This window comes from Mucilaginibacter sp. P1_D10, assembly GCF_056406215.1.
In genome coordinates this window covers 1-56,005 of record NZ_JBFUAP010000020.1, presented here as the reverse complement: position 1 = coordinate 56,005, position 56,005 = coordinate 1, and the positions used below count along the sequence as shown (strand labels likewise).

The 56,005-nt window shown below is 47.2% G+C and carries 61 protein-coding genes and 1 riboswitch (1 of these 62 cut by a window edge); of the genes, 38 read left to right on the top strand and 23 right to left on the bottom strand.

Features of this window, described 5'->3' with window-relative positions; translation table 11 throughout:
* Both AC1DYT_RS23675 and AC1DYT_RS23670 read left to right on the top strand, forming a co-directional pair.
* A protein-coding gene (locus tag AC1DYT_RS23675; protein WP_477471969.1) for an acyl-CoA desaturase crosses the window boundary here: on the top strand, positions 1-420 show its 3' portion. It extends 315 nt beyond the left edge of the window; 420 of the gene's 735 nt are visible here — the last part of the coding sequence; the start codon falls outside the window, past its left edge; it ends in the stop codon at positions 418-420.
* A 202-nt stretch (positions 421-622) separates the two neighbouring features.
* Positions 623-1,879 carry a pyridoxal phosphate-dependent aminotransferase gene (locus tag AC1DYT_RS23670; protein WP_477471968.1) on the top strand — a complete coding sequence of 419 codons (1,257 nt, stop codon included), beginning with the start codon at positions 623-625 and terminating at the stop codon, positions 1,877-1,879.
* A gap of 173 nt (positions 1,880-2,052) precedes the next feature.
* Here the strand turns inward: AC1DYT_RS23670 and AC1DYT_RS23665 are convergent, their stop codons facing one another.
* Positions 2,053-2,769 carry a hypothetical protein gene (locus AC1DYT_RS23665; protein WP_477471967.1) on the bottom strand — a complete coding sequence of 239 codons (717 nt, stop codon included), beginning with the start codon at positions 2,767-2,769 and terminating at the stop codon, positions 2,053-2,055.
* Positions 2,770-2,823: 54 nt separating this feature from the next.
* On the opposite strand from AC1DYT_RS23665, the gene AC1DYT_RS23660 reads away from it, so the two are divergent.
* Positions 2,824-3,531, top strand: a complete 708-nt coding sequence (locus AC1DYT_RS23660) for an SAM-dependent methyltransferase (RefSeq protein ID WP_477471966.1) — start codon at positions 2,824-2,826, stop codon at positions 3,529-3,531.
* 6 nt (positions 3,532-3,537) lie between these two features.
* Complete coding sequence (locus AC1DYT_RS23655; RefSeq protein ID WP_477471965.1) at positions 3,538-5,136, top strand: FAD-dependent monooxygenase; 1,599 nt, start codon at positions 3,538-3,540, stop codon at positions 5,134-5,136.
* A gap of 54 nt (positions 5,137-5,190) precedes the next feature.
* On the opposite strand, the gene AC1DYT_RS23650 is transcribed toward AC1DYT_RS23655, so the two are convergent.
* Positions 5,191-6,105: a helix-turn-helix domain-containing protein gene (locus tag AC1DYT_RS23650; protein WP_477471964.1), complete on the bottom strand. Its 915-nt coding sequence runs from the start codon at positions 6,103-6,105 to the stop codon at positions 5,191-5,193.
* A 156-nt stretch (positions 6,106-6,261) separates the two neighbouring features.
* On the opposite strand from AC1DYT_RS23650, the gene AC1DYT_RS23645 reads away from it, so the two are divergent.
* Entirely contained in the window at positions 6,262-7,005 is a 744-nt protein-coding gene (locus AC1DYT_RS23645; protein WP_477471963.1) for a GDSL-type esterase/lipase family protein, read from the top strand.
* A gap of 10 nt (positions 7,006-7,015) precedes the next feature.
* Complete coding sequence (locus AC1DYT_RS23640; RefSeq protein WP_477471962.1) at positions 7,016-7,984, top strand: FAD-dependent monooxygenase; 969 nt, start codon at positions 7,016-7,018, stop codon at positions 7,982-7,984.
* Positions 7,985-8,023: 39 nt separating this feature from the next.
* Here AC1DYT_RS23640 and AC1DYT_RS23635 read toward each other — a convergent pair whose 3' ends face one another.
* Both AC1DYT_RS23635 and AC1DYT_RS23630 read right to left on the bottom strand, forming a co-directional pair.
* Positions 8,024-9,481, bottom strand: coding sequence for a hypothetical protein (locus AC1DYT_RS23635; RefSeq protein ID WP_477471961.1), 1,458 nt, complete (start codon positions 9,479-9,481; stop codon positions 8,024-8,026).
* A 129-nt stretch (positions 9,482-9,610) separates the two neighbouring features.
* Positions 9,611-11,269 carry a glutamine--tRNA ligase/YqeY domain fusion protein gene (locus AC1DYT_RS23630; protein ID WP_477471960.1) on the bottom strand — a complete coding sequence of 553 codons (1,659 nt, stop codon included), beginning with the start codon at positions 11,267-11,269 and terminating at the stop codon, positions 9,611-9,613.
* Positions 11,270-11,526: 257 nt separating this feature from the next.
* On the opposite strand from AC1DYT_RS23630, the gene AC1DYT_RS23625 reads away from it, so the two are divergent.
* The 12 genes from AC1DYT_RS23625 (at position 11,527) to AC1DYT_RS23570 (ending at position 19,993) form a co-directional block, all read left to right on the top strand.
* Complete coding sequence (locus AC1DYT_RS23625; protein ID WP_133233779.1) at positions 11,527-11,949, top strand: cobalamin B12-binding domain-containing protein; 423 nt, start codon at positions 11,527-11,529, stop codon at positions 11,947-11,949.
* 10 nt (positions 11,950-11,959) lie between these two features.
* The gene (locus AC1DYT_RS23620; RefSeq protein WP_477471959.1) at positions 11,960-12,742 is read left to right on the top strand and encodes an enoyl-CoA hydratase/isomerase family protein; all 783 of its coding nucleotides are present in this window, start codon (positions 11,960-11,962) and stop codon (positions 12,740-12,742) included.
* A gap of 40 nt (positions 12,743-12,782) precedes the next feature.
* The gene (locus AC1DYT_RS23615) at positions 12,783-13,349 is read left to right on the top strand and encodes an outer membrane beta-barrel protein (RefSeq protein ID WP_477471958.1); all 567 of its coding nucleotides are present in this window, start codon (positions 12,783-12,785) and stop codon (positions 13,347-13,349) included.
* Positions 13,350-13,646: 297 nt separating this feature from the next.
* Positions 13,647-14,249: an outer membrane beta-barrel protein gene (locus AC1DYT_RS23610; RefSeq protein ID WP_477471957.1), complete on the top strand. Its 603-nt coding sequence runs from the start codon at positions 13,647-13,649 to the stop codon at positions 14,247-14,249.
* 197 nt (positions 14,250-14,446) lie between these two features.
* Positions 14,447-15,019: a hypothetical protein gene (locus AC1DYT_RS23605; RefSeq protein WP_477471956.1), complete on the top strand. Its 573-nt coding sequence runs from the start codon at positions 14,447-14,449 to the stop codon at positions 15,017-15,019.
* Between the two features lie 233 nt (positions 15,020-15,252).
* The gene (locus AC1DYT_RS23600) at positions 15,253-15,819 is read left to right on the top strand and encodes an outer membrane beta-barrel protein (protein ID WP_477471955.1); all 567 of its coding nucleotides are present in this window, start codon (positions 15,253-15,255) and stop codon (positions 15,817-15,819) included.
* Positions 15,820-16,014: 195 nt separating this feature from the next.
* Positions 16,015-17,448, top strand: a complete 1,434-nt coding sequence (locus AC1DYT_RS23595) for a sigma-54-dependent transcriptional regulator (protein ID WP_477471954.1) — start codon at positions 16,015-16,017, stop codon at positions 17,446-17,448.
* A gap of 7 nt (positions 17,449-17,455) precedes the next feature.
* Positions 17,456-17,671 (top strand): hypothetical protein, encoded by a 216-nt coding sequence (locus AC1DYT_RS23590; RefSeq protein ID WP_477462020.1) that lies wholly within the window; start codon positions 17,456-17,458, stop codon positions 17,669-17,671.
* Positions 17,672-17,747: 76 nt separating this feature from the next.
* Positions 17,748-18,791 carry an AI-2E family transporter gene (locus AC1DYT_RS23585; RefSeq protein WP_477471953.1) on the top strand — a complete coding sequence of 348 codons (1,044 nt, stop codon included), beginning with the start codon at positions 17,748-17,750 and terminating at the stop codon, positions 18,789-18,791.
* A gap of 116 nt (positions 18,792-18,907) precedes the next feature.
* Positions 18,908-19,174: a YtxH domain-containing protein gene (locus AC1DYT_RS23580; RefSeq protein WP_477462018.1), complete on the top strand. Its 267-nt coding sequence runs from the start codon at positions 18,908-18,910 to the stop codon at positions 19,172-19,174.
* A gap of 48 nt (positions 19,175-19,222) precedes the next feature.
* Positions 19,223-19,561, top strand: coding sequence for a phage holin family protein (locus AC1DYT_RS23575; protein WP_477471952.1), 339 nt, complete (start codon positions 19,223-19,225; stop codon positions 19,559-19,561).
* Between the two features lie 3 nt (positions 19,562-19,564).
* Complete coding sequence (locus AC1DYT_RS23570) at positions 19,565-19,993, top strand: hypothetical protein (protein ID WP_477471951.1); 429 nt, start codon at positions 19,565-19,567, stop codon at positions 19,991-19,993.
* An 87-nt stretch (positions 19,994-20,080) separates the two neighbouring features.
* Here AC1DYT_RS23570 and AC1DYT_RS23565 read toward each other — a convergent pair whose 3' ends face one another.
* Together AC1DYT_RS23565 and AC1DYT_RS23560 are read right to left on the bottom strand one after the other, a co-directional pair.
* On the bottom strand, positions 20,081-20,587 hold the full coding sequence (locus AC1DYT_RS23565; RefSeq protein WP_477471950.1) for a hypothetical protein: 507 nt from the start codon (positions 20,585-20,587) through the stop codon (positions 20,081-20,083).
* 6 nt (positions 20,588-20,593) lie between these two features.
* Positions 20,594-20,806, bottom strand: coding sequence for a hypothetical protein (locus tag AC1DYT_RS23560; RefSeq protein WP_477471949.1), 213 nt, complete (start codon positions 20,804-20,806; stop codon positions 20,594-20,596).
* A 566-nt stretch (positions 20,807-21,372) separates the two neighbouring features.
* On the opposite strand from AC1DYT_RS23560, the gene AC1DYT_RS23555 reads away from it, so the two are divergent.
* Complete coding sequence (locus AC1DYT_RS23555; protein ID WP_477471948.1) at positions 21,373-22,662, top strand: HAD-IB family phosphatase; 1,290 nt, start codon at positions 21,373-21,375, stop codon at positions 22,660-22,662.
* 62 nt (positions 22,663-22,724) lie between these two features.
* Here AC1DYT_RS23555 and AC1DYT_RS23550 read toward each other — a convergent pair whose 3' ends face one another.
* Together AC1DYT_RS23550 and AC1DYT_RS23545 are read right to left on the bottom strand one after the other, a co-directional pair.
* The gene (locus AC1DYT_RS23550) at positions 22,725-23,192 is read right to left on the bottom strand and encodes a universal stress protein (protein WP_477471947.1); all 468 of its coding nucleotides are present in this window, start codon (positions 23,190-23,192) and stop codon (positions 22,725-22,727) included.
* Between the two features lie 56 nt (positions 23,193-23,248).
* Positions 23,249-24,523 (bottom strand): voltage-gated chloride channel family protein, encoded by a 1,275-nt coding sequence (locus AC1DYT_RS23545; RefSeq protein ID WP_477472006.1) that lies wholly within the window; start codon positions 24,521-24,523, stop codon positions 23,249-23,251.
* 90 nt (positions 24,524-24,613) lie between these two features.
* A riboswitch (Fluoride riboswitch) is annotated at positions 24,614-24,678 on the bottom strand.
* Between the two features lie 123 nt (positions 24,679-24,801).
* On the opposite strand from AC1DYT_RS23545, the gene AC1DYT_RS23540 reads away from it, so the two are divergent.
* Positions 24,802-25,755, top strand: coding sequence for a tryptophan 2,3-dioxygenase family protein (locus tag AC1DYT_RS23540; protein ID WP_477471946.1), 954 nt, complete (start codon positions 24,802-24,804; stop codon positions 25,753-25,755).
* Here AC1DYT_RS23540 and AC1DYT_RS23535 read toward each other — a convergent pair.
* From AC1DYT_RS23535 to AC1DYT_RS23525, 3 genes are all read right to left on the bottom strand, one after another.
* Positions 25,750-26,088, bottom strand: coding sequence for a hypothetical protein (locus tag AC1DYT_RS23535; RefSeq protein ID WP_477471945.1), 339 nt, complete (start codon positions 26,086-26,088; stop codon positions 25,750-25,752). The two genes, AC1DYT_RS23540 and AC1DYT_RS23535, sit on opposite strands and share 6 nt — an antisense overlap.
* Positions 26,089-26,120: 32 nt before the next feature.
* Positions 26,121-26,618: a hypothetical protein gene (locus AC1DYT_RS23530; RefSeq protein ID WP_477471944.1), complete on the bottom strand. Its 498-nt coding sequence runs from the start codon at positions 26,616-26,618 to the stop codon at positions 26,121-26,123.
* 92 nt (positions 26,619-26,710) lie between these two features.
* Entirely contained in the window at positions 26,711-27,169 is a 459-nt protein-coding gene (locus tag AC1DYT_RS23525) for a hypothetical protein (RefSeq protein WP_477471943.1), read from the bottom strand.
* A 105-nt stretch (positions 27,170-27,274) separates the two neighbouring features.
* Here AC1DYT_RS23525 and AC1DYT_RS23520 point away from each other — a divergent pair, with 105 nt between their 5' ends.
* Positions 27,275-28,339: a branched-chain amino acid aminotransferase gene (locus AC1DYT_RS23520; protein ID WP_477471942.1), complete on the top strand. Its 1,065-nt coding sequence runs from the start codon at positions 27,275-27,277 to the stop codon at positions 28,337-28,339.
* A gap of 210 nt (positions 28,340-28,549) precedes the next feature.
* On the opposite strand, the gene AC1DYT_RS23515 is transcribed toward AC1DYT_RS23520, so the two are convergent.
* Both AC1DYT_RS23515 and AC1DYT_RS23510 read right to left on the bottom strand, forming a co-directional pair.
* Positions 28,550-29,296 carry a class I SAM-dependent methyltransferase gene (locus AC1DYT_RS23515; protein ID WP_477471941.1) on the bottom strand — a complete coding sequence of 249 codons (747 nt, stop codon included), beginning with the start codon at positions 29,294-29,296 and terminating at the stop codon, positions 28,550-28,552.
* Positions 29,296-29,829, bottom strand: a complete 534-nt coding sequence (locus AC1DYT_RS23510; RefSeq protein WP_477471940.1) for a serine acetyltransferase — start codon at positions 29,827-29,829, stop codon at positions 29,296-29,298. Before AC1DYT_RS23510 ends, AC1DYT_RS23515 begins: the two co-directional genes overlap by 1 nt.
* Positions 29,830-29,943: 114 nt before the next feature.
* Between AC1DYT_RS23510 and AC1DYT_RS23505 the strand changes: the two genes are divergently transcribed.
* The 3 genes from AC1DYT_RS23505 (at position 29,944) to AC1DYT_RS23495 (ending at position 32,632) form a co-directional block, all read left to right on the top strand.
* Positions 29,944-31,218 (top strand): glycosyltransferase family 4 protein, encoded by a 1,275-nt coding sequence (locus tag AC1DYT_RS23505; RefSeq protein WP_477471939.1) that lies wholly within the window; start codon positions 29,944-29,946, stop codon positions 31,216-31,218.
* On the top strand, positions 31,215-31,964 hold the full coding sequence (locus AC1DYT_RS23500) for a glycosyltransferase family 2 protein (protein ID WP_477471938.1): 750 nt from the start codon (positions 31,215-31,217) through the stop codon (positions 31,962-31,964). Before AC1DYT_RS23505 ends, AC1DYT_RS23500 begins: the two co-directional genes overlap by 4 nt.
* Positions 31,965-32,170: 206 nt before the next feature.
* On the top strand, positions 32,171-32,632 hold the full coding sequence (locus tag AC1DYT_RS23495) for a ferritin-like domain-containing protein (protein WP_477471937.1): 462 nt from the start codon (positions 32,171-32,173) through the stop codon (positions 32,630-32,632).
* Between the two features lie 105 nt (positions 32,633-32,737).
* Here AC1DYT_RS23495 and AC1DYT_RS23490 read toward each other — a convergent pair whose 3' ends face one another.
* Positions 32,738-34,399, bottom strand: a complete 1,662-nt coding sequence (locus AC1DYT_RS23490) for a M28 family metallopeptidase (protein ID WP_477471936.1) — start codon at positions 34,397-34,399, stop codon at positions 32,738-32,740.
* 391 nt (positions 34,400-34,790) lie between these two features.
* On the opposite strand from AC1DYT_RS23490, the gene ileS reads away from it, so the two are divergent.
* The 5 genes from ileS (at position 34,791) to AC1DYT_RS23465 (ending at position 41,080) form a co-directional block, all read left to right on the top strand.
* The gene (gene ileS, locus AC1DYT_RS23485; protein WP_477472005.1) at positions 34,791-38,180 is read left to right on the top strand and encodes an isoleucine--tRNA ligase; all 3,390 of its coding nucleotides are present in this window, start codon (positions 34,791-34,793) and stop codon (positions 38,178-38,180) included.
* 1 nt (position 38,181) lies between these two features.
* Positions 38,182-38,565, top strand: a complete 384-nt coding sequence (locus AC1DYT_RS23480) for a TraR/DksA family transcriptional regulator (protein WP_477471935.1) — start codon at positions 38,182-38,184, stop codon at positions 38,563-38,565.
* Positions 38,566-39,171 (top strand): lipoprotein signal peptidase, encoded by a 606-nt coding sequence (locus AC1DYT_RS23475; RefSeq protein ID WP_477471934.1) that lies wholly within the window; start codon positions 38,566-38,568, stop codon positions 39,169-39,171.
* A 370-nt stretch (positions 39,172-39,541) separates the two neighbouring features.
* On the top strand, positions 39,542-40,039 hold the full coding sequence (locus AC1DYT_RS23470) for a thioredoxin family protein (RefSeq protein ID WP_477471933.1): 498 nt from the start codon (positions 39,542-39,544) through the stop codon (positions 40,037-40,039).
* A 348-nt stretch (positions 40,040-40,387) separates the two neighbouring features.
* Positions 40,388-41,080 carry an SIMPL domain-containing protein gene (locus tag AC1DYT_RS23465; RefSeq protein WP_477471932.1) on the top strand — a complete coding sequence of 231 codons (693 nt, stop codon included), beginning with the start codon at positions 40,388-40,390 and terminating at the stop codon, positions 41,078-41,080.
* A 108-nt stretch (positions 41,081-41,188) separates the two neighbouring features.
* Here the strand turns inward: AC1DYT_RS23465 and pyk are convergent, their stop codons facing one another.
* Together pyk and AC1DYT_RS23455 are read right to left on the bottom strand one after the other, a co-directional pair.
* On the bottom strand, positions 41,189-42,625 hold the full coding sequence (gene pyk, locus AC1DYT_RS23460; protein ID WP_477471931.1) for a pyruvate kinase: 1,437 nt from the start codon (positions 42,623-42,625) through the stop codon (positions 41,189-41,191).
* 65 nt (positions 42,626-42,690) lie between these two features.
* The gene (locus AC1DYT_RS23455) at positions 42,691-43,116 is read right to left on the bottom strand and encodes an IPExxxVDY family protein (RefSeq protein WP_477461998.1); all 426 of its coding nucleotides are present in this window, start codon (positions 43,114-43,116) and stop codon (positions 42,691-42,693) included.
* Positions 43,117-43,259: 143 nt separating this feature from the next.
* Here AC1DYT_RS23455 and AC1DYT_RS23450 point away from each other — a divergent pair, with 143 nt between their 5' ends.
* The 3 genes from AC1DYT_RS23450 to rnc are packed head-to-tail and all read left to right on the top strand — an operon-like array spanning position 43,260 to position 45,507.
* A complete protein-coding gene (locus AC1DYT_RS23450; RefSeq protein ID WP_031266521.1) occupies positions 43,260-43,496 on the top strand; it encodes an acyl carrier protein in 237 nt (78 codons plus the stop codon).
* 20 nt (positions 43,497-43,516) lie between these two features.
* A complete protein-coding gene (gene fabF, locus AC1DYT_RS23445; protein ID WP_477461997.1) occupies positions 43,517-44,770 on the top strand; it encodes a beta-ketoacyl-ACP synthase II in 1,254 nt (417 codons plus the stop codon).
* A gap of 11 nt (positions 44,771-44,781) precedes the next feature.
* Positions 44,782-45,507, top strand: coding sequence for a ribonuclease III (rnc, locus tag AC1DYT_RS23440; RefSeq protein WP_477461996.1), 726 nt, complete (start codon positions 44,782-44,784; stop codon positions 45,505-45,507).
* Positions 45,508-45,598: 91 nt separating this feature from the next.
* Here rnc and AC1DYT_RS23435 read toward each other — a convergent pair whose 3' ends face one another.
* Complete coding sequence (locus AC1DYT_RS23435; RefSeq protein ID WP_477471930.1) at positions 45,599-46,363, bottom strand: hypothetical protein; 765 nt, start codon at positions 46,361-46,363, stop codon at positions 45,599-45,601.
* Positions 46,364-46,558: 195 nt separating this feature from the next.
* Here AC1DYT_RS23435 and AC1DYT_RS23430 point away from each other — a divergent pair, with 195 nt between their 5' ends.
* The 6 genes from AC1DYT_RS23430 (at position 46,559) to AC1DYT_RS23405 (ending at position 49,992) form a co-directional block, all read left to right on the top strand.
* A complete protein-coding gene (locus AC1DYT_RS23430) occupies positions 46,559-47,425 on the top strand; it encodes a YicC/YloC family endoribonuclease (RefSeq protein ID WP_477471929.1) in 867 nt (288 codons plus the stop codon).
* A 92-nt stretch (positions 47,426-47,517) separates the two neighbouring features.
* Positions 47,518-48,102: a guanylate kinase gene (gene gmk / locus AC1DYT_RS23425; RefSeq protein WP_477471928.1), complete on the top strand. Its 585-nt coding sequence runs from the start codon at positions 47,518-47,520 to the stop codon at positions 48,100-48,102.
* 90 nt (positions 48,103-48,192) lie between these two features.
* Positions 48,193-48,765, top strand: coding sequence for a nicotinate (nicotinamide) nucleotide adenylyltransferase (nadD, locus tag AC1DYT_RS23420; protein ID WP_477471927.1), 573 nt, complete (start codon positions 48,193-48,195; stop codon positions 48,763-48,765).
* 62 nt (positions 48,766-48,827) lie between these two features.
* Entirely contained in the window at positions 48,828-49,016 is a 189-nt protein-coding gene (locus tag AC1DYT_RS23415) for a hypothetical protein (RefSeq protein ID WP_477471926.1), read from the top strand.
* The gene (locus tag AC1DYT_RS23410; protein WP_477471925.1) at positions 49,010-49,321 is read left to right on the top strand and encodes a type II toxin-antitoxin system RelE/ParE family toxin; all 312 of its coding nucleotides are present in this window, start codon (positions 49,010-49,012) and stop codon (positions 49,319-49,321) included. The genes AC1DYT_RS23415 and AC1DYT_RS23410 overlap by 7 nt, the downstream gene beginning before the upstream one ends.
* Before the next feature lie 71 nt (positions 49,322-49,392).
* Entirely contained in the window at positions 49,393-49,992 is a 600-nt protein-coding gene (locus tag AC1DYT_RS23405) for a MiaE family protein (RefSeq protein WP_477471924.1), read from the top strand.
* 132 nt (positions 49,993-50,124) lie between these two features.
* Here the strand turns inward: AC1DYT_RS23405 and AC1DYT_RS23400 are convergent, their stop codons facing one another.
* The 6 genes from AC1DYT_RS23400 to AC1DYT_RS23375 form a co-directional block, all read right to left on the bottom strand.
* Positions 50,125-51,054 (bottom strand): hypothetical protein, encoded by a 930-nt coding sequence (locus tag AC1DYT_RS23400; protein ID WP_477471923.1) that lies wholly within the window; start codon positions 51,052-51,054, stop codon positions 50,125-50,127.
* A 60-nt stretch (positions 51,055-51,114) separates the two neighbouring features.
* A complete protein-coding gene (locus tag AC1DYT_RS23395) occupies positions 51,115-51,627 on the bottom strand; it encodes a response regulator (protein WP_477471922.1) in 513 nt (170 codons plus the stop codon).
* Between the two features lie 298 nt (positions 51,628-51,925).
* Complete coding sequence (locus AC1DYT_RS23390; protein WP_477471921.1) at positions 51,926-52,963, bottom strand: Kelch repeat-containing protein; 1,038 nt, start codon at positions 52,961-52,963, stop codon at positions 51,926-51,928.
* A gap of 7 nt (positions 52,964-52,970) precedes the next feature.
* Positions 52,971-53,498, bottom strand: coding sequence for a hypothetical protein (locus AC1DYT_RS23385; protein ID WP_477471920.1), 528 nt, complete (start codon positions 53,496-53,498; stop codon positions 52,971-52,973).
* A gap of 18 nt (positions 53,499-53,516) precedes the next feature.
* Positions 53,517-54,263: a dioxygenase family protein gene (locus AC1DYT_RS23380; protein ID WP_477471919.1), complete on the bottom strand. Its 747-nt coding sequence runs from the start codon at positions 54,261-54,263 to the stop codon at positions 53,517-53,519.
* Between the two features lie 580 nt (positions 54,264-54,843).
* The gene (locus tag AC1DYT_RS23375) at positions 54,844-55,668 is read right to left on the bottom strand and encodes an N-acetylmuramoyl-L-alanine amidase (RefSeq protein ID WP_477471918.1); all 825 of its coding nucleotides are present in this window, start codon (positions 55,666-55,668) and stop codon (positions 54,844-54,846) included.
* Positions 55,669-56,005 lie beyond the last annotated feature (337 nt).

Genomic DNA, 56,005 nt, shown 5'->3' with positions numbered 1-56,005 from the left:
CCGGAGGAACGCTTTAAAGGCAACTACCCCGAATGGAAATTCCTGGATTATATTGGTTCGTCTATCGTATCGCGCCTTATTTTCGGCGGTTTATACGTGGCTTTCTACGTGCAGTTTGCAACTGCCTGGTGGATGTTCCTGCTGATCCCTATCCACTTCATGATGGGCCCAATCCACGGCGCTATCGTAAACTGGTGCGGCCACAAATACGGTTATGCTAACTTCGATAACAACGATAAATCAAAAAACACCACGCCTTTCGACTTTTTTATGTTGGGCGAGTTGTTCCAGAATAACCACCATAAACGTCCAAACAATGCAAACTTCGGCGCCAAATGGTTCGAGATAGACCCGGTTTACCCGGTAATGAAACTGATGCACTGGGCCAGGATTATCAGGCTTCGAAAGGCATACTTGTAACAGAAGCAAGAAATTAGATACAAGAATCAAGAAAGACGGGAATCGAAAGATATCCCGTCTTTTGCTTTTTGGTGAAGTTTAGTTATTTCGTGCTCCCTATGCTTGCAGTACTGTTTCTTAATATCTTGATTCCTGGCTCTTGCTATCTTGCTTCTTTCTGCGGCTGTCTTTTATCTTCCGCCGAAAACCTATATTTGCCCTCATGAAAGTATCGGTATTAGCGCAAAATTTAAGCGGCTCTGAAATTATTAAGATAGCAGGCGAAATAAATGAGTTGAAAAAACAGGGGCAGAACATCGCAAACCTCACCATCGGCGATTTCGACTCGAACATTTACCCTATACCTACCGAACTGAAAGAGGGCATTATTGATGCCTATAACCACAACCAAACCAACTATCCCCCGGCAGATGGGATGCTTAGCCTGCGCGAAAGCGTTGCGGGTTTCCTGAAAAGCCGCCTGGGTTTGGCCTACGCGCCCAATGAAATATTGATTTCGGGCGGTTCGCGCCCATTGATATACTCCACTTACCTGGCTTTGATCGATCCGGGCGACTGGGTGGTTTTCCCGGCACCATCGTGGAACAATAACCACTACTGCGACCTTACCGGTGCGGAGCCCATCATCGTGAACACGCGTGCCGAAAATAACTTTATGCCTACGGCAGATGAATTGCGCCCGCATATCAAAGGTGCAACACTGCTGGCCCTGTGCTCGCCTTTGAACCCAACCGGTACCATGTTCAGCAAGAAGGACCTGGAGGAGATATGCGATCTGGTGATCGAAGAAAACAAAAGCCGCCCCGCAGGCCAAAAACCTTTGTATTTATTATACGACCAGATATACTCGCAATTAACCTTTGGCGAATACAAACATTACGATCCGGTAACCCTTCGCCCCGAATTGAGGGATTATACCATATTTGTAGATGGCGGCTCTAAATGCTTTGCCGCAACCGGAGTGCGTGTAGGCTGGGGCTTTGGCCCGGCAGCAATCATCAACCACATGAAAGCCATCGTTGGCCACATGGGGGCATGGTCGCCCAAGGCAGAGCAGGTTGCCATGGCCGAATATTTAAAAAACGAACCTGTTGTTGATACCTTCCTGGATAAATTAAAGGCCGACATACAAGCCAGCCTGAGTACCCTGCACGTGGGTTTCCAGGCGTTAAAAGCCGAAGGCTTCGCTATAGATTCCATTGTGCCGATGGGGGCAATATACCTCACCGTTAAAGTTGATTACATAGGCAAAACCACGCCTGATGGCAAAGTATTGGCCAATTCTGCCGACGTGAACTTTTACCTGATAAAAGAAGCAGGCGTAGCGTTAGTGCCATTCTCAGCATTCGGTACGGATGATGTGAATCCATGGTTCAGGGTATCTGTGGGGGCAAGTACCCTGCAAGAGGTAGAAGATTTATTGCCGAGGGTGAAAGCGGCGTTGAGCAAGCTTAGCTAACAGCCGATTAAGTGCCTGATGAGATTTGACAACTTTTTAAAAGTTGTCAAATCTCAATAACCACATCGTCATTGCGAGGCACGAAGCAATCTCTACGCAGGACAATCCGCTATGCAAGTCGCTCTTCTAATCGGGAGATTGCTTCGTGCCTCGCAATGACGATGGGGGCTCGCCTACGCAGCACTCGAAATAAACTTCGCCAAACTCCTTTTCGCCACGGGCAATAAAGTTTGCTCCAGCGGGAATGCAATATCGCTTTGCACATAATACACGGCCGGGTTGGGCAGGTGCTTGCGGCGGCGAATCAGATCGAGCTTGATATTTTCCGGTGTGTTCACGATGCCTTGCTCATAGGTTTCTACAAACTGCACATTAATGCCACGGAATTTATCATCCTTATGCTCAAAAATAGTTACCTGGTATTCGTAAATATAATTGGTGCATTCCTTGCCGTTTCGCAGGCTAAAATACCCATGGTAAGGCATTAAGGGCACCAGGCCGATAGGGTCGATAACGAGACGGCTTTCCACAAAATCATAAATTTCTTTACCCGTTTGTATAGCAGGGTTCATTTTGGCAAGCGCGTAATAAATAATGCTTTCAATTTCGGCCATCGAGTTATCATCCTGCACTATTTTTTGGTAAGTAAGCTTCACGGCATCTATATCTGCCTTGGTAAGGCGCTGCGGAAAAGTTTGCTGTAAGGCGGTTTTGTTGTTCCTGAAATCGAGCAGGTTGTTGTAGTGGAATATCAGATCGCTCAGGTTTGGGTATAAACGGCTTTTATCAAAATGGCGGTTTATCTCCTGCAAATAATCCAGCAAAATGTATTTTTTATGCTCAAAATCTATCGAGCCTTCTACGAACCAGTTGATGCCTAATGATTTCATACGTTTACCAATTTACGATTAGCTTAAATTAAATAAAAAACGTCAATTTGCAGCATGCAATCAGGAACGCTTTTTTTAATACCCGTACCCCTCGCCGATGGTGCTGCTGCAAAATCGCACACGCCGTACCTCGTCGACACCATAAATGCCGTAAAAGAATACATCGTAGAGAACGAAAAAACCGCCCGCCGCTTTTTAAAAGAAGCCGGTTTAAAAACCCCGCAAAGCGAGCTGTTGATACACGATTATGGCAAGCATAACCGCGACAGTGGCCTAAAGGAGTTCTTTACCGGTTTGATGGCAGGCAACGACGTTGGTTTAATGAGTGAGGCAGGCTGCCCCGGCATTGCCGATCCCGGTGCCGACATCGTAGCCGAAGCGCACCGCAAAGGCATTAAGGTAGTGCCTTTGGTAGGTCCCAGCTCTATATTGCTGGCGCTGATGGCCTCGGGTTTCAACGGGCAAAGCTTCACCTTCCACGGTTATATCCCTATTGATAAAGTAGAACGCGCCAAAAAAATAAAGGAGATGGAGGTGTTGGCCGATAAGAAGCAAACGCAGATATTTATTGAAACGCCCTTCCGCAACGATAGTATGCTGGAAGATGTGCTTAAACACAGCAAGCCGCAAACCAGGCTTTGCATTGCCTGCGATATTACGGCCTCCACCGAATTCATCAAAACCCTTACCATTGCCGACTGGAAAAAACAAGTACCCGACTTGCGCAAGCGGCCGGCTATCTTTTTGTTGTTCCACGCCTGATAAGCCATGATACCGCTGCCGAAACATACACAGGTGCTTATTGTAGGCGCAGGCCCATCCGGCCTGATGATGGCTGCGCAATTGCTGCGCTACGGCATCGTGCCGCTTATCATAGATACCCGGCAGGGGCCGACTGCCCAAACAAAGGCATTGGCGGTGCAGGCCCGATCCATGGAGATTTACAGGCAAATGGGCCTTTCCACCCAGGCGCTTAAAGAAGGCAAGCTGGCTGCCGGGGCGGTATTGCACCGTGGTGATACCGTTATGGCCCGTATCCCGCTAAAGGAAATAGGTGCCGGGCAAACGCCGTTCCCATACGTTTTTATGCTGCCGCAGAGCAAGAACGAACGCATTCTGCTGGATAACCTTGCCCTTAACTGCTGCCCGGTTTACTGGGAAACATCGCTTAATACGCTAAGCCAAACAGCAGATGGTGCGGATGCAGTACTACAAACAGGCGATGCCACCTACACCCTCCATGCCGATTATGTGATTGGTGCCGATGGTGCACATAGCGTGGTGCGCAAGCAATTAGGCATACCCTTTAGTGGCGATACCTACGCGCATAAATTTTATCTGGCCGATATTAAATTCAAAGATGGCTTTGACGATGACTGCCTGCATATGTTCCTATCAAGCGGTGGTTTTGCGGCGTTTTTCCTGATGCCCGAGGAACGGACTTACCGCGTTGTGGGCAATCTGCCTGCGGCACTGGATAAGGATGGCGTTACTTTTGAAGAGGTATTGCCGCATCTGCGTGCCGTTACCGCCCAGCCGCTTAATGTAGAGGACAAAAACTGGTTCACCGTGTACAAGCTGCACCATCGCATGGCCGATAAATTCAATGAGGGCCGCTGTTTTTTAATCGGCGATGCCGCGCACATCCACTCGCCGGTAGGCGGGCAGGGCATGAATACCGGCCTGCAGGATGCCTACAACCTGGCCTGGAAACTGGCCGGCGTAGTAGCCGGACAATTGAAGCCCGGCATATTAAGCAGCTATGCCGAAGAACGTATGCCTGTGGCCCGCGCTTTACTTAAAAGTACCGATCGGGCTTTCAATATCGTTACCTCGCAAAACATTTTCGCCAATTTGTTCAAACGTTTTGTCGTTCCACGGTTGCTTAAATACGTCTGGAAAAAGGATAAGATGCGCACGGAGATTTTCAGGGGCCTGTCGCAGATAGGTATCAGCTATCGCGATAGCAAACTAAACCTGCACCTTAGCCACAACAGCAAAATAAAAGCCGGCGACAGGCTACCATACCTCGAGATATTCGATGAGAAGAAACAAGAGCTGACCGATATACACACCTGGTGCAGCAAGCCGGGGTTCACGCTGATAACCATCGGCATTGTGCAGGAAAATTACTTGTTTGCCCTTGCCAAATGGATTACGCAGGAATATAACCTAACGCTCAACTTTTTCCACTTGCCCCCATCCGACAAAAACCAGCACATCCTCGATACCTTCGAGATACGCCCGGGCCGGCGCAAGGCCCTCATCATACGCCCCGATATGTATATCGGCTACGTTAACGATATCATCGATATAGAGATGATGGATAATTACCTGCGGGAAGTTGTAGGATTTGTTCCCGCCTAACCCCCTAAAGGGGAACTTTTGATTAGCGGGACCGACTAACTTATTGGCATTGGGCTAACGCCCCGCGCTTCTGTACCGTGCCGGTTGAACCCCATAGTGCGCTTTAAACGCGCGGCAAAATGCACTCGCGTTTTCAAATCCGCATCTCCAGGTAATCTCATGTATTGGCTTATTGGTATGTTTCAACAGTTCCAGGGCCCGCTTAAGCCTTACCTCAATCAAATACTGATGGGGGGTAGTGTTAAAAACTGCCTTAAACTGCCTGATCAGTTGAGGGATTGATAAGCAGGAAATGCTACTTATTGCCTCTAAATCGGGTTGTTCCATGTAGTACGATTCTATCACATCCTTCGCCACGCATAACCGCTTATATATTTCAATCCTGGTATGCTCTTTTACCGCGTTTATGCCGTTTGCATGGTTTATCCCCGATATCTGTGTGCTGATCAAATGACGCAAAATAAACACCAGGTATTCATCAACCATAGCGTTGTTATATCCATAGGTGTTAAGGGATGCGATCAGATCATTTAATTTTGCTTGTAACGCGGTATCAATGTCGTTCAGTGTTTGAAAGAACTCCGGGTTTACCCGGTCGGCCGTAAACGGATCATCAAGCAGAGATCCTTCCTGATGGCGTATGTCGCGAAACACAGCCGACGCGAACTCTTCTTTAAAAAAAACCGACACGCTCCTTACTGCTTCACCACTATCTATCCGGGAGGAGTAAGCCTGATTGTTGTTCATGATCAGAAATTTTCCAGGCCTTACGGCTACGTACCGGTGGCCTATGCCGTACCATTCTTCCCCGCTGGTCACCGTTTTAAAAGACAGGCAGCCAATGTGGTGATCGCATACGCTATAACTGCTTAGCGCATTAAAAATAATATTATGTTTTTTAAACCGGCTAAAATGCGATTGTTCATCAAACCCTGGTTTAGCGTGATTTGGAAAGTTGTCGAAATACATAGCCGTAGTCAATTAAATGTATCCGTTTGTTTTGGTGGCCTATTGTAATTGATCATTTGTGCACATTTTTCATTCGTTTAAAAACATATCCTTGCAGCCGTTATCGGGTCGAAGGCAAAAGGACAGCTAAAAACTTAAAATCATTTAGAAATTTATATGGAAATAAAAAACACAACAAACTTAATTTTTACTGGCGCGCGTTATACCAAAAAACTAAGCCTGCTGCTATTTTTTTGCCTGTCGTCGGTTGCCGTAATTGGCCAAAATATAAGGTACGATACCATACGTTATGCAAAAGAATACTACCAAAAGCGTGTAACTGCTTTTAACAGCGAAAAGGTAGTGAAATATAAAGTTATATTTTTAGGGAATAGCTTAACGCAATTTGGCGACTGGGGTAAACTTTTAGGCGATTCTACAGTAATTAACAGGGGGATTGCAGGCGACAATACTTATGGTGTTTTAGCGCGTTTGAACGACATCATGATTCGTAAGCCGGGGAAGCTTTTTATCGAAATTGGAATAAATGATATCTCCCAAAACATTCCTCAACCAATCATCATAAAAAACATACTGTCAATTGTGAAACAGGTTCACAAAAAATCGCCCGGCACAAAGGTTTATATTACAAGTATTTTACCAACAAACGATGATGTGAAAACAGAGTATCCGGCATCGTATCATAAAAACAAGCAGATAAATTTTATAAACAGCGAATTAATACGGCATGCGGATGCGGTAAATTACACCTACATCGATTTAAATAGATGGGTTAAAGATAAAAAAGGAGACCTGGACATGAGGTATGCAAAGCCCGATGGGATTCATCTTAATAAACCGGGTTACGACATATGGGTAAAACTTATCAACAAGGAAATAACACACCAGTTGAAGAAGTGACCAAAGGGCATTGCCGGGTTGCTGTGCCCGCTACCCGATTAAAAAAGCGGAACGGACTTATCGCGTAGTAGGCAACCTGCCCGCAGCGCTGGATAAGGACGCTGTTATTTTTGAAGAGGTATTGCCCCACCTGTGCGCCGTTACTGCCCAGCCGCTAAATGTAGAGGACAAAAACTGGTTCACCGTGTACAAGCTGCATCACCGCATGGCCTATAATTTCAATGAAGGCCGCTGTTTTTTGATTGGCGATGCCGCGCATATCCACTCGCCGGTAGGCGGGCAGGGCATGAATACCGGCCTGCAGGATGCCTACAACCTGACCTGGAAACTTGCAGGTGTGGTAACCGGGCAATTAGCGCCGGGCATATTAAACAGCTACGCCGAAGAACGCATGCCCGTGGCCCGCGCTTTACTTAAAAGTACCGATAGGGCTTTCAATATCGTTACCTCACAAAACTTTTTCGCCAATCCGTTCAAACGCATCGTCGTTCCGGCGCTGCTTAAATACATCTGGAAAAAGCATAAGATGCGCACGGAGATTTTCAGGGGCCTGTCGCAAATAGGTATCAGCTATCGCGATAGCAAAATCAACCTGCACCTTAGCCACAACAGCAAAATAAAAGCCGGCGACAGGCTACCATACCTGGAGATATTCGACGAGAAGAAACAGGAGATGACCGATATACACACCTGGTGCAGCAAGCCCGGGTTCACGCTTATCACCATCGGCATCGTGCAGGAAAACTACCTGTTTGCCATAGCCAAATGGATTACGCAACAATACAACCTAACGCTCAATTTCTTCCACCTCCCCCCGTCAGACAAAAACCAGCACATCTTCGATACCTTCGAGATACGCCCCGGCCAGCGCAAAGCGCTCATCATACTCCCCGATATGTACATCGGCTACGTAAATGATATCATTGATATGGATATGATGGATAATTACCTGCGGGATGTTGTGGGGTTTGGGGGTTAAAGCACAAAGGTTTCTAATTTGTAAAACCGTGCCGGCAGGTTAGTATTTAATCTGTCCTAAAGAAAGATTGTATTTCCCGTTGTTTAACTGTGATGTGTAAGGCAGAATGAAGCCATTGTTATACCATAAAATGTTCCCTCCGTCTGGTAAACCATCTTGCTTTTGTCTCACGTAGTATGGAGGGTTTTCCCGAAACAATGTACCGGTAATAATATCTAACTCATAATACTTGGTTTTAAAGGGTTCTTCACTACTGTAGGCAATAACTTTTAAAGTGTTATCGCGGGTGAAATACCCGGGATTTACCGGTCTAAGTGTATTTGCATAGTTTATCGGGACTACTTTATTGTATTTTATATTCATATTTCCGTCATAAGCGGTTATGATAGGTGAGTATCCGTTAAAATATACCGGCTCGTGGATGCCGCCATAAGCATATGAACCGCTTATACTGTTGATAAGTGTGCCGCTTTCATCGTTTAGATAATGTAAATCATACATCAAAGGATGGCCGAATTTGGCACTGTTATCATAGGTAGCGCGTGTAGTATCTAATTTAACTTTTAAAGCAAGCAGGTACTTTAGGTTAATTATGGTGTTAGATATTTTACTGGTGTTTGTAGTAAAGTTAAGTTTTGTAACATTTAAAGCTACCTCTTTGTCCATGTTCTCATAAACAAAGCCATAGTAGGCAACATCATTATCAAGGGCCGATGGATAAATTTTTAATTGAGGTGAGTGATAAGCAACATAGCCGCGCCGGTTATAAACATTTGCAGTTTGGCATAACATTAATGGTTTCTGCGTACTATCGCTGCTGTATCTGTACACGGTGATTAATCGCCCTGTATCTCTAAGGGTAGCCAAAAGCACGTCGCCCCTTCTATTGATAGCCGAGCCGATATACTCGCCATCATCAGCTTGCGGGTTAAAACTTCGTTTTACAGATAATTTTTCGTCAAAATCAAACACGATAAAATCATCCGATAAATTATAGCCGCGGTCATGTTCGCCCATGTAAACGTATTTTTCATTTGCGGCCCTTGTTCGTACCATCAATTTAAAAAAGGCTCCATTTGTAGCTATAAGTGGGTAACCCACCTTTTCGTTATACGTTATAGTGCTATAAATCTCTTTGTGAATAAGCACCTTGCCGGTATGTTGATTAATGAGGTAGCCTAGATATCTATCTAACCCGTTGTTAGGTTTTTCCGGATTAGTGACTATCAATATATTGCCATTGAACATGCCGCTGGCAATAATCTCTTCTTTGATAGTGAGTTTCCACAGCGTTTCCATCTCATAATTTAATGCACACAGGCGGTAGGTATGTTCGCCCGTTTGTATACTTAGCAAGTTTACATCACTGTCAATTTTTAAAACCCCACTGATGCCGTTAATTCTTTTTATAAAGTTTTTCTTATAATCAGGCTGGCTTTGCGCATTGGCAAAAAGCAACATGAGGGGTACGATAAGGGCAAGAAGTTTTGTTTTCATTGTGGCCAGGGTGCATTAAATGTAGGTATTATCCAATAAAAATTGGGAATAAAAAACCCGCCTGATTTTTCAGGCGGGCATTAAGATTTTCAAAAGCTCCCCCTTCAGGGGGCAGGGGGGCTGACGCTCTTATTTTTTCACCCAGCCATCCTTCAGCGTCACCGTGCGGTTAAACACCAGTTTATCTGCAGTTGAGTTCTTATCCAGCGTGAAATAGCCTTTACGCATAAACTGCACCGGGGTGCCAATTTTGGCGTTGGCCAAATCCGGTTCTATATAAGCCGTAGTTAATACCTGCAGGCTGTTGGGGTTGATATAATCTTTAAAATCGCCATCCTCGTTGCTGGGGTCCTCCACCTGGAAGAGGCGGTCGTACAGGCGCACTTCGGCAGTTTTGCCGTGCTCTACGCTCACCCAGTGGATGGTACCCTTCACGTTGATGCCGCTGGTGTCGTTACCGCTTTTCGATTCGGGAATGTACGTGCAATGGATCTCAGTAATGTTGCCATCAGCATCCTTCACTACGCTTTCACCTTTGATGATGTACGCATTTTTAAGGCGCACCATACCACCAATGCTCAGGCGGAAGTATTTCTTGGCGGGCACTTCCATAAAATCCTCGCGCTCTATCCATATCTCGCGACCGAAAGGAAACTCGCGACTTCCATCGCCGCCTTCCACTTCGGGGTTATTCTCACCCTGGAAGGTATCGGTTTTGCCTTCTTCGTAATTGGTGATCACCAGTTTCACCGGGTCCAAAACGGCCATACGGCGCCATGCGGTTTTATTGAGGTCCTCGCGGATGCAGAACTCCAGCAAGCCTACGTCAATCATGTTCTCGCGTTTAGCCACACCAATGCGCTCGCAAAACTCGCGGATACTCGCAGGCGTATAACCACGGCGGCGCAGGCCGCTAATGGTAGGCATGCGCGGGTCGTCCCAGCCGTCAACGTGACCATCAGTAACCAGTTGCAGCAGCTTACGCTTGCTCATCACCGTATAATTCAGGTTCAAACGGGCAAACTCATATTGCTTGCTGGGGAACAGGTTCAGCTTCTCTATAAACCACTCATAAAGCGGGCGGTGGGGGATGAACTCCACCGTGCATATCGAGTGCGTAATTTCTTCAATGGCATCGCTTTGCCCGTGCGCAAAATCGTACATCGGGTAAATGCACCAGGCATCGCCGGTCCGGTGATGGTGGGCATGCTTAATACGGTACATCAATGGGTCGCGAAGCTGCATATTTGGCGAAGCCAGATCCACTTTAGCACGCAGCACTTTGGCTCCATCAGGATATTTACCGACCTTCATATCGGCAAACAGCTGCAGGTTTTCTTCCACGCTGCGGTTGCGGTATTCATTACCCACGCCCGGTTCAGTTGGCGTACCTTTTTGTATGGCAATTTCCTCAGCGCTGCTGTCATCTACATAGGCAAGGCCTTGTTTGATGAGTTCAGCGGCAAGGTCATATAGTTTATCGAAATAGTCGGATGCGTAAAGCTCCTCGGCCCATTCGAACCCAAGCCATTTTACATCTTCCTTAATACTGTCCACATATTCCACATCCTCTTTTACAGGGTTGGTATCGTCGAAACGCAGGTTGGTTTTGCCGCCGTATCGCTGGGCAAGTCCAAAGTTTAAGCATATCGACTTTGCGTGCCCGATATGCAAATAACCATTCGGCTCGGGCGGGAAACGGGTTAAAACCCTGCCGCCGTGCTTACCTTCGGCAATATCGCCCTCAACAATTTCCTCTATAAAATTCAGTGATTTTTCTTCGCTCATGGTATCTCTAACAGGCTGCAAAAGTACGGAATTTATTGATTTGCAGGTTGTGATTTAACCGCAAAGGGCACAAAGGATTTGCATTGTGGTAAGCGCAAAGATCGCAAAGGATTTGCAAGGTGCTTAAGTAAGCTCTTTTGACACCAACACAGGCTTTGTGCTTCTTTGCGTTTTCTTTGTGCCCTTTGCGGTTAAATCGCCGCCACACAAATCAATACCTTGCACCTCCACATAAAAAATCATAGCTTCGAATAATTATGAGCGATACCCAATTCAACCGCCCCATACGTGTTTTAGTTGCCAAAGTAGGGCTGGATGGGCACGACCGCGGCGCACGCATCATCGCCACCACCCTGCGCGATGCTGGTATGGAAGTTATCTACACCGGCCTGAGGCAAACTCCCGAAATGGTGGTGAACACCGCGCTACAGGAGGATGTGGATGCGATAGGCATCAGTATATTATCCGGTGCACACATGACGGTTTTTCCAAAGGTTATGGCGCTCATCAAACAAAAAGGGATGGACGATGTACTGCTCACCGGCGGCGGCATTATACCTGCCGATGATATGGCAGAACTAAAAAAAATAGGTGTAGGCGAACTCTTCCCGCCGGGTACCAGTACGGCAGATATCGTAAAATACATTACAGAATGGGTACACGCCAACCGTAACTTTTAACGCTATTACTATGGATTTTCAGAATTTATTGATAGAAAGCAAAGGGCGCATACAATATATCACCATCAACCGCGAAAGCAAGTTGAATGCCCTTAATAAGCAAACCCTTCAGGAACTGCGCGCCGCTTTAACAGATGCGTTCGGCAACGCTGAGGTGGGCGGCATCATCATCACCGGTGCAGGTACAAAAGCGTTTGTGGCCGGTGCCGATATTGCCGAGTTTGTTGGCGTAGATACCGAAGGCGGCCGCGTGATAGCCCAGGAAGCACAAACTAATGTATTTGATGTAATTGCCAACGGCAGCAAACCCGTTATTGCAGCTGTAAATGGATTTGCCCTTGGCGGCGGGTTGGAACTGGCCATGGCATGCCATATCCGCATAGCCAGCGATAACGCTAAAATGGGCCTGCCCGAAGTAACGTTGGGCTTGATACCCGGCTACGGCGGTACCCAACGCTTAACCCAACTGGTTGGCCGCGGTAAAGCGCTTGAGATGATTATGACGGCAGATATGGTGACTGCCGCGCAAGCACTTCAGTCCGGCCTGGTGAACCATGTAGTACCTCAGGAAGAGTTGCTGCTTAAAGCAGAAGAGATACTCAACAAAATACTCACCCGCGCCCCGCTGGCCTTAGCGTCCGCAATAAAAGCCGTTAATGCTGCATCCACCGAATGTGTAAATGGGTATGAAGTGGAGATCGCCGAGTTTTCCAAATGCTTCGGCACCGAAGACTTTACCGAAGGTGTAGCCGCTTTTCTGGGCAAACGCAAGGCGGAGTTTAAAGGACAATAAAAAAATGATGCAAAACCACCGGCTAATTTTCAACTGCAAGATGTATAGAACAATAAGGAGAGCGCTTGCGGTTGTATTTGTTTTGGCTATAGTGCCGCATGCAGCACATGCGCAATTCATCAGCAAAGTACAATTCAGTATCGGGCCCGATATTGGCATAGTAACAGGCACGCTTGCCAATACCCATTCTGCAATGTTTGGCGGTTCGGTGCAGGTAGGGCTCCCGCTCAACAAAAGGCTCTATTTTACTATTGACGGTGGTTATAATTACTTTTTAGGCAAAAATCAATCCCGCGCGCAACCGCCAAATATCCCGGCGGTAAATTATATTGGGGTAAAGTCGGTACCCGCAAAGCTGGGGTTGAAGTATTATCTCAGTCCGAAATGGTTTGCACAAGGCGAAGCAGGGGCAGCTTTCTTTTCCGGCACCCCGCGCACATCATATGAACCAGGTACAGCTTTTGTATATTCACCCCAAATTGGCGTGGAGTTGCCTGTGGGCAGCCATCGCTTTATTGCATCCCTGCGCTATCAATCCACCCTCCCGAAAGGAAATAGCGCCATTAAAGTAAGCTTCCTGGCGCTACATGCGGGCTTCCGTTTTTAAAGTTATCAGGCCTATCTGGAACGACGTTTTACCCGCAATATGTCCATTTTACGCGTTTTTAGGCTAAAAAGGCACTTCGATGGTTTAGTTTGAGGCTTTGAAATATTACTCAAAAACAACCATTCGGCCTCTTCTTTACAATGCCCTGACTAAAACACCCATCCGGTCAAAAAATAAAATATTGTTAATCAAACGATTGAATTAACCTTACAATCCCATGAAAAATCGGTAGCTGTTTCATGCTTTAATTTGCCCTGTGCTAATCAAAACAGCACAAGCATTTAAAATTTACATATCATGAAAAACGCATTCAAAATCACAACAATCGCTTTAGCTTTCGTTGGCCTTTCATTCGCCGCAAAAGCACAAACAGCAACAACAACTTCTACCACTACTACTAAAAGCGGCATACGCTACAGCATCGGTGTTGATGCAGGCATCCCAACGGGTAACTTTAAAGATGCTTACAAATGGAACCTGGGCGGTTCGGTACAGGCAGATATCCCTGTGGCCAGCCAATTATTCGTAACCGTTAACGCAGGCTACAACAATGTATTCGGCAAAACTTTCACGGGGTTAGTAGGCGGTCCGTCTTCTACTGTCGAAGTACCAAACCTGCAGTTACTGCCTGTTAAAGCCGGTTTAAAATTCTTCCCGGTTGCCAACTTCTACATCCAGGGCGAAGCCGGCGCAGCGTTCTTGTTGAACAAATCAGATTTCTTCGATGATAAATCAGTAGCATTTGTTTACGCACCACAGATAGGCGTGCAGTTCCCGGTTAGTGCAAGCGGCAACTTTATAGATGCAGGCGTACGTTACGAAGGTACCACCAAATACAGCAGTGCATTCGATAACAGCAAAGTGAACTTTGTAGGTGTACGTGTGGCTTACGGCTTTTAATCGGCCCTACATTTACCAAAACCACCGAAAAACAAGCAAACAGGGGGAAGCCAGAACGGTTTCCCCCTGTTTGTTTTAAGTTTGCCGCTTTCCTAACAATTATGTTACAAAGCCCCGCTACTAAATCTTTGTTTTAAGCGTTGTAGCATTTGATGCAATTATGGCGTAATACCCATAATAACAAACCTTAGCCACACATGAAAAAACTCTTTACCATTATTGTATTAACCTCACTGGCCGTTGCTGCCAAAGCACAAAGCGGCAGCACTACCGTAAGCGGCACCCGTTACAGCATTGGCATAGATGCGGGCATCCCTACGGGCCACCTTAACCAGGCTTATACAAAGGTGCTCGGCGGCTCGTTGCAGGCAGATATCCCGCTCAACAAGCAAATTTTTATTACGCTTAATGCAGGCTACCTCAATATGTTCGGGCATACTTACAGCGTGGCCCAATTGTCGGGCGCACCAACCTTTACCAGCAGCGATGTGCACCTGCTGCCCCTAAAAGCAGGCATCAAATTCTTCCCGTTGGCGCATCTTTACTTCCAGGGCGAAGCGGGCGCTGTGCTTTTGCTGAATAAATCGGCTTATTTCAATGATAAATCGGTGGCCTTTACTTATGCCCCGCAGGTTGGCATACAACTACCTATCGGCGGCGGCGATGTTATAGATGCGGGCATCCGGTACGAAAAGACAACCCAATACAGCCCCGGCCCCAATGGCAGCACCATACAGTTTTGGGCGCTGCGTGTGGCTTACGGCTTTTAAGAACTTACCCTATATCTACACTTTGTTTTAATTAAAAACGGAGGCTGGCTGGCTTCCGTTTTTTTTTCGGGTCGCGAAATCAGCCGCCCTTTGTTGCGAAACGCCGCTTACCCACGTAATTATCAAAAGCCGCCGCCTAAACCCGGCTTAACCATGCCCGCAAAACTTAACAAAACCATAACTGTAGCTTAAAACGCCATTAGGCAAATTACGCATCACCTTAAAACATCCACATGAAAATCATCACCACTATCGCTTTTATCCTGCTGGCTTTTGCAGCCAAAGCCCAAACTACCGGTGCCGCCAAAACACGATTCACTATCGGCATTGATGCCGGCATTGCAACCGCTGGCATCAAAGAAACCAACTCAGTGATGCTGGGCGCCTCGCTGCAGGCAGGCATCCCCATTGTAAAGGAGCTGCAGTTTACCATCGGCGCGGGCTTCCAAAACTATTTCGGTAAATCGCTTGCCTTGAATTTGCAGGATGCGCCATCCAGTTATAAAACACCGGCTGTACAAATTGTCCCTCTGAAAGCGGGGCTTAAGTATTTTTTGGAACCTAACTTCTACATACAGGGCGAAGCGGGTGCAGCATTCTTACTGAACAAATCTGCGTACTCCGGCGGTAAATCGGTAGCTTTTACTTACGCGCCACAAATTGGGGTGCTATGCCCGGTTAGCTCAAACGGTAATTTCATCGATATCGGCATACGTTATGAGGCTACGAGCAAATTCAACGCAGATTACGAAAACAGCAAAGTGAATCTGTTAGGGCTGAGGGTAGCGTATGGGTTTTAAAGGTTGAAAAACATAGCAGCAGGTACTGCGTAACGAGTTGATTTATCGCCAATATTATTTGCGTTAAATTTTTTAGGTAGATGCCGGGTGCTTATCCCGATTTTTTTGCCCAACTTTAATTAATTCGTAATTTTTAGCAAAAAATTGTACCTTAACATCGTTCTATTATACTACCTGTAAACTGTTATGGCCAATATGAAGAAGATTCTCATCATAGATGACGAGGTGAATGTTGGGCTTTTGCTTTCTAAGTTCTTAACGCGCAATGGCTTCGAAGTTGATACTGCCACCAACGGCAGCAGCGGGATGGAGTATCTCAAAAATAAAGCTTACAACCTGGTGCTTTGCGACTTTAGGCTGGAGGATACCGACGGGCGCGAAATGCTCAAAAACATCAAATCGTTATACCCCAAAACCGGCGTAATTATCATCACCGGCTACTCGGATATAAAAATGGCGGTAGAGCTCATTAAAATGGGTGCCTACGATTACATTACCAAGCCCCTTTACCCCGATGAGATACTCACCACCATCTCTAAAGCTATAGAAACGCAGTACGCCCTGCTGGAGATGGATAACAATTACACCAGCAACGGTAAACCGCAGAAAGAGGGCAAGAAACAAGTGCTTTCGGGCGAGTTCGTAGCCGGCACCAGCCGTGCATCCAAAGATCTGCTAAGGCAAATAGAGTTGGTTGCGCCAACCAATTACAGCGTAATTATACTGGGCGAAAGCGGCACGGGCAAAGAATCGGTAGCCCAAAGCATACACCTTAACAGCCCCCGCGCCAATCAGCCGTTCATAGCGATGGATTGCGGGTCGCTCACCAAAGAGCTGGCTGCAAGCGAGTTCTTCGGCCACGAAAAAGGTTCGTTCACCGGCGCATTTGCCACCAAGATAGGCCACTTTGAAATGGCTAACGGCGGCACGCTGTTTTTAGATGAAGTGGGCAACTTGTCTTACGAGATACAGGCCGCCTTATTGCGTACCGTGCAGGAGCGCAAAGTAAAGCGCATAGGCAGCACCAAAGAGATAGACCTTGATGTGCGCATCATTATAGCCACCAACGAAAACCTGCAGGAATGTATCTCCAAGGGCCGTTTCCGCGAGGACTTGTACCATCGTTTCAACGAATTCAGTATTTACATGCCGCCGCTGCGCGATAGGGGCAACGATATCATAATGCTGGCCGCGCATTTCCTCAAAATTGCCAACCAGGAGCTGGGCCGCAACGTAAGCACATTTTCGCCCGAGGTTTACGAGTGCTTCATGAATTACCGCTGGCCGGGCAACATCCGCGAACTGAAGAATGTAGTACGTCGCGCCACCTTGCTTACGGAGGGTACCGAAATAGGCCTCAAAAGCCTGCCGCTGGAGATATCGAACTTTAGGGTTACCGCTTACGAAGCACCGGCCGGGAATGGCTACAGCAGTGCGCCTGCTGCACCACCAATTGATACCAGGGAGGCCCCAAAGCACGATTTGAAGAACGCCGCCCTGGGTGCCGAGCACGAAACCATTTTAAAGGTGCTGCGCGAAGTGAACTTCAACAAAACAAAGGCGGCGGAGATTTTGAATATCGACCGCAAAACCCTTTACAATAAGATGAAGGCTATCAATTTAAAATAAAAACGTTATGGCAAGCAGCAACAGCAGTATGCCCGATGCCGAAGCCCTTTTAGCACTGAAGCACGATATCAAGAACCAGCTATCCAATATCCATTTGGCTATTGAGGGCCTGCGGTACGAGGTAGAGGACCTGGATGGCGATACGGCACTTTATGTGGATAGCATGCTCGCCTCCGCCCAAAAGATAGACCGCCTGCTTGATATCATACCACCTGCTAAATAATTACAAATAAGCCCTGCGCCGATAAACTTTTTCGCCTGTCCGTTGTTAACCATCCAAACTAGGGCTTTTCACAAGCATGTCCATCTTTAACTATAAGCAGCGTAACAACATCGTATTGGTAAGCATTATAGTGCTTGGCTGCTTTTTGCTGTACGCGCTAAGCGAACTGTTCAGCTCTATATTGGGTGCCATAGTGCTGTTTACCATCTTCCGCCCGTTTTATTTATGGATGGTGGATAAGAAAAACCTTAACGGCACCTTCGCGGCGCTCATCATCATTTTTATTTCGCTTATCGTTATCGTGATACCGTTCCTTTCGCTCAGTATCATGGTGATAGGCAAAATAGGCAGTATCAACAAAGAGGCCCTGCCCATAGATAAATGGACGGCCAAGATAGATGCCTTTACAGGCGCCAACTTAAACCAGCCCCATTTTGCCGAAGATACCCTGCAAAAGCTGGGTGCTTACGGGGCCGATTTGTTTCCATCACTGCTTGGAAGCGCGGCAAGCATCATCATTACCCTATTGGTAATGTACTTTTTAATGTATTTTATGTTTACGCAGATGGGGGCTTTTGAGAGCGGCTTACTTAAGTACGCGCCCTTCCGCGAGCAACACGCGCTTAAATTTGCCCAGGCCCTGCGCGATTCTACCTACTCAAACGTATTGGGGCAAGGCATCATCGCCATAACGCAGGGCGTGCTTTTGGCCATGGGTTTTTATGCCTTCCAAATACCAGATGCCATCTTTTGGGGGGTGATAGGCCTGTTCCTGTCGTTTTTGCCGGTGGTGGGCGCGCCTACCATGTGCATACCGGCAAGCATCATATTTTTTGCCAACGGGCAAAACCTAAAAGGGGTATTGCTACTGGCCTATGGTTTGCTGTTTATAGGCAATGTAGATAATGTGCTGCGGGTTATCATCAACAAACGGGTGGGCAATACGCACCCTATTATCTCGGTTATAGGCGTGTTTATCGGCCTGCCGCTTTTTGGTATATTGGGGCTTGTTTTCGGGCCGGTTTTGCTATCATATTTCTTATTATTGCTTGAAATTTACGAGACTAACCGGCTGGCTGCCGACAGGCTGGAACGCATACGCACCGGGCCCGACACGTAACAATATGGCGGTTTTGAACGTTAATGATTATATTGTAAAAAATACGCCTAAGGCAACCGCCTCAAATAAATTTAGTAATTAATAAAACAAATATTCAACTTATAAATTAATACAGTATGAACGATAACACAAAAGTAGTTGTCGCGTTGCTTGCAGGATTGGCGGCAGGTGCGGCACTTGGAATTTTATTTGCACCCGAAAGAGGAACCGAAACACGCGACAAGCTTTCAGATTCATTGAAGAACCTTGGCGACACCATCAAAGAAACGGCTTCTAACGAACTCGACAGGATCTTAAGTTTAAAAGACACCGTTGTGGAGAACATTAAAAGCAAAGTAAAATCGGCCGAGGAAGAATACCAGGACGATTTGGAGCACGCATAAATTTTACCGTTTGCGGGTTAATGTAGGCCCCCAATTTTTTTCCGATATATGGAACAACAAAAAGAGACAGCCCGCCCAATAATTGACCAGGCAACAGAGTACGTTGAAACACGCGTAAAACTCTTAAAATTAGAAGTAATAGAACGCAGCACAGCTGTAGCAGCCAACGTTGTTGTGGAGCTGGTTGTGGTAATATTCTTCCTGCTTACATTTTTGTTCGCCAGCTTTACCTTAGCCTTGTTTCTTGGCGATGTGTTCCATTCTTATTGGAAGGGCTTTGGCTCGGTTGCAGTACTTTACATGCTGCTGGCTATAATTTTATTCGTTGCCAAAAAACCTATAGAGCGGCCTATTGTTAACATACTGGTAAGGAAGCTATTTAAATAAGATATGGATATCCTGATACAAAACGCAAACGACCTGAAGGTTGAGATAGCGAGGTTAAAAAACCTGGAGCAGGAGCAGTCCGTAGCTTTAAAGTTGCGTTTCGCCAGCCCCGCGGCAATTTTTTCCACGGCGATGTCGCTGTTCCCTAAATCGCCAACGATTGATGGGGTAAAGAACGAAAGTTTCTTCAGCCAGGATTTCGTAGGCCTGCTATCGCGCATAGTATTGCCTTTAACGCTCAACAAAACATTGTTCAGGCATTCTAACTTCCTGGTAAAAACCATGGTGGGTATCCTGTCGCAAAAGGCATCGCACTACATCAGTGAAGATTCCGTACAAGGTGTTTGGGGCAAAGCCAAAGCGCTGTTTGCCAAATTCACCCAAAAAAAGGCTGAAGAAAAAGCTCCGGTACCCGCTTACGCTAAACCATAAGAAGATTGGCCCCGTTGCGAAACAGGTGCTTAAAGGGATAAGCTTGCAAAGGCTTATCCCTTTTATGATAAAGGCCGGTCAGCAGTGCTATTCCTTTAAGGTAAAATCGCTGAGGGCGATGCTGGTTAAAATATCAGGCCACATCTCAATCGATCTTTTACCCGGCATAACCGGTATCACCGACGTCTCTACCCAACGCCTTTGTTTCATCAAATTCATCATGGCCATGTAATCCAATTGCTTCGCAAAAGGATTAGAGATGGTTAGCCGCATCTGGTTGTGTACCTTGCCTTCGTAATCCTGCTCAAAAATAATCGTCAGCGTTTTTTCTTTGTTGATAATTGCAGGCATCGCTTTAAAGTTCGCCAGCTTATTGCCAACAACATCCGCCTCAATATATAAGGTTTCTCCCGGGAAAATCTGCACTACCCCTTCCTTTGGGAAGTAGGTGGATTCGGGGATGTCGGCCTGATAAAAATTGGCACTGTCTACAAAAAGTTTTAAGGTAAAGGCGGGCCGATGATAACCATCGTTTTGCGCGCCGCTTACTTTACATAGCAAAACCAGCAATAATGCAAGGGTGTATTTTATCATGTGTTATCAATTGATTGATGCCTGTGCATCTTTCTCGCGTTTCCACCGTGCGCCGAAGCTGATGGTTGCTATAAAAGCCCCGCAGGCCAAACCACCCGAAAAGCCCTGCACGAAATCGGCAATTTTACTGCCATTGAAGTAAAGCGTAAAATTTGTGGTGATGAATGCTATAGTTGCTATGATGGTAACCGATAGCGCTATGTAGAATTTCTTCTTCATTGGTCAATACTTTAGATGCTATTGCTTACCGGGCATGCCGGTGTTGTAAATGTTATAAAAATAACTTAAAAGTTTAATGTTCGTTAACAAAAACGGACCAATTAAAAAAAAGCGCCTCACGGCTACCTCATCCCGATGATGCGGCTTACCCAGCCTTAATGACTTTTACAGAAAACCGCAATTGATTATACCATCAACACGGTATTGCCAGCTTTATTGCCCAAGCTATCTTTGGTAAGAAACCGATGCTGCCTGCGGGTAATCATAAATAGCTTAGTACCTGTTGATGATAAAGCGGCGAGTTCGGGCGGCGGTGGATCTGGGGCACTGAAAAGTGGATCTGCTCCGCCCGGCTCTGTCGGCTTCGAAATTGTGCAAGCCTTAAAATATTACAAATTCAACCCAAACCTATAGCAGCCGGTCAAATGCCGGCTGTTTATTCTTCTTACTGCTGCCGTTGTGAGCTTAGGGGCCACACATGTTGTTAACTCTCCTGTTGTTTAAAATTCCAGGGATACTGTTCTGCCAAAAATGTGCACATTTGCAGCAGCAATTTGTACCCTTACATGGATCAGTATTTTATCATAGATTTCGATAGCACCTTTACACAGGTTGAAGCCTTAGACGAACTTGCCCGTATCTCCCTCAAAAACCATCCCGATAGGGAAGCCATCTACAAGCAGATAGAAGACCTTACCAATGCTTCTATGGAGGGCCGCCTCTCGTTTACCGAGAGCCTGCAAGCCCGGGTAAAGTTGCTTTGCGCCAACCGCGACCATCTTAAGATGCTGATTACCCACCTCAAGAAGAAGGTATCGGTATCCTTTTCGCGCAACACGGCCTTCTTCAAAAACCACCAGGAAGAAGTGCTCATCGTATCGGGCGGCTTCAAGGAGTTCATCATCCCGGTGGTTACCGAATACCACATCAAAAAAGAGAATATCTATGCCAACACCTTCGTGTTCGATGAGGAGGGCAATATCATAGGCTACGACCGCAGCAACCCGCTTTCGCAGGAGGGCGGCAAGGTGAAGCTGCTGAAAGAGCTTAACCTGCCGGGCGAAATATTCGGCATAGGCGATGGGTACTCCGATTTCCAGCTGAAGGAATCGGGCATGATCAAAAAATTCTTTGCCTTTACAGAGAATATCGAACGAAAATCCGTAGCCGAGAAGGCGGACCATATTACCCCTAGCTTTGATGAGTTCCTGTACATCAATAAGCTGCCGAGGGCGATATCGTACCCCAAAAACCGCATCAAATGCCTGGTTGTTGGCAATATTGATGACGAGGCCCTCGGCCAGATGAAACGCGAAGGTTACAACCTGCGCCACAAAGATACCATAGAAGTGAAATACCTGGAAGAAGCCGGCGTATTGTTTTGTGACGAAGCCAACCAGCCCACACCCGAGCAGATACAGAATGCCGGCCGCCTGAAAGTAATAGGCTGTTTCGGTAGGATAGGCCGCAAGCTGTCAGAAGCGGCCTGCGATGCCGGTATCATCATCTTCGACGACCCTAAGGATAACCCCCGCAATTCGGATTTTATCCCCAAAAGGGTTATCGCGTTCATGAACGAAGGCCGCACGCACATGAGCTGCAACTTCCCTGATCTGCAGCCGCCGCGCAACAACAACGCCCACCGCCTGATACACATCCACAAGAACGTACCCGGAATACTGGCCAAAATAAACGAAGTGTTTGCCCGCCACAACATCAACATCGTAGGCGAGTTTTTGGTAACCAACAGCCAAATAGGCTACGTAATTACCGATGTAAACACCGGCTACGAAGCAGGCGTACTAAACGAATTGAAGGCTATAGAAAACACGATAAAGTTTAGATTGCTGTATTAGATAGTTCATAGCCTATGGTTCATGGCAGAAAAGCTCTCTTGCTATCAACCATGAACCATAGGCTATGAACTAAACGGCACCACCAGCACCGGTACTTCCGCGTGGCGCACTACGCTTTCGGCTACGCTGCCCATCAACAGGCGGTCTATCCCGCTTCGGCTGTGCGTGCCTATAACGATAAGGTCGGCCTTGAACTCTTTGCTGCAATGCAGTATGCCATCGGCAGTAGAGCCATATTCGCTGAAGTGGGTAACCTGTAAATCACCAGCGAATTTTTGAATGGTGCGGTTTACCAGGCTTTCGCCGATATTTTCCTGTAGGTTCAGCATTTCTACCTCGTTAATGCCTGCGTCGGCAAAGGGCATGCCGGTAATACTATCGTTGGTGGTGATAGGCGATACCATAGGCTCTACGATGTGCACCAGCCCAACATGCGCATCAAATTTTTTGGCGAGGCTAAAGCCATAGGCGGCGGCGTTTTCGGCAAATTTGCTGTCGTCTATCCCGATGAGTATCCTGCTGATCTGCATGGTATGATGTATTGGTCGACTAATATAACAATAATGGCGCGATATGTTTTTGCGCTTTAAAATTTATACCTGTTGAGCATGCGGCGCAGGTAACACGGCTTTGCGCTTAGTTGCGCGTGCTGCTTGTTGCTGGCGGTGCGCTGAGCCGGGTAAATGCCGCCTTCGCCGCTAAAAAGATAGGCTGTAAAGCAGGCTATGGCAAACAGTAGAGCGTAATGGCCGCCAAAAAGTTCTATACCCATTAGTGTACAGGCGACTGGCGTATTGGTTGCCCCGGCAAACACCGCTATAAAACCAAGCGCGGCAAAAAGCCCAACCGGAGCGTTCATCAGGTCGGCTAGCGTGTTGCCCAGGGTGGCTCCTATATAAAATAAGGGCGTAACCTCGCCCCCTTTAAAGCCGGTGCCTAAGGTGATGGCTGTGTAAATAAGTTTCCACAACCAGCTGAATGCAAACGCGCCACCATGTTGGAATGCCGAAACGATGGTTACCGCACCCGGATGCTCGGCCGCAACCCCCAGGCTTAAATAATCGGGCCGGCCAAGCAGGTAGGTAAGGCCGATGATGATTAACCCACCCAAAACAGGGATAAGCCAGGTGGTTTTTACCCATTTAAGTGAAATATTTTTTACCAGATGCGTAGCGTGCGCAAACGCCATACTTGCCACACCGAACACGATGGCTGCGGCTGCTACTTTGGCAAGCAACAACAAGCTTAGTGGCAAATGCAGGCCATAAATAACCTGGCCGGTATCTACGATATCTACATGGTAAGCGGTGTGTTTTATACCCCAGGCCGCAACGGTCAGATCGCCCACAAGGCCCGCTACCAGGCAGGGGAAAAGGAGCTTGTAATCAATACGGCTAACGGCTATCACCTCCAGCGCAAAGACGGTGCCCGTTAAAGGCGTGCCGAAAACCGCGCCGAAACCGGCAGCTACCCCTGCGGTGAGTATTGTTTTTTTATCGGCTTCATCCAACTTAAACCAGCCAGCAAACAGGTTGGCTAAACTGCCGCCTATCTGCACCGCCGTGCCCTCGCGCCCTGCCGAGCCGCCAAACAAGTGGGTAATAACCGTAGTGGCCAAAATAAGTGGCGCCATGCGCTTTGGTACCCCCGCACCGGGCTGGTGTATCTCATCGATAATGAGGTTATTGCCCCGCTCTGCCGATTGCCCGTACCATTTGTACATAAAATGTATGGCGACGCCCGCCAGCGGCAGCAGGAATAACAGCCAGGCGTGCCCAAACCTGAATTGGATGGCCCAATTGAGCAGCCATAAAAACAGGGCCACCATGCTACCAATAGAAATAGCTACAGGTGTTACCATTGCCACCCAACGGGCGATATATTTTAAGAGATTTAAAAGATTGGAAGAGATTTTTTTGAACATAGCCTACATGCAAATAAATATACAAATATTTGAGTAGGTGCCATCAGCTTTGCAGCGGTTCAATTAGGCGGAGCACCATCGCCTTACATTGCAAATATATTATTTATTTTGGATGTGGGATTTGAGATTTGTTTTTAGGGCGGAAGAGTGAACAGGTGCGCCTTTCTTTAATCTCATGTCTCACATCTCATATCTAAAATCTAACTTTGTCCCTAATGAGTATCTCCCCGGAAATAGAAAAAAAATTAGCGCTGCTGCAAGAGAAGTACGAAGCCATGGGGCAGGATATGAGCAGCTACCTGGATGGCTTGCTGCACGCCGATTTCCTTACCTATTGGGACTATATCCATCTGGATACGCTGCTGAGCCTGCAGAGCCCCAAAACGCCCTTCCCCGATGAGGAAATCTTCATCATGTACCATCAGATAACCGAGCTGTATTTTAAGCTAAGCCTGCACGAGTGCAAGCAAATTGCCGCGGCGCAGCCCCTTACTACGGAGTTTTTTACCGCGAGGGTCCAACGCATCAACCGGTACTTCGAGGCATTGACCAATTCCTTCGAGATAATGGTTGACGGGATGGAGAAGGAGCAGTTTTTGCAGTTCAGGATGTCTTTACTGCCGGCAAGTGGTTTCCAGAGCGGGCAGTACCGCATGATAGAGATTTACGCTACCGATTTCATCAACCTGGTAGCCAAGGACCAGCGCGAGCAATTGCGCGGCGCATCCATCGAAGAACAATTCGAGCAGATTTACTGGAAATTCGGCGCTACGGAATTATCTACCGGCAAAAAAACCCTTACGCTTAAGCAGTTCGAGAAGAAATATGCCAAAACATTCATTGAGTTGGGCAAAAGTGTTACGACGACAAATTTCTATAATTTATACAAACAGCTAACCGCACAGGGCGATAACACCAAGGTATTAGCCGAACAGCTGAAGCAGCTGGATATCAACGTAAACGTAAACTGGCCGCTATCGCATTATAAATCTGCCGTGCGCTACCTGCACCGCGAACCCGAGGAGATACGCGCCACCGGCGGCACCAATTGGCAAAAGTACCTGCCTCCGCGTTTCCAAAAAAGGGTGTTCTACCCTTCGCTATGGTCGGCAGAGGAATTGGAGAACTGGGGTAAAGGTTGGGTAGAGAAAGTGGTGAGCGGGTTATAGGCCGGCGGCATTTCTGGCAGCCCTATCGTTTACCAGTTGAGTTATCTCAGCGAATTTCTCAAATCCTCTAGAGATAAATAATGGCTTAGGCTTGTGGTTAAATTTGCTATAAACCTCAAGGCCTTTATTGGTTTCCTTAACTGAACCAATTTCTTTCAGGTCGAGATGCGCTAATTGGCTTGTAAGCGGATTATACGACAGCGAAATTTTATATTCCGTTATCATTAACCTTAAGTCAAGTGCTTGTTTTACAGCTTTTTTGTACCAGTACAACGGCGCAATAATGCATACTACTCCAAACGCAGCCATTACGATGGCATTATATAGTGGCAAATCTTTAAAAACTAAGCAGTAAATGCTTATGCCTAAACCGGGCATGTAATACCCAGCCCTAAATAAGCGTTCTTTCTTTTTAAATTCGGTAATTTTTTCGGCTGTGAGGGAATAGGCCAGCATCTTAGTCTCCATTTTAGTCRRCAACCGCCTTCGCCGATTACCTTGCTGGTCCATACTATTTTATCGCCAACTTTCAGCGTGATGCTGCCGTGCATGGTGTAATGTTCGTCGTCATCATTAACTGGCTTTGAGGTATCTATGATTAAAGTGTACTTCCCGGCAACAAGCTGGCCATGTTTCGGTTTAAACTCAACCGGCTTTCCGTTGATATGCAATAGCGCACTTTCAAAATCAGTTATGCAGACAAAGGCAACTTCTTTTTTATCTTTCGCGGTCAAATAGAAAGCATCGCCGCAGCCAAGCATCTCATTAGGTACCTGCTTAAAGGTAGATATTTTAATGTTTTTTGCTTGCTGCGGAATACCTGGCAGCCCAATCATCAGCAAGAGCGCAAATACTAGTTTCATATCGTTGTGCCGGGTAATTAATTGGCAACGGAAGTGTTTTTGCCATATCAAACCAGCAGCCGGGGGGCGCAGTTGTATATAGCTATCCTATTTTAGTTCGCCGTAAGCATGCTATACTCTTTCATTCGGTCAGCTATCAGCTTCTCCAGCTCGGCAAAACCCTCGAATTTATTCATCACGAAGAGCGATTTTTTAGACGGGAACTTGTTGATGAGGTAAATGCCCCGCTTGGCTGGTTTTACCTGGCTGATGTTCTCGAACGCGATGGCAACATCGGGTTGGTTAAGGCCGTGCAGCGTAATCTTGTCATCGTCTACCATCAGTTTAGTGCTGTCCACGCCCGAAAAGTATTTCCTGCGGCCGTAAAAAAAGCCGGTTACCAGTAAAATAATGATGATAGCGAATATAGATACGTCTGTTATCTGGCCGCTTCGGTAAAGCAGGTTATATGCAAAAATGCAAACAATGGCAGCGTATGCGCCTAATATGGTAATAGTCCACACTTTTTTTAATTTGGTGCGGCCCTCAGTAGTCAACTCGTATTTGGACATTGAATTTAAGTTTAAGCGTACTAAGATAACTTTATAGTAATATAAAAAGTAAATAATGCAACGAAAAATTTTTAACTTGCCATTTTTCGATTAATACGTACCGTCATGACCGACACATTAGACTTCAAACTTACAAAAACAGCGCACTCGCGGTTACAGGAAACCGATTTTGACAATCTTCCCTTTGGGCGCACTTTCTCCGACCACATGTTTGTGGCCGATTACGCAGATGGCGAATGGAAAAATTTTGAGATTTTGCCTTACGGCCCAATTGCCATGAGCCCGGCTATTTCGTCGCTGCACTATGGCCAATCGTTTTTTGAAGGGATTAAAGCTTACAAGCATGCCGATGGTACGGTCAGCATCTTCCGCCCCGATAAAAACGCTATCCGTTTCAACAAATCGGCGGAGCGCCTTTGCATGCCTATGCTGCCCGAAGATATATTTATACAAAGCATCGCCGCCGTGGTAGATCTGGACCGCGAGTGGATACCTACCAAAGCCAACCATGCGCTTTACATCAGGCCGTTCATGTTCGCTACCGACCCATACCTGGGCGTAACGCCATCGGCTACTTATAAATATGTAGTGATAGTTGGCCCCGTTGGTCCGTACTTTTCAAAGGCGCTGCGTGTAAAGATAGAAACGCATTACACCCGCGCTGCCGAAGGTGGTATGGGTTATGCCAAAGCAGCCGGTAACTACGGCGCATCTATGCTGCCCGGCCGCAAAGCTGCCGAAGAAGGTTTCGACCAGTTGATATGGACCGACGCTAAAGAGCATGCCTACATAGAAGAAATGGGTGCCGCTAACGCGATGTTCCTGTTAGACGGCACGCTGATAACCGCCGAAGCGAAAGACACCATTCTGGATGGCGTAACCCGCGATACCGTTATCTCCCTCGCTAAAGAGTGGGGCATCCCTGTGGAGGAGCGAAAGGTTTCTGTTGCAGAAATAATAGAAGGCGCCAAAAGCGGCAAACTTACCGATGCGTTCGGCGCAGGCACTGCAGCTACCATCGCCCCGGTAGGCTCTTTCAGCTACAACGGCGAAGAATACTTTTTAAGCGACCCAAAAACCAGGGAATTCTCTAACCGCGTTTTCGATACGCTCGATGCCATCAAATATGGCCGCGTTGCCGATACACGTGGTTGGAATTACATCGTATAAATTATAGTTTAAGATAACAGGAGCCCTGCAAGAGATTGCGGGGCTTTTTTAGGCGTAAATACCTGAACACCACGTCTTCTCACCACATCGTCATTGCGAGGAACGAAGCAATCTCCCGATTAGCAGAGCGACTTGCAAAGTGGCCTGTCCTGCATAGAGATTGCTTCGTTCCTCGCAATGACGTGGTGGAGATTTATGTATAGCGCACTCCTACAATTCCGCCTTTACCACAATATATGGCGATAAGGCTTTGCTCTCCATCGGTATAAGCTTGGTAAAAACCTTCCCTGCCACCCAAATCGTTTTCATCAGCAGTTTGGCAACCGCTTTCTGTTCAGATTTATTCTCCAGCCATACCGTGAATTTGCCATGGTAATAAGCCTCCACGTTTTTTAGCCCTAAAGCCTCGCAACTGCTTTTCAGCAGGGCCAAATCCATACTGGCGATGTTGTGCTTATCGTAGTTTTCTTTATCGAAGTTGCGCTGCAGCCAGCCGTTCACGCTTTTGAAATTGGGCAGGGTGATGAACAGCGTGCCGCCGGGCTTCAGGAACTTAAGGTGCTCGCCTATGATGAATTTAGTATCGTTAAAATGCTCTATCAGTCCGAAGGACAGCACCATATCGTACTTCTCAGCAGGCTGGTAAGTAAACAGGTCGGCTTCTATAATGCCGATGTCGCCTGCCTTCAGGTCGTTTACTTCGAGTAATTGGTTCACCAGGCCCGGGTGTATAAAATAATCGAGCAGGGTAGTTTTTAACCCTTTGTATTTTTTGAGGTAAATAGCGTAATAGCCCGGGAAACCCCCAAGTTCGATACCTGTTTTAGCGCCCTTTTCGGCAATGAGTTTGCCCAATATATCGCCGAAAACATAGTTGGGCTTCAGTTTAAAGATAAGCCCGATCCTCGATTCCCAAAACGATTTCCAGAAGGCCCTGTCGGTTAAGTTATTGTCCATTAAATATCGTTTGTTGGGGTTATGGCCTCCGTTTTCTTTTCCAGTACCCGCGCTGGGTTGCCCACCGCTATGCTGTTTGCGGGGATGCTTTTTACCACCACGGCACCGGCGCCGATTACCACGTTATCGCCAATTGTAATATCGCCAATGATGCACACGTTGGGGCCTATATCTACATTATTGCCTATCTGCGGGCAGCGGCTGTGCGTACCATCCGCCAGTTTTTTGTGGCCTATGGTAACACCGTTGCGCAGCACGCAACCTTCGCCAATGATGGTGCCGTAGTTGACTACAAGCCCCTGCCCATGGTAAAACACCAGGTTTTTGCCGACTTTAAGCTTGCGCGGAAGTTCGATGCCGAGGCTCCATTCCACAAAAAAGCGGTAGAACATAAGATAGGGGAAAAAGATGATCTTCAGTAGCATGTAGCGGTTGATAGCATTTACCAGGCGGAACATCGCGAGCACCAGCCGCGCTTTGATATTGCCCCGGTTGGCCCGCCAATCCTGGAATAAATACGCGAAAAAATTCATGCCCTGCTGCTTAATTTTGCTGTGATGCCCCCTGCTGATTAAAGATGGAGCGTTCAAAAGTAAAATTTTTAATTTTAGTATCATTATACTTGCCCCGATAATTGACATTGCCGAATGAAGGTTGCCCTCATAAACACATCTGATGCCGGCGGTGGCGCTGCCGAAGCCTGCATGCGCTTGCTGAAAGCTTTGCAATTGCAGCAGGTGGATGTTACTATGGTGGTGCAGCACAAAAACCGCAAAGAGCCGGCAGTGTATTCGGTTGAGAAAAACAGGCTGGATAAGCTCCACTCCAATTTCGATTTTTTTTACGAACGCCTACCCTTTATCGCCTTTAAGGCCAAAGACAGGAGCGTGCGCTTCGCTTTCTCTACCGCAAACGCGGGTACAGATATCAGCACCGAACCGGTAATACAGGATGCCGATATCCTACATATCCACTGGACCAATTCCGGCTTCCTATCTATTGCCGACCTCGACAAACTCATCAAATTAAACAAACCCATCGTGTGGACGCTGCACGATATGTGGATGTTTACCGGCGGCTGCCATTATGCAGGCGATTGCAACCATTTTGAGCTGGAATGCGGCAATTGCTATTTTTTACGGAACCCTAAGCCTAAGGATATATCGCACACTGGCTGGCAGCGTAAAAGCAAAATGTTTGCCGATGCTAAAAATATCTCCTTCGTTACCTGCAGCAACTGGCTTGGGCAGGTTGCTAAAACAAGTTCATTGCTCAGAAACGCCAGCATACAAGCCATCCCCAACCCAATAGATACCGAACTGTTTTCGCCACGGAAGATGGACGATGCCCGCAAGAAATGGGGCATCGACCTATCCAAAAAAATCATCCTGTTTGGCGCGGCCAACATTGCCGACAGGCGCAAAGGGCTGGCCTATCTGGTTGAGGCCCTGAGCTACCTCAAAAACTATCCCGGCACGGATGAGGTGGAGATAGTAATTTTCGGCAAAAACAAACGCTTCGATACCGCTACGCTGCCTTTCCCGGTGCATGCCCTGGATATCATCAAATCGCCGGGCGATTTGGCCGAGATATACAGCCTGGCAGATGTATTCGTGCTGCCATCTATAGAAGATAACCTCCCCAATACCATTATGGAGGCCATGAGCTGCGGTACGCCGGTGGTGGCTTTCGATACCGGCGGCATCCCGGATATGGTAGACCATCAGCAAAACGGTTATCTGGCAGCGTTCAAGTCGTCGGCAGATTTGGCCGCTGGCATAAATTTTGTGCTGAGTGCGGCTCAGCCAGCGATACTTTCCGATGCTGCGCGCCAAAAGGTACTGCGCGATTTTAATAACCAAAAAGTTGCCGGGCAGTATATCGGCCTGTATCAATCGCTGCTGGAAGGAGCAAAACCATGAAGCCAACGCTATCCGTAATCACCGTTGTTTACAATAACGTAGCCGATATCGGCCGCACGCTGCTATCGGTTTTGAACCAAACTTATGCGCAGATAGAGTACATTGTTGTAGATGGCGGCTCTACTGACGGTACGCTGGAGATTATCAAAACCTACCAAAACCGCATATCCAAACTCGTTACCGAACCTGACAAGGGCATTTACGATGCCATGAACAAGGGCCTCGCACTGGCCACCGGCGATTACGTCATCTTTATGAACTCGGGCGATGAGTTTTACGCCAACGATACCGTAGAAAAGGTTTTCGCGACCACAGATGCCGCAGATATCTATTACGGCGAAACCGAAATGGTAAACGCCCAACGCGAAAGCCTTGGGCGCCGCAGGCACCAGGCACCGGCCAAATTCAACTGGCGCAGCTTTAAATACGGCATGAGCGTGAGCCACCAGGCCATTTATATTCGCAGGGCGCTAACCCAGCCTTACGACCCGGCTTACCAACTAAGCGCCGATATCGACTGGATAATCCGCGCAGCCAAAAAAGCCAAAAAGATAGTGCGGGTAGAGGGTTATGTAGCTAAATACCTGGTAGGTGGCATGTCTAAAGCCAAGCATCGCCAAAGCCTGGAAGAACGCTTTGCCATTATGCGCAAACATTACGGCCTGTTGCCCACCGTTTTCAACCACATGGTTATTGCATTTAATTTGGGTACCTACTGGCTCAGACACAAACGAACTAATGATTAGCGGGTGCGGTAAAATACCATACAGCCTGTCCTAACCGGCCTGGTTCCGGCACCCTTTTTCTCCTTAAAACCCCAATAGATTTAATTTTTTTTTCTCGCTATAGCCATAGGGGACTCACTCCCCATTTTGATAATTTTTTTAATTACAAATTAATTAACGGCATGGTGCTTGCATATACACTATCAAACAAATAATAAAACATTACCATGGAAACTACCACCGAAAAATCAATCGAAGTACTAAACGACCTGATAGAAATCAACAACGATCGTATTGACGGTTTTACCCGCGCGGCCAAAGATTTGGGCGAAGGCGATGTGGATTTGAAGAACCTATTCGGCAAATTTGCTTCAGATAGCCGCCAGAATGTGCAGGAATTAAGCGCAGCAGTTGGCGAGGCTGGCGGCGAGTTGGAAACCGGCAATACCGTTGCAGGGACCATACACCGTGCCTGGATAGACGTAAAAGCCACCTTTAGCGGCCATGATCGCAAAGCCATACTGGCCGAGTGCGAACGCGGCGAGGATGCCATCAAAAGAGCGTACCGCGATGCTTTATCCGAAGATAACGGTTTATCGCAAGAGCAGGCTTCGCTGATAGCTAATCAACAACAAGAAATCAATTTAGGCCACGATAGCATCAAAGCCTTAAGGGATGCTCAGGTGTAACCTGATAATCCATTAACCGGGCGTAATCCTGACAGTACCGCCCAAATGCAAAAAGCCGCTTCCTATAAAAATGGAGCGGCTTTTTCTTTAATGACTTATACAGATTTACTGCGCCATAGATTTATCCCTTATCGCCTTAAATTCCGAGCCGGCTTTCCAGCCGGGGAAGGTGGTTTCGTTGCCCAGTTTTACGCCAATCTGATACATCAGATCGGCAGTTTGCGCCATGCCGAGGGTGTTCATGCTGTCGCTATACTCGTCTGACGGCTGGTGGTAGTGGTTATCGTTATAATCCTTGGCTTGTTCCAGTCCGTAGGCTTCGCCTTTATCTATGGAGGTTGCGCCGTTGTGCAAATCCAGCGCTGGCACACCAACCTTGGCAAAGTTAAAATGATCCGACCGGTAGTAACTGCCCGAGCCTGGCTTTTCATCGCCCTTAACGCCCCAGCCGTTCGGCTTGGTAAGCGCAATTACGTAATCGTCCAAATCGTTCTGGCCTTTGCCGGTGATAGAGAAATCGCTGGTTTCGCCAAAGGCCGAGAGTGCGTCGATATTGAGGTTCGCCACCGTTTTATTCAACGGATAAACAGGGTGCGTGCCATAATATTCAGACCCCAGCAGCCCCTGCTCCTCGGCAGTAACCGCCAGGAAAACGATGGAACGCTTCGGTTTATCCTTTGCCTGCGTAAACTTTTTGGCCACAGCCAATATCGCCGCAACGCCGCTGGCGTTATCTATAGCGCCATTGTAAATGCTGTCGCCCTTTGCATCGGGCTTGCCTTTGCCAAAGTGATCCCAATGGGCAGTGTAGAGGATGTATTCGCCCGGTGCGGTGCTGCCTTTCAGCGTGGCAATTACGTTATGCGAGGTAGAGTACTTCAGTTTATTTTTTAACGATATCGATACCGAGCTATTCAGCGGTACTGCTTTAAAATCTTTTTTACGGGCGTAAGCGCGCATATCCTCGGTAATACCGGCCCCGGCAAGCAGTTTTTTGGCGGCATCTTCGCTTAACCATCCCTCTATCTTGCAGCGGTTCATGTGCTTATCTGCCTGGGTAAGGTACAGCTTAGATCCTGTAAAGCTGTTTTGTATAACCTGCCAGCCGTAGCTTGCGGGCTCGGTTTGATGCACAATGAGCACCCCTGCAGCACCCTGTCGGGCAGCCTCTTCGTATTTGTAGGTCCAGCGCCCGTAGTAGGTCATGGTGTCGCCCTTAAATAACGTGCTCGAGCCCGATTTAAAGCCGGGGTCGTTTACCAGCACCACTACGGTTTTGCCTTTTACGTCCAACCCTTTATAATCGTTCCAGTTATACTCCGGCGCAACCACACCAAAGCCGGCAAAAACCAGCGGCGAGTTCTTCAGGTCGATAGCGGGCAGTTCCTGGCGGGTAGCAGCAACGAAGTCAACGGCCATCTTGCCGTCCAGCGACGTTTTGCCGGTAATTTGCATGGTAGGTTCGGCAGCGGCGCCAATCTCTACCATGGGCACATCCTGGTAGTAACTGCCGTTGTTGCCGGGTTCCAATCCCAGTTTTTTGAATTGGCCCGAAATATAGGCGATGGTTTTATCCTCGCCCAAAGTAAAAGGTTTGCGCCCGAGTAGCGAGTCGTTGGCCAAAACGGCGATATGATGTTTGATGTCGGCTGCCAGCGCGGTATCGGCAGTGGTGGTGGCGGTTTGCTTTTTTTCGTTGGAGCTACAGCCGGCAATCGCGGCGGCGATACCGGTTAGGGCAAATAAATTCCGGAGTTTAGTTTTCATAGAGAGCTTGTTGAAAACCAAATATAGGAAACAGCCGCGATGTTTGGAGATTTAACCGCAATGTGCCAATCAGAGAAGCGAACACAAGAATCGAAGAGTTTTTTACCACAAAGCGCACAAAGTAGAAATCACGAAGGGCGCAAAGCCTGTAAAGTTTGTGATTGGTTTAATGTATTGCAGGCCTACACGCGTCTCCGTTAGAAATTTATTCCTCTTCTGGTAAAAATCCTCGACTGAAAGCTTTGTGTTTCTTTGTGAAAACCTTTGTGGCCTTTGTGTTAAAAAATAGCCACCCCGTCGTAATTTTGCCTGTCCATCTCCTGCTTTTTCTCCTTTTTTAAGATAAAATTGCGTATTTTTGCAACCTTTAAAATTCGACGCGAACATATTGATGTACAAGGAATATAAGCAGTTAGATCTGTCGCAAACAGGGAAGGATATACTGGAGTTCTGGCAGCAGAACGGCATATTTGAAAAGAGCATAAGCAGCAGGCCGGCTACCAAGCCATACACTTTTTACGAAGGCCCGCCAAGCGCAAACGGGATGCCCGGCATCCACCACGTAATGGGGCGCTCTATTAAAGATATTTTTTGCCGTTACAAAACGCTGAAGGGCTACCAGGTAAAACGCAAAGGCGGATGGGATACCCACGGCCTGCCGATAGAGCTTGCTGTAGAAAAATCGCTTGGCATCACTAAAGACGATATCGGTAAAAAGATCTCCGTAAAAGAGTATAACGACGCCTGCCGCAAGGAGGTAATGCGCTATACCGACGTATGGAACGACCTCACCGAAAAAATGGGCTACTGGGTTGACCTGGAGAACCCTTACGTTACCTACGAGAACGAATACATCGAAAGCCTTTGGTGGATATTGCAACAGCTTTACAAAAAAGGCTGGTTGTACAAAGGCTACACCGTACAGCCGTACTCGCCAAAATCGGGCACAGGCCTTAGCTCGCACGAGCTGAACCAGCCGGGTACTTATAAAATGGTGAAGGATACCACCATCACCGCGCAATTCAAAATAAAACGCGACGGTGATTCCGAATTCCTATATTCCGGTGTCCCCACCGGAACAGATGTTTTCATCCTCGCCTGGACGACCACTCCATGGACCTTGCCATCAAACTGCGCACTGGCCGTTGGCGAAAATATCACCTACGTTAAAATAGCCACTTTCAACCCATACACCTACACGCCGGTTTGCGTGGTATTGGCTAAAGATTTGGTTAAAAAATACTTTAAAGCCGAAGGCGAGGGCGCCTCTTTTGATGATTACAAAGGCGGCGACAAAATCATCCCATACAAAGTTGAGGCAGAAATAAAAGGCAGCCAGTTAATCGGCCTCCACTACGAGCAGCTGATGCCTTACGTAACCAATGAGGACCTGGAGAAGAATGCTTTCCGCGTTATCCCGGCAGATTTTGTGACTACCGAGGATGGTACCGGCATTGTGCACACCGCTTCTGTTTTTGGTGCGGATGACTTTAGGGCATGTAAGGAAAACAACGTGCCATCAGTAATGGTGAAAGACGAAAACGGCAAAGATGTGCCGCTTGTTGATAAGCAGGGCCGCTTCGTAGAAGAAGTTACCGACTATGCCGGCCGTTACGTAAAAGAAGAATATTACAGCGATGCAGAGCGTGCCGTGGAAGGTTTTAAACCGACCGACGTACTCATCTCCATCAAACTGAAAGAAGAAAATAAAGCTTTCAACGTACAAAAGTACGAGCACAGCTACCCGCACTCGTGGCGCAGCGATGAGCCAATATTGTACTACCCGCTGGATAGCTGGTTCATTAAAACCACCGCCGTTAAGGATAAGATGGTGGAGTTGAACAAAACCATCAACTGGAAACCCGAAAGCACCGGCACAGGCCGCTTTGGCAACTGGCTGGAGAATTTGGTAGACTGGAACCTGTCGCGTTCCCGTTACTGGGGTACCCCGCTGCCTATATGGCGCGAGGAAAATGGTGGTGAAGAAAAATGTATCGGTTCGATAGCTGAGCTGAATGCGGAGATTGAAAAATCTATCGCCGCAGGCTTTATGCCCGCAGGTTTTAAGCTGGAAGATATGCACCGCCCGTATGTGGATGATGTGATCTTAACCTCTACCGCAGGCAATAAAATGCTGCGCGAGCCCGACCTGATTGACGTTTGGTTCGATAGCGGTGCCATGCCTTACGCGCAATGGCATTTCCCGTTCGAAAATAAAGATGATTTTAAAGCCGCTTACCCGGCAGATTTTATAGCCGAAGGTGTTGACCAAACCCGCGGCTGGTTCTTCACCCTGCATGCCATTGCGGTAATGCTAAGCGAAGCCAGCGACGAGATAAAAGCCGTAAATGCCGAAGTTGGCAATGGAGGCATCGCGTTCAAAAACGTTATAAGCAACGGCCTGGTGCTGGATAAGAATGGCAACAAAATGAGCAAGCGCCTGGGCAATGGTATCGATCCGTTCGAAACCATAAACCAATACGGTGCCGATGCTGCCCGCTGGTACATGATCAGCAATGCTGCGCCATGGGATAACCTGAAGTTTAACCTGGAAGGCCTGGATGAGGTTCGCCGCAAATTCTTCGGTACGCTGTACAATACTTACTCGTTCTTTGTGCTGTATGCCAATATAGATAAGTTTAATTACAGCGAAGCGGAGATAGCCATCAACGACCGCCCGGAGATAGACCGCTGGGTAATCTCGTTATTAAACACCCTGAGCAAAGAGGTGGATGCCTACTACGCCGATTTTGAGCCTACCAAGGCTGCCCGCGCCATACAGGAATTTGTGGATGTACACTTCAGCAACTGGTTTATCAGGCTGAGTCGCCGCCGTTTCTGGCGGTCGGATAGTACGGAGGATAAGCTATCGGCTTACCAAACGCTATACACTTGTTTAATTACTATCAGCAAGCTGATGGCCCCTATAGCGCCGTTCTTCGCCGAGCGTTTGTACACCGACCTTAACTCGGTTACCGGCAAGGAAGCTTTCGAATCGGTACACCTGGCCTACTTCCCCGAGTATAATGCCGAACTGGTTGATAAGGCTCTGGAAGAACGCATGGGCCTGGCGCAGGATATATCATCACTGGTGTTATCGCTCCGTAAAAAAATAGAGATACCGGTGCGCCGCCCCTTAGGCAAAATCTTATTGCCGATATTAGATAAGAACTTTAAGGAGCAGGTAGAGAAGGTAAAGGACCTTATCTTATCCGAAACCAACGTAAAGGCGATAGAATACATTACCGATACCGAAGGTTTCGTTAAAAAGAAGATAAAGCCAAACTTTAAAGCCCTGGGTGCCAAAGTAGGCAAGGATATGAAAGATGTTGCCGCCGCTATCAACGCGTTTGGCCAAACAGAAATAGCCAAACTCGAAAACGAAGGCACGATAGAAGTACTTGATGGTAAATATGCAATACTTACCACCGATGTAGAAATCATAGCAGAGGATGTGCCCGGCTGGCAGGTTGCAAATTTAGGAAAACTAACCGTGGCTTTAGATGTTACGGTAACCGAAGAGTTAAAACAGGAGGGAATATCGAGGGAGTTGGTAAACAGGATACAGAACCTGCGTAAGAGCAAAGAATTTGAAGTTACTGATAAGATAAACGTACGTATCAGTAACCATAATTATATAGCCGATGCAGCGAAAAATAATTTATCCTATATTTGCGCCGAAATTTTAGCTGATAGCCTTGTGCTTGATAATGAGCTAACTGAGGGCGACAAAGTGGAGATTGATGGAAATGAAATTTTAATAGCTATTAGTAAAAGTTAACATGAACCCAGAACCAGTAAAAACAAGATATTCCGACGCAGAATTAAAGGAATTTAAAGACCTGCTTTTAGAAAAACTGCGCAGCTCTAAAGAAGAGCTTGCGGCCCTGGCAACATCATTGAGTTCGCCAAATGCAAACGGTACAGATGATACCGCCGGTACCTACAAAACCCTGGAAGATGGTTCTGCAACCTTAGAAAAAGAGCAGATAAACCAGCTTGCTGCCCGCCAAAAGAAATTCATTGAGCAGTTAGAGGCCGCTTTGGTACGCATAGAAAATAAGACTTACGGTATTTGCCGCGAAACCGGCAAGCTTATCCCTAAAGAGCGTTTGCGCGCAGTGCCGCATACCACGCTTACTATGGAAGCAAAACTTAAGCAATAAATGAAGGCTGCTTATACAAAACCCTTCTTAACTGCTGCATTTATAGTACTGCTGGATCAGATTATTAAAATTTGGGTGAAGCAGCATATGGCCCCACTGGAGGAGATTCACTTCCTGGGCAACCGGGGTATGCTCCGCTACATCGAAAATAACGGCATGGCCTTTGGCATGGAACTGGGCGGCACGCTGGGTAAACTTACGCTTACGCTTTTCCGCATTGCAGCGGTAGGCGGCATAGCTTATGGCCTGGTGCACCTCATTAAGCATAAATATCATCGCGGGCTTATCATGATGGTGGCCCTGATACTGGCCGGCGCTTTGGGCAACATCATCGATTCGGTTTTTTATGGCGTTATTTACCATTATGCGCCGCTGTTTCAGGGCAAGGTTGTAGATATGTTCTACTTCCCCTTAATAGACAGCAACTTCCCGATGTGGTTCCCTATTTGGAAAGGAGAGCAATTCGTTTTCTTCCGGCCGATATTCAACCTGGCCGATGCGGCTATATCCATAGGGGTTATCATGATACTGCTGAACCAAAAACGCTATTTTAAGCACGAGGAGCCCGAAGTAAGCAGCCCCAACAGCGAAATGGTGGAGGATTAGTTTTAAGTAGGAAGTCTTAAGTAGGGAAGTCCGAAGACACACAATAAATATTAAACAGTAAAAGCGGCCATTGCCGCTTTTACTGTTTAAACGACCCCGTCATTGCGAGGCACGAAGCAATCTCTACGCAAGACAATCCACCTTGCAAATCGCTCTGCTTGTCGGGAGAATATTGATATTTTGATTTTTATTTAAGGTATCAATGAGCTCCCTTCGGTCGGTTGTCTTCGTGCCTCGATGACGCGGTGGTGATGGACTGCTTTCATACCTCAATGACGTGTAAGGCCTGCCGTGTCACGGAAAGTTTACACCCGCGCGACTGTTATTTGACGGCTAAACCCATATATTAGCAATTAACAACACAGCCCTTATGAAAAAGATACTTCTCATTGCCACCCTTATTGCATTTGTAAATATCGCTAAGGCGCAAACAACGCCCAGCCTGTATAATCCTGCTGCCGATGCCAAGGCCGATATTGCCGCCGCTGTAAAAAAAGCAGCTAAGGAGCATAAGAATGTATTGCTGCAAATTGGCGGCAACTGGTGCAGCTGGTGCCTGCGTTTCAACAAACTGGTTACCACGACCGATTCGCTGAACACCTATATGGAGAGCAACTACGTGGTAGTGCATGTAAACTACAGTAAAGAAAACATGAATGAAAAACTGCTGGCCGAATTAGGCTATCCGCAGCGTTTCGGTTTCCCGGTGTTTATTATACTGGATGATAAAGGCAACCGCCTGCATACCCAAAACTCCGGTTACCTGGAAGAAGGCAAAGGCTACGGCAACACCAAAGTGCTGGAGTTTTTCCAAAGCTGGTCGCCCGCCGCGCTGGATCCGAAGACTTATGCGGATAAGACGAAGTAGAAGAAAGTCTGAAGCCAGCAGTCAGAAAGTCCGAAGACGAGCGCGATTTTTAGAACTTGTATAAACGGAAAAAGCGGCAACAGCCGCTTTTTCCGTCTATACCCACCTCGTCATTGCGAGGAACGAAGCAATCCTCGGCAGGTAGGTCGAACCTGCAGAGCCGCTCCGCCTGCCCATGATTATTGATGTATTAATTTTTTGTTAAATGTATCAATGAGCTCTCTGTGGTCGGTTATCAGCGTTTCTCAGCGATGGCTTTGAAGTGTACTATCGCTCAATAACGCTTTTCCCCCTTTTCTATTCAATAATATCTATTATATTGCTGCCTAAACCTTAAAACAACTCATCATGAAAAAAATACTTATCGCTGTAGCATTCGCCATACTCGCCTTTACTGCATCGGCACAAACGGTAGATACCCGCCGTAAAATAGAAGTAAGCGGCACCGCCGAACAGGAGGTCATACCCGATATCATCAAAGTAACCATATCGCTGAAGGAATACTTTAAGGATAAGAAAAAGGTAACTATATCACAACTGGAGGCGCAATTGCAAAAGGCGCTTGCCGATGCCGGTGTAAATAAGGAGGACCTCAGCATTGACGATCTTTCGGCATCAAACTGGGAAGAACGGAAGAAACATTTAAATTTTTTGGCCAGCAAACAATATCTCATCAGGTTTAAAGAACTTAGCAAGTACAACCAAATTCTGGCTAAGCTTGATGCGAAAGGCGTAGAATCTACAGAGATAACCGACTATGACTATTCAAAAATAACAGCAGTAAAAAAGGAATTGAAGATAAAAGCCCTTTTGGCGGCGCGCGACAAGGCCGAGTACTTATTAAATAGCGTAGGCGAAAAGCTGGGTGGAGTTCTTACTATTTCTGAGAGCGATGATTTTATGTCACCATACGACAATAATCGTTTGGCGATGAACGTGGCACAATACCGTAATGAATATTCAGGTTCATCCGATTCAAATATCAATTTCAAAACCATCAAGTTGCGTTTCCAGGTTTCTGCGGTCTTCGAAATTAAATAACAACATGCTGCTTATAAACAAAAGAGGGTTACCGCTCATCGCGGTAACCCTCTTTATTATTTTTCAATCCTGCGTCTTCCGGACTTTCCGATTAAAGACTTCCGACTGTTATTCCACTACACTCACCCTAAGCATGTTGGTTTTACCATGTTTGGTGATAGGCACCGCTGCAGTATTGATAACCACATCGCCAACGTTTATCAGGCTTTGCGCTTTCAGAATGTCGTTTACATCGGTTATGGTTTGGTCGGTGCTTTCTAACTGGTCGTAGTAAAAAGCACGTACGCCCCAAACAAGGCTCAGCGCGTTCAGGAGCTGTTTGTTTGATGTAAAGATATAAGTACCGGCTTTTGGCCTGTAACTCGAAATTTCGAAGGCTGTGTAGCCCGAGGTGGTCATAGATACTATACCGGCCGCTTTGGTGTGCTCGGCTAAATAAACCGCGCTGCCGCAAAGGTTATCGCTCAGGAAATTCGGATGCGCAGTATCCAGATTTTCTTTCTTCGATGCGTTGAAAGGATAGCCTAAATCTTCTACGTTACGAACGATCTTGGCCATTGTTTCAATAACAATAACCGGGAACTCGCCAACAGAAGTTTCGCCGCTTAGCATCACCGCATCTGCGCCATCCAATACCGAGTTGGCTACGTCGTTCACCTCGGCACGCGTTGGACGCGGGGTAGTAATCATGCTTTCCAGCATCTGGGTAGCTACGATAACCGGTTTAGAAGCATCGCGGCATTTGCGGGCAATCATTTTTTGCAGCAAAGGCACTTCTTCCAGCGGGCACTCAACGCCCAAATCGCCGCGGGCAATCATCACGCCATCAGTAGCGGCTATAATCTCGTCGATGTTTTCGATAGCTTCGGGCTTTTCAACCTTGGCAATTACGCGGGCCGCTTTGCCGCTTTCTTTTATGATGCGTTTAAGGTCAATGATATCCTGGCCGGTGCGTACGAAAGAAAGGCCCACCCAATCAACATCCCACTCCAGGGCATATTTAAGGTTGGCTATATCGTCTGGCGTTAAGCTGGGGATAGATACCTTGGTGTTTGGCAGGTTAACGCCCTTGCGCGATGTTAAAATACCGCCATGTACCACCTCGCAAATAACGGTATCAACGCGGTTGGTGTCTATAACCTTCAGTTGCAGTTTGCCATCATCCAACAGGATAATTTCGTTTGCCTGCACATCCTGCGGGAAGGTTTCGTAAGTAATGTATATTTGGTTGTCGTCGCCAACGCATTCGTGCGTGGTAATGTTAATGCGCGTACCGTTTATAAGGTGTATGCCGCCATCTTTTACCTGCCCTATGCGGATTTTTGGGCCTTGCAAATCGGCCAGGATGCCAACGTTGGTTTTGTACTCGGCGTTTATCTCGCGAATGAGGTCGATAAATTTCTTGTGGTCTTCGGGTTTGCCATGCGAAAAGTTCAGCCGGCAAACGTTCAGTCCGGCGCGTATCATCGATATTAAAACATCTTTTTTGGAACACGCAGGCCCCATGGTGGCAACAATCTTTGTACGATTATAATAAAAATTCATATTCTCAGGTTTAAATCGGGCTATATTATACTATATAGTGTAGTATTGACACATCAAAATTTGCGCTAAAATAACAGATTTTCCCGTGATTTTATTTTTTTCGGTTCAATCTTTACGGCGGCTACCACTTCGGGTATCTTATTAAGTGCCGAAATTAGGCTTTCAAGATCGTTTTCGTCGATATAATTTTTAATTAAAATAAAATAATCGGCTTCGCGCATTTCGGGCACAAGGTAACCGTCTGAACCCTTATTACCAATAAAAATAAAGTCAGTTTCGGTGTTTTCCCAGCTATGCTGATAAATAGAGAACAAAATCTCGCTTCCGCCGGGCCCTATATCCAGTTTGAGGTCGTCTTTGCGCACAAAATTAAAGTTCAAACCTTTGTTGATAAGATAACAAATGCGGTAATCTTTAAGCGATGTAGTGAGCGCAATTAATATAAAATCAAAATCGATCTCAAACTTTAAATTTTTCCTGTTCAAAATCATTATTTTTACGGCGTTAAAATTACTAATCCAAACCTTTGCAATAAAATATTGTTCTGATAATTATGCGAAGTTTTTAGGTTTGATATTTAACATAATTTATTTTTCTTTGCACTGAAAATTATTAATCATTAAAAATTAAGACTATGTCTGATATCGCTTCAAGAGTAAAAGCTATTATCGTGGAAAAACTGGGTGTTGACGAAAGTGAAGTTACCCCAGAAGCAAGTTTCACCAACGATCTTGGTGCGGACTCTTTAGACACCGTGGAACTAATCATGGAGTTTGAAAAAGAATTTAACGTTGCAATACCTGACGATCAGGCCGAAACTATCGGTACTGTAGGCCAGGCCGTTGCTTACCTCGAGAAAAACGTTAAATAAGCTCCTCTTAAAACTGTTAAATGGAGTTTAAAAGAGTTGTAGTAACCGGGCTTGGAGCGCTTACTCCAATTGGTAATACCGTACCAGAATATTGGAACGGCCTAATCAATGGGGTAAGCGGCGCTGCCTTTATCAAGAGTTTCGATGTATCGAAATTCAAGACTAAATTTGCCTGCGAAGTAAAGAATTTTGACGCGGAAGGTTTTTTGGGCCGTAAAGAAGCCCGCAAGCTAGATCCCTTTGTTCAATATGCTTTGTTCTCTACAGAAGAAGCGGTTAAAGATGCCGGATTAGATTTCGAAAAACTGGATACCAGCCGTATAGGCGTTATCTGGGGATCGGGCATTGGCGGGTTAAAAACGTTTTTGGACGAAGTGGTGAACTTTGCCAAAGGCGATGGTACCCCTAAGTTCAATCCGTTCTTTATCCCAAAGATGATTGCCGACATTGCGCCGGGCCATATCTCTATCAAATATGGTTTACGCGGGCCAAACTTCACAACTGTTTCGGCATGTGCTTCATCAAATAACTCGCTTATTGATGCCTTCAATTACCTGCGCCTTGGTAAAGCCAATATGTTTATCACCGGCGGTTCTGAAGCTATCATAAACGAAGCTGGTATTGGCGGTTTTAACGCTATGCACGCACTATCAACCCGTAACGATGACCCTGCTACCGCTTCGCGCCCATTTGATTTGGATCGCGATGGTTTCGTAGCCGGCGAAGGAGCGGGTACTATTATTTTGGAAGAATTGGGGCACGCACTAAAACGCGGTGCCAAAATTTATGCTGAGATGGTTGGCGGCGGCATGAGTGCCGATGCTTACCACATGACTGCACCGCATCCAGACGGCTTAGGCGCATCATTGGTAATGAAAGCCGCGTTAGAAGATGCTGGTTTAACACCTGCGGACGTGGATTACGTGAACGTACACGGTACATCTACACCCATTGGCGACCCGCAGGAAGTAAAAGCAATACAGGATGCCTTTGGCGACCGGGTTTATGATATCAACATCAGTTCAACAAAATCAATGACCGGCCACTTGCTTGGCGCGGCCGGCGCAGTTGAAGCGATAGCGTCTATTTTAGCGCTGCAAAATGGTATTATCCCGCCAACTATCAACCATTTTACCGATGACCCGGCTTTCGATCCGCGCATCAACTTTACGTTCAATAAAGCACAAAAACGCGATATTAACGTGGTACAGAGTAATGGTTTCGGTTTTGGTGGCCACAATGCATCGGTAATATTTAAAAGATACCAGCAATAACCCCGCGTTGGATGCCAATCAGCCGCTTTTACAAGCTATACTTTTCCCCTAATAGAAAATACGTTAAGGTTTTAAAGAATTTGCTCGGCTTTGTGCCGGGCAATTTATCTTTATACCGTTTGGCTTTCAGGCACAAATCGGTTGCGCAAAACATACGTAAAGGCGTAAAAAACAGCAACGAACGCCTGGAGTTTTTGGGCGATGCCGTGCTGGGCAGTGTAGTAGCCGAAGTGCTTTTTAAGCTTTACCCTTACGAAGATGAGGGCTTCCTCACCGAATTGCGCTCAAAAATAGTAAGTCGCAACAACCTCAATGCTCTGGGCAAAAAGCTGGGCTTTGATAAGCTGATAGAATTCGACACCAAGATACTGAACGCAGGCAGGCAGGGTTCGCTGCTGGGCGATGCCTTCGAGGCGCTCATCGGCGCTGTTTACCTGGATAAAGGGTATGATTTTACCCGTAATTTTTTGGTGAACCACATCATCAAATCCCACATCGACATCCATAAGCTGGAACAAACCGAAACCAACTTCAAAAGCAAGCTGATTGAGTGGTGCCAGCGCCACGGCAAGGATATAAGCTTTGATGTAATAACCAACCTCGATGGCGAAAGCGCTAAGCTGTTTACCGTACAAGCCGTTGTTGATGGCGAAGTAATGGGATCCGGCAAGGAGTTCAGTAAAAAGAATGCCGAGAAATTAGCTGCAGAGAAAGCTTGTGCTGCCTTGGGAATCTGATTCATTTTGGATTTCGAATGTTCAATTTCGGATTGAGGCTTGGTTAAGTTGTTTAACCACTCTCCACTCACTAATCACTCACTCACTAAAACTAAGGTTTCTTTATCTTAATATCCCCCGGGCCACCCAAGGATACAGGTGCGTTTATTTGGGGTAAGGCCTTGTACTTATCGCCATTCCGCTTGTAGTATTGGTAGTTGGTGCTGATGTGCTTCATCAGGTCGTAATCGGCCCATATTTTCAGGTCCTCGTACGATGGCCGCCAAAAGCTCATGAATTTTTGTGCCTCTACGGTGTCTTTCACGCCGGTAACTTTCATCACCAGCGGCAGGTTGTATCGGCGGTCAACCTCAGTTGCTTCCAGTTCGCGTTTGCTGAACGCTGCAAAGCGCCGGGCACGCCCGGGTGTTTTACCGAATAATTCGTAAATGCCGGTTAAGGGGTTTGTTAAAAAACTCAGCACGGGCGGCTTGCCATTGTAAAACGTACCCTGGCTTTTATAGGCCCCCATTATCTCCTTAAGTTCCTGCTTTTTGGTTTGGCCTACCACGCGCACCTCGCTCAGTTTAAATTCCGGCTGCATATAAACCACCATGCCGAAGCCTTCGCACTTTTGCTTCTGAACAGTATAATCTGATTTGGTAAATTCAAGCGTATCGCCAATATTGGCTTTAATGGTGTAGTTGCCCAATTCGTCGGTAATGGTTTCAAACCTGTTCTTCAGGTTTTTTACGGATACGCCGGAGAGCCTGTCGTTTGATATTTTGCGGTATGTGGTACCTTTTGCCTCCTGCGCATGCGCGTACACGAGGCAAATCAGCATAAACAATAAGGTGCAGGCAAAAAGGCGCTTCAAGGGCATAAATATTTATGGTACAAACTTATCGCTTTAAAACGGTTCGAAATGTGAAAAAGTGTTAAAACGGATGTGCGGATTGCAGATGTGCAGATTTCAGATGGAAGAGGACGAAGCGAGGTTTTGCGGTGCTGCGTCTCATATCTCAAATCTCATTTCTCAAATCTTTCCTTATCTTTGCACATGATAAAATCCATGACAGGGTATGGAATTGCCAGCTTCGATTCGGGCCGCACAAAATATACCGTCGAAATTAAATCCCTGAACAGCAAATTCTTAGAACTATCCCTGCGCTTACCCAAAGTGTTTTCGGAGAAAGAGTTCCAGCTGCGCAACGATTGCAGCAAGCAGATAGAACGCGGTAAAGTGAACTTATCCATTAATGCCGAGCAGGCCGATGCAGCGGAAGCCAAAGCTGCCGGTATAGACAAAGCCTTGCTTAAGCATTACTACAATCAGCTAAAATCGGTAAGCGATGAGTTGAACGAACCAGGCGGAAACCTGTTGCAACTGGCCTTAGGCTTGCCTGATGTGGTGAGGTTTGCAGAAGATACCGTATCAGATGATGAGTGGAAACTGGTAGAGAAAACCTTTAACCAGGCCATGGCGGCGTTCCAGCAGTTCCGCAGCGATGAAGGCAACGTGCTGGAGCAGGATATCAGGATGCGTATAGGCATCATCCTCAAAAACCTGGAATTGGTAGAGATTGAAGAACCTAAGCGCGTACCGGTTATCCGCGAGCGGCTTAACCAGTTCTTAAGCGAAGCCGTTGGCGCCGAAAGCATAGATAAGAACCGCTTTGAGCAGGAACTTATTTACTTTATTGACCGTTTAGACATCACCGAAGAAAAAATAAGGCTGAAGGCCCACTGCGATTACTTTTTAGAAACGCTGAAGAATGCCGACGCCAATGGCAAAAAACTAGGCTTTATATCGCAGGAGATAGGTCGCGAAATAAATACCCTGGGCTCCAAAGCCAATGATGCCAACATGCAAAAACTGGTAGTAGGCATGAAAGAGGAACTGGAAAAAATAAAAGAACAATTACTAAATGTGTTGTAAGCTGTTTTAAGGTTGGAAGGTTGTAAAGTTGGAATGTTATCGAACCCAACAGCAACCTTTAAACCTTATAACCTTTCAACTTTCCAACAATAATGAAAGAAGGTAAACTCATCATATTTTCGGCTCCATCAGGTGCAGGCAAAACTACTATCGTGCATCATTTGCTGGGCCAAATACCCAACCTGGAGTTTTCTATTTCGGCCACCACAAGGGCACCACGCGGCGATGAGGAGGATGGGAAGGACTATTACTTCATCAGCCTGGCCGAGTTTACCCACCGTATTGCCAAAAAACAATTCGTGGAATTTGAAGAGGTTTATACCGGCACGTTTTACGGCACCCTGCGCGCCGAGATTGAGCGCATATGGGCAAAAGGCAAAACGGTTATCTTCGATATCGACGTAGAAGGCGGCCTGCACCTTAAACGCAAGTACGATGGACAGGCGCTGGCCATATTCGTGCAGCCCCCATCCCTGGACGTTTTAAAGGAGCGATTGACAGGCCGCGGCACCGATAGCCCCGAAAAACTGCTGGAACGTTTCGAAAAAGCAGAAAAAGAACTAAACTACGCCCCGCAATTTGATATTATCCTCAAAAATTACGATCTTGAAACGGCTTGTGTAGAGGCAAAGAAATTGGTAAGCGAATTTATAAGCCCCCCAGCCTCCGTTAGCTAACGGAGGAGCTCCTGATGACTCAATTAGGAACCGGGGTATCCACAAATTTAATTTTTATTCCCCCTTTAGGGGGTTAGGGGGCACACACTGATGAAAATAGGTTTACTATTCGGTTCGTTCAATCCCATACACATAGGGCATTTAATCATTGCCAATTATATGGCCAACCATACCGCGCTGGATAAGGTGTGGCTGGTGGTATCGCCACAAAACCCGCTGAAGAAATACGGCGACCTCATCAACACCTACGACAGGCTGGAGATGGCCAAACTGGCTACCGATAATGCCACCAATATTGCTGTAAGCGATGTGGAACTGAAACTGCCGCAGCCATCGTACACTATTGATACCCTGGCCCATTTAAAAGAAAAATATCCCGAGCACGAGTTTGCCCTCATTATGGGATCCGATAACCTGGCTACCCTGCATAAATGGAAAAACTACAAACTCATCCTGCGCGATTACCGCATCTTCGTGTACCCACGCCCCGGCCACGAGAATGCCGAGTTTGCTTCGCACCCCTCCGTTACCATCACCATGACCCCACAGATGGAGTTATCGGCAACCTTCATCCGTAAATCCATCGCCGAAAAAAAGAACGTGCAATATTTTGTGCCTGATCCTGTTTTGAAGTTTATAGAGAGCAAGAGTTTGTATAAGTGAGATAGGCAACCCTTTCCGTTAAAAACGCTGAATATTAAATTTGAATTTTCGTAACTTTAAATATGGGAACATTAGTGATAGATAAAGAAAGGATTCAGGAGTTGCTTAACAGTTCTCCCGAAAGTGTTGTCATCGAGGACTTCATCGATAAACTAATCATCAATGCAAAACTCGAAAGAGCATTGGACGAATTAGAGAGGGGGCAGTTCTTGACCTCCGAACAGGTAGATGATGAGATAGAAAAGTGGTAAGAAAAGTCGTTTTTTTAGCCACAGCTATGCAAGACTTGCAAGCTATACATCAATACATCGCTTACGACTCAACCAAATTTGCCCGCTTAGAGGTTAAAAAGATAAAGGCTTATACCAACTCGTTAATCGAACATCCTTTTAAAGGCCGGTTATACCAAATATCACGGGAGAAAGAAATAAGAACAGTATCATTCAGAAACTACATGATATTTTATACAGTCTCAGATACGCAAATAATCGTTATGAGCATACATCACCATTCGCGAAGTTTGGATAATAATCCGGCACTTAATATTGGGGATTGAGGAGTTGAGTATTTTGCTTGCTTTCAGCGTTAGTCTTTCTGCTTTTAGCTTTTCCCACTATCTTTGCCCTCGTGAGCGAGAAAACCATCCTAAAACTGCATTTACCTACCGACCCGCTTTGGGTGAAGAATGTGGTAGAAAGCAATATAGAAGAATTGCTTACCGACCACGCCTACTGCGAGCAAAAGGCCGCCACCAATGCCATCACCATCATTGTACAAAACCCCAACCTCAGCGATGTAGTACAGGAAATGATTGCGCTTGCCCAGGAAGAGATGGACCACTTTAAACGCGTACACGATATATTGTTGCAGCGTGGGTACACCCTTGGCAAAGAGCGTAAAGACAATTACGTGAACGAACTGCGCAAATTCATCATTATAGGCGGCGGGCGCGAGGCACAACTGATAGACAGGTTGCTTTTCTCGGCCATGATTGAGGCCCGCAGCTGCGAACGCTTCAAGGTACTCTCAGAAAACATCAATGATGCTGCCCTCTCTGAATTTTATTACGAGCTGATGGTAAGCGAAGCCACACACTACGCCATGTTTCTCCGCCTGGCAAAAAAGCACGCCGTAGAAATAGATGTAGATAAACGCTGGGCCGAGTTCCTTGCCTACGAAGCCAAAGTGATACAAAACTACGGCAAAGGCGAAACCATCCACGGGTAAGCTTTACCCTCTTTGCGGAGGGTCGACCAGCGATAGTCCCCACAGCTGTGGGGAGGGTGAGTCAAAATCACAAAAAAGCCCCGGTTCTTCCTGAGAAAAAACGGGGCGGGGGTATATATAAATAGAGGCTAATTAACGGATAGCCTTTGCCGCCACAAATGTTCCTGTAGCATTAAACGTTACCACGTATTTGGTATTGTTCACCGTTATAAAAACATCGTAACCTAGCAAAGCACCCGCTTTGCTGCTTATAGAGAACGCCTTGTTGAACACATATCCCGCATAAGTAGTAGTTAAGTAAGTGGTAGCAGCGGCAGGCAATGCGGCTTCGGTAACCGATGCTACTTTGCCGTGGCGGGGGTCAATCTGGGCGCGTACTACCAGGCTGCCCGCAGGGGTAATGGCTGTTGCAAACAGGCCGTTGTTTTTGCTGATGAGCACATAAGTACTATCATGCGCCACAAAGGCGTGCAGCAGGGTATCGGCAGGGTAAGTGGTGGTAAAGTAAGTGCTCACGGCAGCAGGGATGGCCGATAACGCAATGGTATCGCGCGGGTGGCCGTTACGGTCGCCAAAGGGGCCGCCCTCATGGAAACGGCGACCGTGGCGCAGGTCGTCGCCAATGCGTTGCTCCAATACCTTTACAAAGGTGCCGTCGGTAGCAAATTTAAGGCCCACAGGGTTGCCATTGAACTGGATGGCTATGATATAAGCCGCGAGCACGCCGGTGCTGTCTTTTACCGAGAATGCCTTTTTGAAAGTATAACCCGCATAGTTGGTGGTGAGGTAAGTACCAACTGCTGCAGGCAAGGCGCTGAACGCAACGGTGTCTTTTTTATCGTGCCTGCCCATGCAGCCTACCAGGTACAGGCTATCGGTTGTACCCGATAGGCTTACGGTTGCGATGGCGATGGAGCCCGTGTTGGCAACCGCAGTGGCCAGCGCGTTGTTAGATGCCGCGGTGGTAACTTCGGCAGTAGTAGCGGCATCTTTGGTGCAAGACGATAACACGCCTGCGCTGCCCAGCAGCATTAAGCTGTAGTAGATAAGTTTCCTTTTCATAATCATGCTTTTTTTGTTTAAAAAATTGGTTTCTATATATTCAATTGTTGTTTTGGCGTATCAGGAAGCCATCAGATAATCTACCCGTGAGGCAAACAGGCTTATATCCAATGGCTTTACAAACAGGGCCTCGCATTTATAAGCTTCGGCCAGTATCTTTTTGCTTTTGTAGGCTGTTACTACTATGATGGGCACGCCATGCAGGTCGGCATCTTCTTTAAAGTCCCGGCAAATTTCCTGGCACTCGTTGTTCAGCAGCAGGTAATCTAAAATAACCAGGTCGGGTTTCAGGGCTTTGGCGCGGTCGTAAACGGCGTTGGGGTCGTATGTAATATGCACCTCAAAATTGCCCAGGTGCATCAGGTCGTCCACTACCGATAGTATGCGGTTATCCTTATCCAGTACCAGTATGTGTTTTTTATCATCCACGGCGCTCATCGTATTGCTAAATTTTGTTAAGCTAAAGGTGAGGCTTTGCATGCAGCCATTTTGCAGTGTATCGTTTAACGGCGGGAATGTATCGGTAAAGGGAACCGGGATTAAGCGGATTAATACGATTCTTTGGATTTTCACCTGCGTATTCAATAAATCAGGCCAATCCTATAATCCTAAAAATCATGGTTCAGACAAATCTCACCACAAAAACCCCATCCACTCAGCACATTACCGTTCTTCAAGTCTTTTTTGTAGTAACGCATGCTGTACAAAAAAATGGGGCGCCGTGCAGCAAACACGAACGCCCCGACTGAACTATATGAAAAAACAGAACGCTTATTAAAGCCACCTTTTTGAACGGAGGCAAAGGGGAGGGCTTGCTCTAAACCTAAACACCTGAAGATTGCCTCCCCCTGCTCCGTTATGCCTTTGCCGGTTATTTCAACGTAAACACCTCTACGGCTATGTCGCCCCCGCCTTGCCCGCCGGGTGGCGGACCTGGCATGCCGCCGCCGGCTCCTCCTGCTATATAAATCTTATGTTCGTAAACCGTTCCACCAACGCCGTTGCGTGCCAGGTTAAGGTCGGCGGTTTTAATCCATTGGCCGCCTTTGGCCGGGTCGTAATAAAAAACATCTTTCTGCGGGCCATTGGGCGTAGTGGCAGTAGCGCGTTCGCCGCCTATGTAGTATATTTTGCCATCCAGGTTTACGGCTGTGCCGCCACCGGTCCCCAGGGGCAGTTCCGCGGCAAGCGTGCTCCATTTGCCTTTTTTAAAATCGTAACAATCTACCGCCAGTTGCACCTTATCAAAAAAAGACATAAAGTTGTCCTTATCATGTAAGCTGGTGTTGCGCCCGCCAAGGGCGTATAGCTTATCGCCCACCACTACAGCCTGTGCATGGTCGCGAATGTGCGGGGCATCGGGCAGTTGCTTCCAGGTCTTTTTTATCGGGTCGTACTCATCAAACATGCCGTTGGTACCGCTGGTATGGCCATTGGTAATGCCCGCCACCAGGTACAACTTGCCTTTATGTTCGACTGTGCCTGCCCCGGCGCGGCGGCGCGCGGCAGGTATTTCGCCCCCAACTTCCCACATATCGTATTGTGTATCGTAGGTGTACACATGGTCTATCGGCGTTTGGTTGGGGTAATTCCTGGTCATGAAAGCGCCCAGCACATATATTTTATAGTCGTAAGCCACGGCCTGCAAATGGTGCATGGGTACCGGTGCCATGGCTTTCTTATTCCAGGTGAGCGTAACCAGGTCAAGGTCCTCAACAGGCATCGCGGGGCCATCGCCGCCAATTAAAAAAAAGCCCTCGTCGGTTCTCACAAAGCTGCATTCGCTGCGTGCGGCTATTTTGTTTTTTGTTTTAAGCAGTTCCCATTGGCCGTCGCCTTTTTCTTTAAGCGTAAAGGCGCTGACCGCCAATAAGGCAATAATTGCGAGGTAAACAGGGGCTTTTTTCATGATGGTGCTAATTGTTGATTACAGATGGATGCGTCATTATCGACCTGTAATTTACAACAGATAAGCCATCCTGCATCTTTATGGTAAAAGTTTCCGAATCTACCAGCTCAGGTACTAGTCCATGCGCCAGCACCATGTATTCGCCAAAGGAGTTGAGCAGGGTAAGATCGCCAGTCATATAATGGATAGCCACCTTGTGCTTACTAAAATCGGTAATATCCGATTCAATCAGCTCGAATTTGGGTGTTTCAAAAAGCAGGCTGTTGCCCAAATTATCGCCAAGGCCCGGTATTCTCCCTTTCAATAGCTGTATAAAATGTCCCACCGAAAAGCTCAGCTTGTAATGCAGCGAGTTAGCGCGCCCATCGTTGGCCTTCATCTCCCCGAAGGTGGTGTACAGGCCCTGCTGGTTATACGTTTGCGATTTTAGCAGGAATTCCTGGTACGATGCATGCAGCACGCTTTTTTCGAAATCGCTTTCGGCAGATGTATCTATCACCTGCTTGTAGTTAAGTTTTATGATTGCTTTTGCCATGCCCTTAGTTTTTATACATTACAATGCCACGCCGAAGGAATAAGTACCGTTATAGCCCGCCGCTATGCTGCCTGCCATAGAAAGCGTTTCGTTAGCCAGGTCCGTAGCCGAATTACCGAAGATGCCATCGCTGGCGTTGCGGGTGGTATTGGTACCCAGGTTGTATGTAGAGCTGGTGTGCACTGCATCGGAAATGGTTTCGGAGAAGGTAAGCTGCGCGGTTTTTTTGAGCACGTTGTTCACGTATATCTCAAAGTGTATATGCGTAGCCCTGCCGCCGTACCAGCCCGGGTAAATGGTAATAAATTCTACAGCGCCCTTGTCATCAGTAGCCTGGTAACCACGCAGCCAGGTTTCGCCCACATAGCTTTTGGTGCCCGATTGCCCCGCCTGGCCCGAATAGCCCGAGTAGTAGCCATCTTTATTGCAGTGCCATATATCTACGCGGGCGTTGGTTACCACGTTGCAATTATCGTTGGTATTTACTACCAGCAAGTTTAAGGTTAGGGGTATGCCAGTTTGGCCCGCGGTAATGTCGCTGCGGTCGAGCGGGTTCTTGAGTTCGCCGCCGGGGTACGGGTAAGGGCCTTCCACTTCGGTTGGGCTAACGCGGCAAGCGCTGCTGGCTGCGTTGGTATCGGTAGTCGTGGTAGTGCCGGTAGTATCGGTTGTAGTGCCAACCGATTCCTTTTTGCAGGCCGCAAACAATACGGGGCCCGAGGCCGCAGCAACTGCAAATGTTCTTAAAAAATCTTTCCGTTCCATGGTTATAAAATTAGTAGGGCTAATACTTTAGTTTATTGATGTAAATGTACCGGAGGGGGAAAACGCAGGGCAGCGGGTGTCGGTAAATGAGGATTTTGTGTCGATAAGAATACGATTTTTCGCAGGTAAATGTTTTTATTGGCGCTCAAGAGGGCTTCGCCGTTGAGGGATTTGTGGGTAATCTTAAAATCGCCACGCTCGCTCGCATATTTGACTCACCCCGACGGCCCGCATGCGCGGGCGTCGACCCTCTCTGCTTCGCAAAGAGGGTGAGGAAAAGAAGAAAAAAAGATAGCCCCAATGTCTCCCCTTCTTTGCGCAGCAGAGAGGGGGCGGGGGGTGAGTCGACTCGTYACGCGGAAGTGGTACGCGGKTCGCTCGCATATTTGACTCACCCCGACGGCCGCTATCGCTGGTCGACCCTCTACTCCGTAAAGAGGGTGAAGAAAAGAAGGAATGAAGAAAAATATAGCCCCAATGTCTCCCCTTCTTTGCGCAGCAGAGAGGGGGCGGGGGGTGAGTCGACTCGCAATGCAAATCCTAAAAAACTGCTAACCGCCCACCGCAAACTGCCAACCGCCTAATACTTCCTATGCACATTATACAACACATCCATATCGCAGCAGGTGAGTACCGGCAGGTCGTCGGTTTGTACAAAGTGGCGTTTGAATGCGCTGATGGCGGCGGGCAGGTTGCTGGTATCGTACCCGATGAGTTTTAAAGCCGTTACATAATCGAAGCCCTCGGGGGCGGGTAGTTGCTCCACATCGGCCCACAGACCGAAACCTTTTTGGGCCAGCAATGCCCAGGGGAAAAACAGTCCGGGATCTGGTTTGCGGGAGGGGGCAATATCCTGGTGACCGATGAAGTTTGCCGTAGGGATATTATATGTTTTTTTCAACTGCGCCAATAGCAGCAGCAGGCTTTGCATTTGCGCCGGAGCAAAGGGTTCTTTGCCCGTATTATCCAGTTCGATGCCGATGGAGCAGCTGTTCATATCGCTGATGCTGCCCCACTTGCTGATGCCCGCATGCCAGGCACGCAGGTAATCGTTCAGCATGTGTACAATTTTGCCGTTTTTACTGATCACGTAATGCGCGCTCACCTGCGGTTTTACCAGCGTAAAGGTTTTAAGCGTTTGTGCCAACGAATCCTGCGCGGTATAGTGGATGATGACGTAATTAGGCTTGCGCAGGTTGAAGTTAACGGTACCAACCCACTCGCTGGCAATTGGCCTGCCCAGGCTATCGGCCAGGGTAACGGTATCCTGCTTTTGCACCACGGCCACCAAACTATCCGTAGCGCTGGTATAACGCTTCTCGGTAAGGGCGTAAGGGTTGCTAACCTTTGGCGAACAGGAGGAGAGGATGATAGCGGCGATGAAGAGGAGGTAAGCGTTTTTCATGAAGGGTAAAAATAGGGAAATATGATGAGTAACGTGTAAAGACGGTGTTTGTGTTCTTGGGAGAAAAGAGCAGCGTGTCGGACTGGCTGAGAATTTAAGCCCCCCACGTCATGCCGAATTTATTTCGGCACCCCACACGGCAGGTCTACGGCACGCAAAGCAGGTTAGCATGGTGGCCACTTTTATGATGGGGTGTTGAAACAAGTTCCATTAGACTTGCAAAGAAATTAATTAACAGATTGTTGTTGATAATTTTGGCATGTTAAAATGTGGAGAAGATAGCCGGTAGGAAATAGTCACGAGTTCTAGCCTTCGAGGCTCTATGTTGATCTAATGC

Excerpts from the sequence above, each read along its gene's own strand:
- AC1DYT_RS23480 (WP_477471935.1), top strand. The coding sequence starts at position 38,182 with ATGAACCCAGAACCAGTAAAAACAAGATATTCCGACGCAGAATTAAAG.
- pyk (WP_477471931.1), bottom strand. The coding sequence starts at position 42,625 with ATGAATTTTTATTATAATCGTACAAAGATTGTTGCCACCATGGGGCCT.
- AC1DYT_RS23555 (WP_477471948.1), top strand. The coding sequence starts at position 21,373 with ATGGATCAGTATTTTATCATAGATTTCGATAGCACCTTTACACAGGTT.
- AC1DYT_RS23615 (WP_477471958.1), top strand. The coding sequence starts at position 12,783 with ATGTATAGAACAATAAGGAGAGCGCTTGCGGTTGTATTTGTTTTGGCT.
- AC1DYT_RS23495 (WP_477471937.1), top strand. The coding sequence starts at position 32,171 with ATGGAAACTACCACCGAAAAATCAATCGAAGTACTAAACGACCTGATA.
- AC1DYT_RS23630 (WP_477471960.1), bottom strand. The coding sequence starts at position 11,269 with ATGAGCGAAGAAAAATCACTGAATTTTATAGAGGAAATTGTTGAGGGC.
- AC1DYT_RS23600 (WP_477471955.1), top strand. The coding sequence starts at position 15,253 with ATGAAAATCATCACCACTATCGCTTTTATCCTGCTGGCTTTTGCAGCC.
- AC1DYT_RS23500 (WP_477471938.1), top strand. The coding sequence starts at position 31,215 with ATGAAGCCAACGCTATCCGTAATCACCGTTGTTTACAATAACGTAGCC.
- AC1DYT_RS23665 (WP_477471967.1), bottom strand. The coding sequence starts at position 2,769 with ATGAAATCATTAGGCATCAACTGGTTCGTAGAAGGCTCGATAGATTTT.
- AC1DYT_RS23655 (WP_477471965.1), top strand. The coding sequence starts at position 3,538 with ATGATACCGCTGCCGAAACATACACAGGTGCTTATTGTAGGCGCAGGC.
- AC1DYT_RS23650 (WP_477471964.1), bottom strand. The coding sequence starts at position 6,105 with ATGTATTTCGACAACTTTCCAAATCACGCTAAACCAGGGTTTGATGAA.
- AC1DYT_RS23455 (WP_477461998.1), bottom strand. The coding sequence starts at position 43,116 with ATGATTTTGAACAGGAAAAATTTAAAGTTTGAGATCGATTTTGATTTT.
- AC1DYT_RS23510 (WP_477471940.1), bottom strand. The coding sequence starts at position 29,829 with ATGAATTTTTTCGCGTATTTATTCCAGGATTGGCGGGCCAACCGGGGC.
- fabF (WP_477461997.1), top strand. The coding sequence starts at position 43,517 with ATGGAGTTTAAAAGAGTTGTAGTAACCGGGCTTGGAGCGCTTACTCCA.
- ileS (WP_477472005.1), top strand. The coding sequence starts at position 34,791 with ATGTACAAGGAATATAAGCAGTTAGATCTGTCGCAAACAGGGAAGGAT.
- AC1DYT_RS23550 (WP_477471947.1), bottom strand. The coding sequence starts at position 23,192 with ATGCAGATCAGCAGGATACTCATCGGGATAGACGACAGCAAATTTGCC.
- AC1DYT_RS23375 (WP_477471918.1), bottom strand. The coding sequence starts at position 55,668 with ATGAAAAACGCTTACCTCCTCTTCATCGCCGCTATCATCCTCTCCTCC.
- AC1DYT_RS23595 (WP_477471954.1), top strand. The coding sequence starts at position 16,015 with ATGAAGAAGATTCTCATCATAGATGACGAGGTGAATGTTGGGCTTTTG.
- AC1DYT_RS23545 (WP_477472006.1), bottom strand. The coding sequence starts at position 24,523 with ATGGTAACACCTGTAGCTATTTCTATTGGTAGCATGGTGGCCCTGTTT.
- AC1DYT_RS23585 (WP_477471953.1), top strand. The coding sequence starts at position 17,748 with ATGTCCATCTTTAACTATAAGCAGCGTAACAACATCGTATTGGTAAGC.
- AC1DYT_RS23475 (WP_477471934.1), top strand. The coding sequence starts at position 38,566 with ATGAAGGCTGCTTATACAAAACCCTTCTTAACTGCTGCATTTATAGTA.
- AC1DYT_RS23645 (WP_477471963.1), top strand. The coding sequence starts at position 6,262 with ATGGAAATAAAAAACACAACAAACTTAATTTTTACTGGCGCGCGTTAT.
- AC1DYT_RS23575 (WP_477471952.1), top strand. The coding sequence starts at position 19,223 with ATGGAACAACAAAAAGAGACAGCCCGCCCAATAATTGACCAGGCAACA.
- AC1DYT_RS23580 (WP_477462018.1), top strand. The coding sequence starts at position 18,908 with ATGAACGATAACACAAAAGTAGTTGTCGCGTTGCTTGCAGGATTGGCG.
- AC1DYT_RS23590 (WP_477462020.1), top strand. The coding sequence starts at position 17,456 with ATGGCAAGCAGCAACAGCAGTATGCCCGATGCCGAAGCCCTTTTAGCA.
- AC1DYT_RS23670 (WP_477471968.1), top strand. The coding sequence starts at position 623 with ATGAAAGTATCGGTATTAGCGCAAAATTTAAGCGGCTCTGAAATTATT.
- AC1DYT_RS23625 (WP_133233779.1), top strand. The coding sequence starts at position 11,527 with ATGAGCGATACCCAATTCAACCGCCCCATACGTGTTTTAGTTGCCAAA.
- gmk (WP_477471928.1), top strand. The coding sequence starts at position 47,518 with ATGAAAGAAGGTAAACTCATCATATTTTCGGCTCCATCAGGTGCAGGC.
- AC1DYT_RS23660 (WP_477471966.1), top strand. The coding sequence starts at position 2,824 with ATGCAATCAGGAACGCTTTTTTTAATACCCGTACCCCTCGCCGATGGT.
- AC1DYT_RS23525 (WP_477471943.1), bottom strand. The coding sequence starts at position 27,169 with ATGTCCAAATACGAGTTGACTACTGAGGGCCGCACCAAATTAAAAAAA.
- AC1DYT_RS23470 (WP_477471933.1), top strand. The coding sequence starts at position 39,542 with ATGAAAAAGATACTTCTCATTGCCACCCTTATTGCATTTGTAAATATC.
- rnc (WP_477461996.1), top strand. The coding sequence starts at position 44,782 with ATGCCAATCAGCCGCTTTTACAAGCTATACTTTTCCCCTAATAGAAAA.
- AC1DYT_RS23490 (WP_477471936.1), bottom strand. The coding sequence starts at position 34,399 with ATGAAAACTAAACTCCGGAATTTATTTGCCCTAACCGGTATCGCCGCC.
- AC1DYT_RS23635 (WP_477471961.1), bottom strand. The coding sequence starts at position 9,481 with ATGAAAACAAAACTTCTTGCCCTTATCGTACCCCTCATGTTGCTTTTT.
- AC1DYT_RS23515 (WP_477471941.1), bottom strand. The coding sequence starts at position 29,296 with ATGGACAATAACTTAACCGACAGGGCCTTCTGGAAATCGTTTTGGGAA.
- AC1DYT_RS23390 (WP_477471921.1), bottom strand. The coding sequence starts at position 52,963 with ATGAAAAAAGCCCCTGTTTACCTCGCAATTATTGCCTTATTGGCGGTC.
- AC1DYT_RS23570 (WP_477471951.1), top strand. The coding sequence starts at position 19,565 with ATGGATATCCTGATACAAAACGCAAACGACCTGAAGGTTGAGATAGCG.
- AC1DYT_RS23605 (WP_477471956.1), top strand. The coding sequence starts at position 14,447 with ATGAAAAAACTCTTTACCATTATTGTATTAACCTCACTGGCCGTTGCT.
- AC1DYT_RS23465 (WP_477471932.1), top strand. The coding sequence starts at position 40,388 with ATGAAAAAAATACTTATCGCTGTAGCATTCGCCATACTCGCCTTTACT.
- AC1DYT_RS23520 (WP_477471942.1), top strand. The coding sequence starts at position 27,275 with ATGACCGACACATTAGACTTCAAACTTACAAAAACAGCGCACTCGCGG.
- AC1DYT_RS23385 (WP_477471920.1), bottom strand. The coding sequence starts at position 53,498 with ATGGCAAAAGCAATCATAAAACTTAACTACAAGCAGGTGATAGATACA.
- AC1DYT_RS23620 (WP_477471959.1), top strand. The coding sequence starts at position 11,960 with ATGGATTTTCAGAATTTATTGATAGAAAGCAAAGGGCGCATACAATAT.
- AC1DYT_RS23400 (WP_477471923.1), bottom strand. The coding sequence starts at position 51,054 with ATGAAAAGGAAACTTATCTACTACAGCTTAATGCTGCTGGGCAGCGCA.
- AC1DYT_RS23505 (WP_477471939.1), top strand. The coding sequence starts at position 29,944 with ATGAAGGTTGCCCTCATAAACACATCTGATGCCGGCGGTGGCGCTGCC.
- nadD (WP_477471927.1), top strand. The coding sequence starts at position 48,193 with ATGAAAATAGGTTTACTATTCGGTTCGTTCAATCCCATACACATAGGG.
- AC1DYT_RS23430 (WP_477471929.1), top strand. The coding sequence starts at position 46,559 with ATGACAGGGTATGGAATTGCCAGCTTCGATTCGGGCCGCACAAAATAT.
- AC1DYT_RS23560 (WP_477471949.1), bottom strand. The coding sequence starts at position 20,806 with ATGAAGAAGAAATTCTACATAGCGCTATCGGTTACCATCATAGCAACT.
- AC1DYT_RS23565 (WP_477471950.1), bottom strand. The coding sequence starts at position 20,587 with ATGATAAAATACACCCTTGCATTATTGCTGGTTTTGCTATGTAAAGTA.
- AC1DYT_RS23450 (WP_031266521.1), top strand. The coding sequence starts at position 43,260 with ATGTCTGATATCGCTTCAAGAGTAAAAGCTATTATCGTGGAAAAACTG.
- AC1DYT_RS23610 (WP_477471957.1), top strand. The coding sequence starts at position 13,647 with ATGAAAAACGCATTCAAAATCACAACAATCGCTTTAGCTTTCGTTGGC.
- AC1DYT_RS23380 (WP_477471919.1), bottom strand. The coding sequence starts at position 54,263 with ATGGAACGGAAAGATTTTTTAAGAACATTTGCAGTTGCTGCGGCCTCG.
- AC1DYT_RS23540 (WP_477471946.1), top strand. The coding sequence starts at position 24,802 with ATGAGTATCTCCCCGGAAATAGAAAAAAAATTAGCGCTGCTGCAAGAG.
- AC1DYT_RS23415 (WP_477471926.1), top strand. The coding sequence starts at position 48,828 with ATGGGAACATTAGTGATAGATAAAGAAAGGATTCAGGAGTTGCTTAAC.